The sequence below is a fragment of the Desulfovibrio psychrotolerans genome (assembly GCF_013340305.1).
GTDB classification, from domain to species: Bacteria; Desulfobacterota; Desulfovibrionia; order Desulfovibrionales; family Desulfovibrionaceae; genus Halodesulfovibrio; species Halodesulfovibrio psychrotolerans.
Genome location: NZ_BLVP01000001.1, coordinates 229,989 through 287,211, shown reverse-complemented (window position 1 = coordinate 287,211; position 57,223 = coordinate 229,989). Strand labels below are relative to the sequence as shown.

The 57,223-nt window shown below is 57.7% G+C and carries 51 protein-coding genes and 2 pseudogenes (2 of these 53 only partly in view); 21 read left to right on the top strand and 32 right to left on the bottom strand.

Annotated features, from left to right (window positions below):
• From cimA to HUV26_RS01245, 7 genes are all read right to left on the bottom strand, one after another.
• Positions 1-1,055, bottom strand: the 5' portion of a protein-coding gene (gene cimA, locus HUV26_RS01275; protein WP_174408285.1) for a citramalate synthase. It extends 565 nt beyond the left edge of the window; only the first 1,055 of its 1,620 coding nucleotides appear in the window; it begins with the start codon at positions 1,053-1,055; the stop codon falls past the left edge of the window.
• 2 nt (positions 1,056-1,057) lie between these two features.
• On the bottom strand, positions 1,058-2,284 hold the full coding sequence (locus tag HUV26_RS01270) for an aspartate kinase (RefSeq protein ID WP_174408284.1): 1,227 nt from the start codon (positions 2,282-2,284) through the stop codon (positions 1,058-1,060).
• A 35-nt stretch (positions 2,285-2,319) separates the two neighbouring features.
• The gene (gene tsaE / locus HUV26_RS01265; protein ID WP_174408283.1) at positions 2,320-2,844 is read right to left on the bottom strand and encodes a tRNA (adenosine(37)-N6)-threonylcarbamoyltransferase complex ATPase subunit type 1 TsaE; all 525 of its coding nucleotides are present in this window, start codon (positions 2,842-2,844) and stop codon (positions 2,320-2,322) included.
• Between the two features lie 15 nt (positions 2,845-2,859).
• Positions 2,860-3,309 carry a CBS domain-containing protein gene (locus HUV26_RS01260; protein ID WP_174408282.1) on the bottom strand — a complete coding sequence of 150 codons (450 nt, stop codon included), beginning with the start codon at positions 3,307-3,309 and terminating at the stop codon, positions 2,860-2,862.
• Complete coding sequence (locus HUV26_RS01255; protein WP_174408281.1) at positions 3,288-4,961, bottom strand: NAD(P)H-hydrate dehydratase; 1,674 nt, start codon at positions 4,959-4,961, stop codon at positions 3,288-3,290. The genes HUV26_RS01260 and HUV26_RS01255 overlap by 22 nt, the downstream gene beginning before the upstream one ends.
• Positions 4,962-4,992: 31 nt before the next feature.
• Positions 4,993-5,364, bottom strand: a complete 372-nt coding sequence (locus HUV26_RS01250) for a holo-[acyl-carrier-protein] synthase (RefSeq protein WP_174408280.1) — start codon at positions 5,362-5,364, stop codon at positions 4,993-4,995.
• 199 nt (positions 5,365-5,563) lie between these two features.
• On the bottom strand, positions 5,564-6,289 hold the full coding sequence (locus tag HUV26_RS01245) for a pyridoxine 5'-phosphate synthase (RefSeq protein WP_174408279.1): 726 nt from the start codon (positions 6,287-6,289) through the stop codon (positions 5,564-5,566).
• A gap of 213 nt (positions 6,290-6,502) precedes the next feature.
• Between HUV26_RS01245 and HUV26_RS01240 the strand changes: the two genes are divergently transcribed.
• Positions 6,503-7,840, top strand: a complete 1,338-nt coding sequence (locus HUV26_RS01240; protein WP_174408278.1) for a UDP-glucose dehydrogenase family protein — start codon at positions 6,503-6,505, stop codon at positions 7,838-7,840.
• Between the two features lie 168 nt (positions 7,841-8,008).
• Here the strand turns inward: HUV26_RS01240 and HUV26_RS01235 are convergent, their stop codons facing one another.
• A complete protein-coding gene (locus HUV26_RS01235; RefSeq protein WP_174408277.1) occupies positions 8,009-8,236 on the bottom strand; it encodes a hypothetical protein in 228 nt (75 codons plus the stop codon).
• A 228-nt stretch (positions 8,237-8,464) separates the two neighbouring features.
• Between HUV26_RS01235 and HUV26_RS01230 the strand changes: the two genes are divergently transcribed.
• The 11 genes from HUV26_RS01230 (at position 8,465) to HUV26_RS01180 (ending at position 23,253) form a co-directional block, all read left to right on the top strand.
• Positions 8,465-8,941, top strand: coding sequence for a chemotaxis protein CheW (locus tag HUV26_RS01230; RefSeq protein ID WP_174408276.1), 477 nt, complete (start codon positions 8,465-8,467; stop codon positions 8,939-8,941).
• 106 nt (positions 8,942-9,047) lie between these two features.
• A complete protein-coding gene (gene mfd, locus HUV26_RS01225; RefSeq protein WP_373869042.1) occupies positions 9,048-12,518 on the top strand; it encodes a transcription-repair coupling factor in 3,471 nt (1,156 codons plus the stop codon).
• Position 12,519: 1 nt separating this feature from the next.
• Positions 12,520-13,479, top strand: coding sequence for a peptidylprolyl isomerase (locus HUV26_RS01220; RefSeq protein WP_174408275.1), 960 nt, complete (start codon positions 12,520-12,522; stop codon positions 13,477-13,479).
• A 321-nt stretch (positions 13,480-13,800) separates the two neighbouring features.
• Positions 13,801-14,763, top strand: a complete 963-nt coding sequence (locus tag HUV26_RS01215; protein ID WP_174408274.1) for a SurA N-terminal domain-containing protein — start codon at positions 13,801-13,803, stop codon at positions 14,761-14,763.
• A 30-nt stretch (positions 14,764-14,793) separates the two neighbouring features.
• Positions 14,794-15,930 carry a helix-turn-helix domain-containing protein gene (locus tag HUV26_RS01210; protein WP_174408273.1) on the top strand — a complete coding sequence of 379 codons (1,137 nt, stop codon included), beginning with the start codon at positions 14,794-14,796 and terminating at the stop codon, positions 15,928-15,930.
• A 5-nt stretch (positions 15,931-15,935) separates the two neighbouring features.
• Positions 15,936-16,682: a DNA repair protein RecO gene (gene recO / locus HUV26_RS01205; protein WP_174408272.1), complete on the top strand. Its 747-nt coding sequence runs from the start codon at positions 15,936-15,938 to the stop codon at positions 16,680-16,682.
• A gap of 81 nt (positions 16,683-16,763) precedes the next feature.
• Complete coding sequence (gene glyQ, locus HUV26_RS01200; protein ID WP_174408271.1) at positions 16,764-17,642, top strand: glycine--tRNA ligase subunit alpha; 879 nt, start codon at positions 16,764-16,766, stop codon at positions 17,640-17,642.
• A gap of 23 nt (positions 17,643-17,665) precedes the next feature.
• On the top strand, positions 17,666-19,768 hold the full coding sequence (glyS, locus tag HUV26_RS01195; RefSeq protein WP_174408270.1) for a glycine--tRNA ligase subunit beta: 2,103 nt from the start codon (positions 17,666-17,668) through the stop codon (positions 19,766-19,768).
• Between the two features lie 155 nt (positions 19,769-19,923).
• Positions 19,924-20,187, top strand: a complete 264-nt coding sequence (rpsT, locus tag HUV26_RS01190) for a 30S ribosomal protein S20 (protein ID WP_174408269.1) — start codon at positions 19,924-19,926, stop codon at positions 20,185-20,187.
• A gap of 211 nt (positions 20,188-20,398) precedes the next feature.
• Positions 20,399-21,796, top strand: coding sequence for a Trk system potassium transporter TrkA (gene trkA / locus HUV26_RS01185; protein ID WP_174408268.1), 1,398 nt, complete (start codon positions 20,399-20,401; stop codon positions 21,794-21,796).
• Between the two features lie 8 nt (positions 21,797-21,804).
• Positions 21,805-23,253, top strand: coding sequence for a TrkH family potassium uptake protein (locus HUV26_RS01180; protein WP_174408267.1), 1,449 nt, complete (start codon positions 21,805-21,807; stop codon positions 23,251-23,253).
• Positions 23,254-23,506: 253 nt separating this feature from the next.
• On the opposite strand, the gene HUV26_RS01175 is transcribed toward HUV26_RS01180, so the two are convergent.
• The 6 genes from HUV26_RS01175 to HUV26_RS01150 all read right to left on the bottom strand — a co-directional run bounded on the left by HUV26_RS01175 (position 23,507) and on the right by HUV26_RS01150 (position 28,772).
• Complete coding sequence (locus HUV26_RS01175; protein ID WP_174408266.1) at positions 23,507-24,178, bottom strand: adenylate kinase; 672 nt, start codon at positions 24,176-24,178, stop codon at positions 23,507-23,509.
• A gap of 84 nt (positions 24,179-24,262) precedes the next feature.
• Positions 24,263-25,537 (bottom strand): tRNA lysidine(34) synthetase TilS, encoded by a 1,275-nt coding sequence (gene tilS / locus HUV26_RS01170; protein WP_174408265.1) that lies wholly within the window; start codon positions 25,535-25,537, stop codon positions 24,263-24,265.
• A gap of 61 nt (positions 25,538-25,598) precedes the next feature.
• Entirely contained in the window at positions 25,599-25,931 is a 333-nt protein-coding gene (locus HUV26_RS01165) for a hypothetical protein (RefSeq protein ID WP_174408264.1), read from the bottom strand.
• Entirely contained in the window at positions 25,928-27,271 is a 1,344-nt protein-coding gene (gene hemA, locus HUV26_RS01160; protein ID WP_174408263.1) for a glutamyl-tRNA reductase, read from the bottom strand. Before hemA ends, HUV26_RS01165 begins: the two co-directional genes overlap by 4 nt.
• Positions 27,272-27,274: 3 nt before the next feature.
• Positions 27,275-28,096 carry a cytochrome C assembly family protein gene (locus tag HUV26_RS01155; protein ID WP_174408262.1) on the bottom strand — a complete coding sequence of 274 codons (822 nt, stop codon included), beginning with the start codon at positions 28,094-28,096 and terminating at the stop codon, positions 27,275-27,277.
• On the bottom strand, positions 28,083-28,772 hold the full coding sequence (locus HUV26_RS01150) for a precorrin-2 dehydrogenase/sirohydrochlorin ferrochelatase family protein (RefSeq protein ID WP_174408261.1): 690 nt from the start codon (positions 28,770-28,772) through the stop codon (positions 28,083-28,085). The genes HUV26_RS01155 and HUV26_RS01150 overlap by 14 nt, the downstream gene beginning before the upstream one ends.
• Before the next feature lie 159 nt (positions 28,773-28,931).
• Between HUV26_RS01150 and HUV26_RS01145 the strand changes: the two genes are divergently transcribed.
• Both HUV26_RS01145 and HUV26_RS01140 read left to right on the top strand, forming a co-directional pair.
• Entirely contained in the window at positions 28,932-30,200 is a 1,269-nt protein-coding gene (locus HUV26_RS01145; RefSeq protein WP_174408260.1) for a glycosyltransferase family 9 protein, read from the top strand.
• Positions 30,201-30,240: 40 nt separating this feature from the next.
• Positions 30,241-31,521 carry a CgeB family protein gene (locus HUV26_RS01140; protein WP_174408259.1) on the top strand — a complete coding sequence of 427 codons (1,281 nt, stop codon included), beginning with the start codon at positions 30,241-30,243 and terminating at the stop codon, positions 31,519-31,521.
• A gap of 172 nt (positions 31,522-31,693) precedes the next feature.
• On the opposite strand, the pseudogene HUV26_RS17045 reads toward HUV26_RS01140, so the two are convergent.
• From HUV26_RS17045 to HUV26_RS01115, 6 genes and pseudogenes are all read right to left on the bottom strand, one after another.
• Positions 31,694-32,395 (bottom strand): annotated as a pseudogene (locus HUV26_RS17045) (methyl-accepting chemotaxis protein); the annotation flags it as partial.
• Positions 32,396-32,791: 396 nt separating this feature from the next.
• Positions 32,792-33,148: pseudogene (locus HUV26_RS17040) on the bottom strand (type IV pili methyl-accepting chemotaxis transducer N-terminal domain-containing protein); the annotation flags it as partial.
• Positions 33,149-33,357: 209 nt separating this feature from the next.
• The gene (gene argB / locus HUV26_RS01130; RefSeq protein WP_174408257.1) at positions 33,358-34,245 is read right to left on the bottom strand and encodes an acetylglutamate kinase; all 888 of its coding nucleotides are present in this window, start codon (positions 34,243-34,245) and stop codon (positions 33,358-33,360) included.
• A 36-nt stretch (positions 34,246-34,281) separates the two neighbouring features.
• Positions 34,282-35,661, bottom strand: coding sequence for an ATP-dependent protease ATPase subunit HslU (gene hslU, locus HUV26_RS01125; protein WP_174408256.1), 1,380 nt, complete (start codon positions 35,659-35,661; stop codon positions 34,282-34,284).
• Between the two features lie 164 nt (positions 35,662-35,825).
• Positions 35,826-37,268, bottom strand: a complete 1,443-nt coding sequence (locus HUV26_RS01120) for a DegQ family serine endoprotease (protein WP_174408255.1) — start codon at positions 37,266-37,268, stop codon at positions 35,826-35,828.
• 156 nt (positions 37,269-37,424) lie between these two features.
• Positions 37,425-38,906, bottom strand: a complete 1,482-nt coding sequence (locus tag HUV26_RS01115; RefSeq protein WP_174408254.1) for a 30S ribosomal protein S1 — start codon at positions 38,904-38,906, stop codon at positions 37,425-37,427.
• 168 nt (positions 38,907-39,074) lie between these two features.
• Between HUV26_RS01115 and HUV26_RS01110 the strand changes: the two genes are divergently transcribed.
• Positions 39,075-39,356, top strand: coding sequence for a peptidylprolyl isomerase (locus HUV26_RS01110; RefSeq protein WP_174408253.1), 282 nt, complete (start codon positions 39,075-39,077; stop codon positions 39,354-39,356).
• A gap of 250 nt (positions 39,357-39,606) precedes the next feature.
• On the opposite strand, the gene greA (HUV26_RS01105) is transcribed toward HUV26_RS01110, so the two are convergent.
• Positions 39,607-40,095: a transcription elongation factor GreA gene (gene greA / locus HUV26_RS01105; protein ID WP_174408252.1), complete on the bottom strand. Its 489-nt coding sequence runs from the start codon at positions 40,093-40,095 to the stop codon at positions 39,607-39,609.
• A 153-nt stretch (positions 40,096-40,248) separates the two neighbouring features.
• Complete coding sequence (gene greA / locus HUV26_RS01100; protein WP_174408251.1) at positions 40,249-40,740, bottom strand: transcription elongation factor GreA; 492 nt, start codon at positions 40,738-40,740, stop codon at positions 40,249-40,251.
• Positions 40,741-41,082: 342 nt separating this feature from the next.
• Between greA (HUV26_RS01100) and HUV26_RS01095 the strand changes: the two genes are divergently transcribed.
• The 3 genes from HUV26_RS01095 to HUV26_RS01085 all read left to right on the top strand — a co-directional run bounded on the left by HUV26_RS01095 (position 41,083) and on the right by HUV26_RS01085 (position 44,558).
• Positions 41,083-41,514: an Hsp20/alpha crystallin family protein gene (locus tag HUV26_RS01095; RefSeq protein ID WP_174408250.1), complete on the top strand. Its 432-nt coding sequence runs from the start codon at positions 41,083-41,085 to the stop codon at positions 41,512-41,514.
• A 17-nt stretch (positions 41,515-41,531) separates the two neighbouring features.
• A complete protein-coding gene (locus HUV26_RS01090) occupies positions 41,532-44,009 on the top strand; it encodes a Lon protease family protein (protein WP_174408249.1) in 2,478 nt (825 codons plus the stop codon).
• Between the two features lie 312 nt (positions 44,010-44,321).
• Entirely contained in the window at positions 44,322-44,558 is a 237-nt protein-coding gene (locus tag HUV26_RS01085) for a hypothetical protein (protein WP_174408248.1), read from the top strand.
• Positions 44,559-44,641: 83 nt separating this feature from the next.
• On the opposite strand, the gene HUV26_RS01080 is transcribed toward HUV26_RS01085, so the two are convergent.
• Positions 44,642-44,905 (bottom strand): hypothetical protein, encoded by a 264-nt coding sequence (locus HUV26_RS01080; protein WP_174408247.1) that lies wholly within the window; start codon positions 44,903-44,905, stop codon positions 44,642-44,644.
• Positions 44,906-45,341: 436 nt separating this feature from the next.
• Between HUV26_RS01080 and HUV26_RS01075 the strand changes: the two genes are divergently transcribed.
• From HUV26_RS01075 to HUV26_RS01065, 3 genes are read left to right on the top strand one after another with little or no spacing between them, the layout of a single operon-like run.
• A complete protein-coding gene (locus tag HUV26_RS01075; protein WP_174408246.1) occupies positions 45,342-45,875 on the top strand; it encodes an RrF2 family transcriptional regulator in 534 nt (177 codons plus the stop codon).
• Positions 45,876-45,930: 55 nt separating this feature from the next.
• Positions 45,931-48,306 (top strand): PAS domain S-box protein, encoded by a 2,376-nt coding sequence (locus tag HUV26_RS01070; RefSeq protein ID WP_243451207.1) that lies wholly within the window; start codon positions 45,931-45,933, stop codon positions 48,304-48,306.
• Positions 48,303-49,481 carry a hybrid sensor histidine kinase/response regulator gene (locus tag HUV26_RS01065; RefSeq protein ID WP_174408245.1) on the top strand — a complete coding sequence of 393 codons (1,179 nt, stop codon included), beginning with the start codon at positions 48,303-48,305 and terminating at the stop codon, positions 49,479-49,481. Before HUV26_RS01070 ends, HUV26_RS01065 begins: the two co-directional genes overlap by 4 nt.
• An 88-nt stretch (positions 49,482-49,569) precedes the next feature.
• Here the strand turns inward: HUV26_RS01065 and HUV26_RS01060 are convergent, their stop codons facing one another.
• From HUV26_RS01060 to tmcD, 9 genes are all read right to left on the bottom strand, one after another.
• Positions 49,570-51,564: a hybrid sensor histidine kinase/response regulator gene (locus HUV26_RS01060; protein ID WP_174408244.1), complete on the bottom strand. Its 1,995-nt coding sequence runs from the start codon at positions 51,562-51,564 to the stop codon at positions 49,570-49,572.
• A 166-nt stretch (positions 51,565-51,730) separates the two neighbouring features.
• Positions 51,731-52,123 carry a DVU0259 family response regulator domain-containing protein gene (gene divK / locus HUV26_RS01055; protein WP_174408243.1) on the bottom strand — a complete coding sequence of 131 codons (393 nt, stop codon included), beginning with the start codon at positions 52,121-52,123 and terminating at the stop codon, positions 51,731-51,733.
• 22 nt (positions 52,124-52,145) lie between these two features.
• On the bottom strand, positions 52,146-52,571 hold the full coding sequence (locus tag HUV26_RS01050; RefSeq protein WP_174408242.1) for a response regulator: 426 nt from the start codon (positions 52,569-52,571) through the stop codon (positions 52,146-52,148).
• A gap of 31 nt (positions 52,572-52,602) precedes the next feature.
• Positions 52,603-53,511, bottom strand: a complete 909-nt coding sequence (locus tag HUV26_RS01045; protein WP_174408241.1) for a universal stress protein — start codon at positions 53,509-53,511, stop codon at positions 52,603-52,605.
• A gap of 3 nt (positions 53,512-53,514) precedes the next feature.
• Positions 53,515-54,075, bottom strand: a complete 561-nt coding sequence (locus tag HUV26_RS01040) for a hypothetical protein (RefSeq protein WP_174408240.1) — start codon at positions 54,073-54,075, stop codon at positions 53,515-53,517.
• 36 nt (positions 54,076-54,111) lie between these two features.
• Positions 54,112-54,516, bottom strand: a complete 405-nt coding sequence (gene tmcA / locus HUV26_RS01035; RefSeq protein WP_174408239.1) for an acidic tetraheme cytochrome c3 TmcA — start codon at positions 54,514-54,516, stop codon at positions 54,112-54,114.
• Positions 54,517-54,532: 16 nt separating this feature from the next.
• Positions 54,533-55,852: an electron transfer complex ferredoxin TmcB gene (gene tmcB, locus HUV26_RS01030; RefSeq protein WP_174408238.1), complete on the bottom strand. Its 1,320-nt coding sequence runs from the start codon at positions 55,850-55,852 to the stop codon at positions 54,533-54,535.
• A gap of 21 nt (positions 55,853-55,873) precedes the next feature.
• Positions 55,874-56,533 (bottom strand): TmcC family electron transfer complex membrane anchor subunit, encoded by a 660-nt coding sequence (tmcC, locus tag HUV26_RS01025; RefSeq protein WP_174408237.1) that lies wholly within the window; start codon positions 56,531-56,533, stop codon positions 55,874-55,876.
• 14 nt (positions 56,534-56,547) lie between these two features.
• Positions 56,548-57,223 carry the 3' portion of an electron transfer complex subunit TmcD gene (gene tmcD, locus HUV26_RS01020; RefSeq protein WP_174408236.1) on the bottom strand. 581 nt of this gene lie beyond the right edge of the window, so 676 of the gene's 1,257 nt are visible here — the last part of the coding sequence; its start codon lies off the right edge, out of view; its stop codon occupies positions 56,548-56,550.

The window sequence follows — 57,223 nt, the reverse complement described above, 5'->3', positions numbered from 1 at the left end:
AGATGGAAACCGAAGCGGCGGGCCATGTTCACGATGTTGGCGCGACCGGCCAGTTCTGTGAGCAGCACCCGCTGGCGGTTGCCCACCTCTTTGGGGTCTATGTGCTCATAGAGCATGGCAAGGCGGTTTACCGCGCTGGCGTGTATGCCTCCCTTGTGCGCAAAAGCGGAGCGGCCCACAAAAGGCTGACGGCTGAAGGGCTGCAGGTTTGCCACATCCGCCACATAGGCGGACGTGCCGGTTATCAGCGGCAGCCGTTCTCTGGGAATGGTGGTGTATGCTCCGCCGCACTTCAGCTCCAGAACGGGGATGATGGAGCAGAGGTTTGCGTTGCCGCAGCGTTCTCCCACACCGTTCATGGTGCCCTGCACGTGCATGGCACCGGCCTGTACGGCGGCTATGGCGTTTGCCACAGCCATTTCACAGTCGTTGTGGGTGTGAATGCCGATGTTTGCATCGGGCAGGGAGGCACGGACGGAGCCGATGATGGATGTTACTTCCGACGGCAGTGTTCCGCCGTTGGTGTCGCACAGCACCAGTACTTCCGCTCCGCCTTCGAAAGCCTTGCCCAGAGCCGTGAGGGCGTATTCGGCATTGGCCTTGTAGCCGTCGAAGAAGTGTTCTGCGTCAAAGAAGACAGCTGCACCCTGTGAGCGCAGATAGGCAACGGAATCGTGAATGATTTCCAGATTCCGCTCCTCAGGTACGCGCAACGCTTCTGTGGCGTGGATGTCCCATGATTTGCCGAAAATAGTGCACACCGGCGCACCGGAATCCAGCAGGCAGCGCAGGTTAGGATCGTTTTCCGGCAGGAAGTTGGGATGGTGCGTGCTTCCGAAAGCGGCAATACGGGCGTTGTTCAGATGATAATTCTGAATCTCACTGAAAAATGCCCGGTCCACCGGGTTGGAACCCGGCCAGCCGCCTTCTATGAAGTCCACGCCCAACTCGTCTAGCTTGAGCGCAATCTTGATCTTGTCCTCGTTGTTGAGGCTTATGTCTTCTGATTGCGTGCCATCACGAAGCGTTGTGTCGTATATCTGTATCTTCTTCATGGTCAGCCAAGCATGGAATCTTTATCCAGCCCGAAGGCGTCGTGCAGGGTGCGGACCGCCAGTTCCGTGAATTTTTCCTCAATGAGGCAGGTGATTTTAATTTCGGAGGTGCTGATCATCAGGATATTGATGTTCATGGAGCGCAGCGCCTCGAACGCCTTGGCGGCAACCCCGGAATGATTGCGCATGCCCACGCCGATGGCGGAAACCTTACAGACGTGCAGGTCGTGCAGAACTTCGGCCGCGTTCACTTCCTTCTGGATATCTTCCATCAGGGTGAGGGTCTTTTTGAGATCGCCGCGGGGTACCGTGAAGGTCATGTCGGTTCTGCCGTTGCGGCTGGGGTTCTGGACGATCATGTCCACCACAACGCCGCTGTCGGCAAGGGGGCCGAACAGCCGGGAAGCCACGCCGGGCACATCCGGAACATCGCGCAGGGTAACACGGGCCTGATCCTTGTCATATGCAATGCCTGAAACGAGTACCGCTTCCATTGTAGAATCCTCTTGCGTTACGAGTGTTCCCGGCGTGTCCGTGAAGGTGGAACGCACATGCACGGGCACCTTGTATTTCTTGGCAAATTCCACCGAACGAATCTGCAGGACCTTGGCGCCCATGCTGGCCATTTCCAGCATTTCATCATAGCTCACGCGGTCCATCTTGCGGGCGGTGCTGCACATGTTGGGGTCTGTGGTGTAGACACCGTCAACGTCCGTATAAATTTCGCATTCGCAGCCCAGCGCCGCAGCCAGTGCCACAGCCGATGTGTCGGAGCCGCCGCGCCCCAGCGTGGTGATGCGGTTGTCGTCGGTGATGCCCTGGAATCCGGCTACCGAGAGGACATCGTACTCTTCCAGCATGGCGGTAAGTTTTTCATTGTCTATGCCCAGAATTCTGGCCTTTCCGAAGGCATTGTCGGTGCGCATGGGGATCTGGAATCCCAGCAGCGACCGGGCTTTGACACCGGCGTCCTTCATGAGCATGGCGAACAGGGCAACAGAAACCTGTTCTCCGGTGGAGATGAGAGCATCCACTTCCGCGGCTTCCGGGTCGCGCGACCATTCGTCCGCAAGGGTGAGCAGGCGGTTAGTTTCCCCCGAACGGGCGGAAAGCACAACAAGCACCTTGTACCCCTTGGCTCTTGCGGCAAGCGTCTTTTCGCGGACCTGCTTCATGCACTCCAGGTTGGCGACGGAAGTTCCCCCGAACTTCTGAACCAGAATACGCATACCGATTCCTTTGTGTTTTTGAAGGGGTTGGAAAACTAATCGGGCACGTTGCCATTATCCTTGCCATCGCTTTCTCTCTGGCCCGAGGGCCGGGCAGGAAGAGTAAGCGCATTGCGGATGCAAGTGGCTTCAGGGCCGTGCGCCGCAATCTCTACAAGACGGCCTTCATCGCACGGAACCCAGCGAAAAAGCAACCACTCATCGGGCCATTCGCCGGAAGGCAGAAATTCCGCCCATTCCACAAGCAGAAGTGAGCGGCCTTCGTCCAGAAATTCATAGTAGCTTTCGTCCATGCCTGCGCCTTCCAGCCGGTACAGGTCGTAGTGCACCGTTGGTGGCACGGTGGGGTAGACGTTGTAGACGTTAAAGCTCGGACTGCTTACTTCGGCCAGTTCTCCGCCGGGAAGGCTTTCCACAAGCGCACGGATGAGTGTGGTTTTGCCGCTGCCGAGCGGGCCCTGAAACATGATGGCCCGGACCATACCCGTCCGCTGAATGGCGGTGGCTATGGTCCGGCCCAGAGTTTCTGTCGATTCGTTGTCTTTCAGATGCAGACGCACCGTATACCTGTGTTGCTACCGGATAAGGGTTCTCAGAATGTCTTCCTTGCCCACAACGCCGACCACCTTGCCGTCTTCCACTACGGGAAGCGTGTGGAACTGGCTGTCTACCATCAGGGAGGCTATCTCATCAATGGGGGTGGAGGGGCGCACGGTCTTGGGCAGCGCCGTCATGGCCTCGGAGACTTTGCTGGCGGCTATCTTCCGTACTTCAGAATCCAGATCGAACATGGAACGGGTAGGGATGATGCCGTCCAGCACGGTGAACAGAGTGGGCACGTTCAGCTTTTTCTGCTGGCTGATGAGATCGCTCTGGCAGATGATGCCCACAAGCGTGTTGTTCTTGTCCACCACGGGCAGGCCGTTGAACTTGTTGTCCACCATGAGGCGGGCTGCTGTGGGGATATCCGTATCAGGGGTGACGGTGATAACGTTGGTGGACATTATGTCTTTTGCTGTAAGCATGATACAAGCTCCTTTTGTGCGATGGTGAGTGCTGTTGCAATATCCTGTGCCGTATTGCCACGCATGGGAAATGTTTCGTGCAGGAGTGTACCGGCACGGGCGTGCAGGTATACCGCCAGACAGGCGGCGTAGCGCGGGGCAAGCCCCTGCCCGGACAGTCCGCCCATGAGTCCCGCCAGAACATCGCCTGACCCGGCCACAGCCAGTGCCGGGGCGGCAAACGGTGAGATGACGAGCGGTTCTTCCGTTTGCGCAATCAGGGTTCCCGCGCCTTTGAGCACAAGGACGCAGGGATACTGTAACGCATAACCCCGTGCCGCCGCCAGCCTGTTTCGCTGTATTTCGTGTACATCCTTGCCGGCCAGCAGAGACATTTCGCCGGGATGCGGGGTGAGGATGTCGTCCGGCAGGAGCAGGTCGCACAGGGCGGGCGTGCGGGCCAGATGGTACAGAGCGTCCGCATCAAAAATGGCCGGAGGTCGGTCCGCAAGGCCCAATATGCGTGCGAGCAGCTCCCGCGCATCATCTCCGCGCCCCATGCCGGGCCCGATGACCAGAGCGTCCGCCCGCTGTATGGCGGCATTCAGCTCAGGTGAGGGCTCCCATGTTTTTCCGGGGCCTGCCGGACAGGTAAGGATATCCGGGTTCATAGGGGCAATGAGCGGGAGAAGTTCTCCGGGGGCGGCTACGGTTACATAGCCAGCACCGCTGCGTTGTGCCCCCTGTGCCGCGAGGACGGGTGCTCCGGTCATGCCGGGTGATCCGCCTATGACAAGAACATGGCCTGCGGTTCCTTTGTGCATGTCGGGGGCGAGCGGGAGCATGGAAGCTATGGCTCGGCAGCCTGCGGCGTCCAGCAGGGCGTGGGAGGCAGGAAGCCGGGTTCGCACGGTTTTGGGAATGCCTATGGGGCGGCAGTGCAGCGCACCTGTGAATTCACCCGCAGGGGGCATATGCAGCCCCGGTTTGGCCGCCTCAAAGGTGACGGTGGCGTGGGCGCGCACCGCCACAGGGCCGGGTTCGCCGGAAAGTCCGTCCAGACCGGAGGGGATATCCAGTGAAAGAACGAAGCAGCGTTCTCTGCGTGAGTTTATCCACGCTACCGCAGCGTGGTAGAGGGGAGCGAGCGGACCACAGAATCCGGTGCCGAGGAGTCCATCTATTATGATGTCCGGCATACCATTTGGGATGCCATTAATGATGTCATTACGGATGTCGTTGGGGATGACGGCATCGGGTGATTGCGGATTGGCTGCGGGGAAGAGGGAGGCCGCGCGGCTGCCGCGTGGAAACGGGAAGAATTGCGTATTGGTGCTCAGGGGAAGGAAGGAGACGCCGGTGCGGCGGGCAAGGCGAAGGTGGTAGCCTGCGGCTCCCCTGTAGGCACGCAGCGGGCGGGAGTGCAGCACAAGAACATGTGCGTGCAGGTCGTGCAGGTGCCGTGCGAGGGCTGCGGCATCGCCGCCGTTGTTGCCGCCGCCCATGAACAGAAGCACGCTTTTTCCGGCTATTTCGCCGCAGCAGTGCAGGAGAACATGCAGGGCTTCGCGGCTGGCGTTTTCCATGAGCATTTCCTCACGGATGCCATATTCGCGGATGGCGGCCGCATCCCAATCCTTCATTTCCACCGGGGAGGGCAGGGGCGTGAGCATATCTGTCTCCGCGCGTAGCCGCGCCGTTGGCTCAAGATTCCAGAACAACCACGGCGCAGGCCACATCGCGCCCGTGGGTGATGGATATGTGGTGCCGCGTAACCCCCATGGTTCCGGCGACTTTTGTCGCATTGCCGTGGAACAGCAGGTGCGGCTTGCCGGAGGGAAGGCGGGCTATTTCGATGTCGTGGAACCCGATCCCTTGGGCGAATCCGGTTCCCAGTGCCTTGACAGCAGCCTCACGCGCTGCAAACCGCGCCGCAAGGTAGGCTACGGGGTCGGCAGGCATGGCGTTCAGCTCATTGGGGTGGAGGATGCGTGCGGCAAAGCGTTGGCCGAACCGCTCCCACGACCTGCGGATTCTGTCCAGTTCGCAGACATCCAGTCCCAGTCCCACGATCATGAGCATTCTCCGCGCAGAAGGCGGGGTAGCGCAGGATAAGGAGCGGCGGCGTGTTCTCCGTTTCCCGTGGCGGTCATCGGGGGGGTGCCCCGGTTACCCCTGTTGCTCCGGTTGCCCCGGTTGCCCCGTACAACAGGGGGCTGTACGGCAAGGAGGCGAATTGTGCCTGCGGTGATCCTGTTGTTGGCCACGGAAAGCCTTATTCCGCAAAGGTGCGGATGATTTCGCACATTTCCCGCACGGCGCGATCCATGCCCACGAGCACGGCGCGGGAGACAATGGAATGACCAATGGAATACTCGTCTATGCCCGGAACGTCCTTGAACATGAAGATGTTGGTATAGTTGAGACCGTGCCCCAGATTCACCCGCAGGTCCAGAGACCGGGCGTACTCTATGCCCTTGACGATCTTGGTGAATTCTGCCTGCCGTGCCTTGGGGGTTGCCGCATCGGCAAAGCGGCCGGTGTGTATCTCGATGAATTCGCTGCCAACGGATTTGGCGGCGTCTATCTGGCGTTCATCAGCTTCTATGAACAGACTGGAGCATATGCCCGCCTCGTGAATGGGGGCGAGATATTCGCGCAGGTGTGTCTCACGTCCCGCCACGGCAAGGCCGCCTTCTGTCGTCAGCTCTTCCCGTTTTTCAGGCACGAGGCAGACCATATAGGGCCTGTTGTCCAGGGCAATGGACTGCATTTCCGCCGTGGCGGCCATTTCAAGATGCAGGCGCGTGTTCAGGCAGCGGGAGAGGATGGAGACATCGCGGTCGATGATGTGGCGGCGGTCTTCGCGCAGGTGCACGATGATACCCCGCGCCCCGGCCAGTTCGGCAAGATGGGCGGCGGTGACCGGTTCCGGCTCTATGCCTCTGCGCTGCTGGCGCAGGGTGGCCACATGGTCCACATTGACGACGAGAACGGGCATGGCTGGCTCCTTGAAAGGTTGATTTCCTTCTTCATGTTCATGTTGCGGCAGCGCAAAGTCAAGCTGAAAAGCGGTTGGACCGGCAGGTGGTTGCGGCGTTGCCGACCGTTGATTGTGCATTCTGGCCCGACGTTGACGAAAGAGGCTTCGGAGAGTACAGCGTGCGGGAATGCTCTTCAAAAAATCCCCCTCGAAAACCACTGAGGTACTCCTATGAATGTTTGTATAGTCGGAACCGGCTATGTCGGTCTTGTCAGTGCCGCCTGCTTTGCGGAGATGGGCAACGATGTTGTGTGCGTGGACGTGAATCCTGATGTTGTGAGCACGCTGCAGGCGGGCAAGGTGCATATCTACGAGCCCGGACTTGAAGATATGGTACGTCGCAACTACGCGGAAGGCCGTCTTATCTTCACGACCAGCCTTGCGGAAGGCATGGAGCGGGCTTCTTTTGTCTTCATAACCGTGGGCACCCCTTCCCGCCCGGACGGCTCGTGCGACCTGTGCTACGTGGAGCAGGTTGCCCGCGAAATTGGTCAGAACATGCACAAGCCGGTCATCGTGGTGGACAAGTCCACCGTGCCGGTGGGCACGGCGGACCGGGTTCGGGCCATTATACGGCAGGAACTGGACAAGCGCGGCGTTAATCACGACTTTGACGTGGTTTCCAACCCGGAATTCCTGAAGGAAGGCGACGCAGTAAGCGATTTCATGAAGCCTGACCGGGTGGTTGTGGGAACGGATAACGAGAAGTCTGCGGAATACCTGAAGACTCTCTATGCCCCCTTTGCACGGAGCCGTGAAAAGCTCATCGTCATGGGGGTGCGTAGTGCGGAAATGACCAAGTACGCCGCCAACTGCATGCTTGCCACCAAGATTTCGTTCATCAATGAGATAGCCAACATCTGCGAACGGGTGGGAGCAGATGTGCGTGACGTGCGCATAGGCATAGGCTCTGATCACCGTATCGGGTATCATTTCATCTATCCCGGCGTGGGATACGGCGGCTCATGCTTCCCTAAGGATGTGAGGGCGCTTATCAACACGGCCCATGAGTTTTCGTTCCGCCCTGAGTTGCTGGAGGCGGTGGACACCGTGAATAATCGCCAGAAGAAGCGTATGGCGGAGCGTATTGCCGAGTACTTTGCGCAGCAGGGTGGCGTTTCCGGCAAGACTCTGGCGGTTTGGGGGCTGGCTTTCAAGGCGAACACTGACGACACGCGGGAAGCTGCCGCCCTTGCCATGATTGAGATGCTTACGGCCCAGGGCATGCGTATACGTGCCTTTGACCCGGTGGCGGGCGAGAAGGTACGCGAACAACTGGCGCATAACCCACTTGTTGAGATTGTGGACGGTCAGTACGAAGCAGTGCAGGGGGCGCAGGCGTTGCTGGTGGTGACGGAATGGAATCAGTTCCGTACGCCCGATTTTGAGCGGGTGAAATCGCTGCTCACCGCTCCCATCCTGTTTGACGGACGCAACTTGTACCCGCCGTCCATGATGGCGGAGCTGGGGTTTGCCTATTTTTGTGTGGGCAGGCCGGACCCGGCGTAGCGATTTTGTAAACCGGCATTGTAAAGCCCCCGGTGTGCATTGGCGCACCGGGGGTTATGTTTTTAGAGGTGAAAAAGGGCGGTCACGTTGTCCGTAACCGCCCTTATGGGGTGTAAAGAAGGGGCGCCTGACGTCAGGTCGGGAGCCATGTATGGGCCTGGGGGGGGGCTAGGCTCTGCGCTCCGAAACGCACCGCCTGCAGGAGCGTAACTGCAATTCCTGCAGAATGAGTCGCTCGTACTGCATGGAGGCCTGACTGCGCGTGATCATATCGTCTTCCAGAAAGCGTTCAAGAAATTGCGTTTCTTCCCAGAAGTCAAGGAGTTCGTCGTCACCCAGTGATTTGATCTGCATGTTCAGCGGGACATCTTCGGGAAAGGGGGAAAGATTCGCCATCAAGTTGGAACTCCTTGCCGGATCGGCGGTTATGCTGCCGCTATGGGCTACAGATTGCGATACTAGCCGACCGTCAACTGTTTTACAACCACTTTTATACTCACACTCATGCCTCGGCAACGCTATGCTGGTTGCAAAGGCGGAGCATTCCAGCTATATTGCTGGCACGTTTGTGAGACAGGACGTTTCAGCCCCTGCGGGATGGACATCACATTAAGGAGTGACTCTATGCGTGAAGCGCAAAGAAAGCAGGATGATGAGCTTCTCCAGCTTGTCACGTTCAGTATTGGTGATGAAGAGTTCGGGGTGGATATCCTGAAAGTTCAGGAAATCATCCGGACAATGGAAATCACCAAAGTACCGCGCGCTCCGGAGTTTGTGGAGGGCGTTATCAACCTGCGCGGCAAGGTTATTCCCATCATCGACCTGCGCCGCCGCTTCGGGCTTACCTCCAAGACGCACGACAAGCATACCCGGATTATTGTTATCGAGATAAATAACATGATTGTCGGTTTTGTTGTGGACTCTGTTTCCGAGGTGTTGCGCATACCCGCAAGCACGGTGGAACCGCCGCCGCCCGTGGTTGCCGGTATGGAATCCGAATACATCAGCGGGGTGGGCAAGTTGCAGGACCGCCTGCTTATTCTTCTTGATCTTGACCGCCTGCTTTCGAACGCCGATCTTAACGTGCTCGGACAAATCTAGACGGCGCGGGCACTGCACCCAAAGCCGCCAAAAGCCGTATGTACGGCTTGGCGGCTTTTTGTCGTGCTCTCTGCCATGCCCAAAACAATGAAGAAACGAGTCTGCCGTGCTTTTTGATGAAATTGTGCTCGGGCTGCAAACGGCAGCCCGCCGCGTGGTGCATGTAGCCAGAAGCGGTCCCGCTTCGCAGGCGCGTATGGCGCATTCCCTGCGCAACAGGGATGAGAATGTTGTGCTGGTGGTTCGTAATTCGCACGAACTGGCAGACCTTAAGGGGTTGCTTACCCTTTTCACCCCGGAAAGCTCCATGGAGGAGGCGGAAGTTTCCGCACCGGCATGGCAGCAGCCGTGGACAATCATACCACAGCACCCGGCGGGTTCGCACGGTAAGGCTGCATGGTCTTCCCGCATTGCCAGTCTGTATGCTCTGAACTTGCGCAAACCCAGGCAGGGGGTGCTTGTTTCGCTGGACAATTTTTTGCCCAAGCTGCCGCCCACCGCGCTGTTTCAATCCCACGAACTGCCCTTGACCCCTGGAGAGGATTCCGGTCCCGAACTTGTGCTCGATCAGTGTGTGGAATGGGGATATTCCCGTGTTCCCATGGTGACGCAGCCGGGAGAGATTGCTCTGCGTGGGGATATTCTGGATATCTACTGCCCCGGTTATGCCCGTCCGGTGCGTCTGGAATTTTTCGGGGACACGCTTGAGGAGATGCGCCTGTTTGAGCCTTCCAGTCAGCGGTCCAAGGGGAATTTGGACGAACTGGTCATTTTGCCCACCTCCCCGGTTATCATGAGCACGGAGCATAAAAACAAAGCCGTGCAGTGGTGGAAAAAACTTGAAAAGGACAGCCGTATCCCGGCCGGACTTGCGGGAAGGCTGGAGCATGCGGTGGAAAGGGCGGGAACGCCCCTGCTTCCGGGCTGTTTTTATGAGCAGGCCGCATTTTTGGAAGAGTGGTTGCCCAAAGATGCTGTGTACATTCTGCCATCTGAACGGGATCTTAAAGAAGCGCTTGAAGAATCGGAGAGGGCATGGCGGACGTATCTGGATAAGCAGGAAGCTGAATCCGGTTTGCGGCAGCACGCCGCGCTGGCACTGCGTAGTGCCGCTGACGCCATGGAGGTGTGGAAGGACACCCGGCGCGCGCACTTTGAAGATCTGGTCATTGGTGTGGACAAGACGGGAAGCGACCTGACGGAGCGGTCGTACGGCGCGTTCCACGATATTTTTGTCTCCCCGCAGGAGCAGGACAGGCCTTGGCAGGCGCTGGTTTTGCGGCTTCGCAAGTGGATGCAGGAAAAGAGGCAGGTGCTTCTCTGCTTTGTGAACCAGCGCAGCAGGGCCAAGTTTCTGAAGCTGGCCGAACAGGACGGGCTTATGCCCCGCCTGCGTTATGCGCCGCGCGAGAAAGGACTTTTTGCGTTGGTGGCTCCCTTCCGGCGCGGCATTGATCTGGCGTGGGACAATGTGCTTGTGCTGGGCGAAGACGTTATCCAGCCCAACGCAGAACGCAGGGAGCGCGCACGCACGGGTGCTTTTGCCGGACTGAAGGAATACGATGACCTGAATCCCGGTGACCATCTTGTGCACCGTGACTACGGCATTGCCGTGTTTGACGGGCTGCACCGCATGGAACTGGGCGGTGTGTCCAACGACTTTCTGCTGCTGAAATATGCAGGAGACGACAGGCTTTACCTGCCCGTGGACCGGCTTTCTTTGGTGCAACGGTTTAAGGGACCGGACGGAGCACCGCCCGCGCTGGACAAGCTGGGCGGTTCCGGCTGGCTCGCCTCCATATCCCGCGCCCGCAAGGCCATAGAGAAAATTGCTCATGATCTTGTGGAGATGTATGCGTGGAGGCGTATTGCCAAAGGCTTTGGGTACGGTCCCGTGAACGAATTGTACCGCGAGTTTGAAGCGTCTTTCGGGTTTGAGGAGACGCCTGATCAGGCCCGTGCCATTCAGGATGTGCTGGCCGACATGGAAAAGGCGCACCCCATGGACAGGCTGGTTTGCGGAGATGTGGGCTTCGGCAAGACGGAAGTGGCCCTGCGGGCCGCATTCCGCGCAGCCTGCGAGGGCAAGCAGGTGGCGCTGCTGTGTCCCACCACCATCCTTGCCGAGCAGCATTACCAGACCTTCAAGAGCAGACTGGGCGGTTTTCCGGTGAATATCGGCATGCTCTGCCGGTTTGTTTCACGCCAGCGCCAGAAAGAAGTGCTGGCTGCCGCAGCCAAGGGGCAGGTGGATATTCTCATCGGTACGCACCGCCTGCTTTCGGACGATGTGGATCTGCCCAATCTGGCCCTGCTCATTCTGGATGAGGAACAGCGGTTCGGCGTGCGCCATAAGGAAAAGCTCAAGAAGTTCCGCCGCAATGTGGACGTGCTCACCCTCACAGCCACCCCCATACCGCGGACATTGCAGCTTTCTATGTCCGGCATACGTGAGCTTTCGGTCATAGAAACAGCGCCGCTGGGCCGCAAGCCTGTGGAGTCGGATCTGGTGGAGCGTGATCCCGATCTGCTGCGCAGCTATGTCCGGCGGGAGCTTGATCGGGGCGGGCAGGTGTTCTGGGTGCATAACCGCATTGAGGGGTTGGAGCGAGTGGCGGAGTTTGTCCGTCAGCTTGTGCCCGATGCGCGGGTGGGCATGGCTCATGGTCAGATGTCCGAAAAGGAACTGGAAACCACCATGCACCGGTTCTGGCATGCGGAGCTGGATGTACTGGTGTGCACGGCAATTGTGGAATCGGGACTAGATTTTCCCCGTGCCAACACGCTTATCGTGGATCAGGCACAGATGTTCGGGCTGGGGCAGCTTTATCAGTTGCGTGGACGGGTGGGGCGTTCTGACGTGCAGGCACATGCCGTGTTTGTGGTTAACAGCCTGGAAAGTATACCCGAGCTTGCCAAAAAACGGCTGCGTATCATTCTGGACATGGACTACCTTGGGGCAGGATTTCAGGTAGCCATGGAGGATCTGCGCCTGCGGGGCTCCGGTAACATACTGGGAGAGGCCCAATCCGGCCAGATGGCCCGCGTTGGGCTGGACTTGTATCTGGAAATGCTGGAAGAGGAAGTGAAGCGTCTGAAGGGCGAAGAGGCCGTAGCTTCCGTGGAAACAGAACTCAATATAGGCATTAACGCTCATATTCCGGAAACATACATTACGGACGGACGGGAACGGCTGCGTTTTTACAAGACACTTTCTTCGGCAGTGGATGCCGTGGCGTTGCAGGATACGGAACTGGAAATACGCGATCGCTTTGGTCCGTTGCCCGAGGAACTTTCCAACTTTTTGGGTGTGCTGGGATTCAAGCGGTTTCTCATGGAACTGCAGGTGGTGAAGGCGGATATTTTCCGCGACAAGGTGCGGCTTGTCTGGGGTGATAAGGCTGATCGCATATCTCCTGCGGCTCTAGTGGCGTGGGTGGGCGCCCGGCAGGGGCAAGCCCGCCTGCTGCCGCCTGCGTGTCTGGAATATCGCATGGACAAGAGCGGTTCCGTACGCGAACGGCTGGAATACGCCAAGGCGGAACTCAAACTCCTTTCGGCGACCATGGAGAGTTGATGTGAGCATTTGGAAAAGACTGGCGGTGGTTCTGGCCGTGTGGGCCGCGATGCTTGCAGGATGCGGAAACGATTCCGTGCAGGACGGCGTGGTGGCAACGGTGAATGGCAAGCCAATCTATCTGAAACAGCTGGAAGCCCGCTATGATCTGGACAACCTGAGCTGGTCGGGGGGCATGGTTCCATCCGTTGATGTGCTGCGGAGCGAATACGGCCAAGTACTTTCGCAACTTATAGTGCATGAACTGGTTATTCAGGCTCTGGACCGCGCCGGCTTGGGCATTACGGACGAAGATGTGGCAAAGGCCGAGGCTGTTGTGCGGGAGGACTATCCCGAGGACCAGTTCGAAAAATCCCTCGTGGAGGAGTATATCGATATCGAGGAGTGGCGCTCCATGCTCCGGCAGCGGCTCGCCATGGAGAGACTGAAGTCGGATATTCTACGCCCGCGGGTGAAGCTTACTTCGCAGGAAGCGGAGACCTATTACCGGGAACATCTGGCGGATTTTTATCTGCCCCCGCGTGTGCGCTTTCTGCAGATAACAGGGCCGGACAGGCGGCAGGTGGAAAAGGCCCGCGAATCGTATTTGCGGCAACAGGATATCGAGGCGGTTCAGAATACCTTTGATGAGATAACCATACGCGAGATGCGTATGCGCTTGAATATGCTGCCCGTGGGTTGGGAGAGTGCCATAGGCAAACTTAAGCCGGGGCAGGCCAGCACCGTTTCATCCGGCGACAACGGTTTTGAAACACTGGTTCTGCTGGAGCATATGCCGGAGAAAGTGCTTGATCCTTCGCGCGCCTACCCGTTGGTAGAGACGGTGCTCATTGAGCAAAAGATGCGGGTGGCGTTTGAAGAGTGGCTTGTTGACGAGTTGGGGCGGTCTGAGGTGAAGGTGACGCGCCTGCTCCGGCAGATGGAGGAACAGGCGGCCGAAGCTGAGCAGAAAGCGCAATAGCTGTTGCGGTGCATTGCCTATACCGCAATGCCGGAAAGGACCGGCGAGGTTGCGTGTCAGGCCGCATGGTTGACTTCGGGGTGCTGATTTCCTTGAGGAATATAGACATGCACCAGGGCTTGTTGCATAATCGTGTGAAACAGATTACAGGGAGTGAGTGTTCCTGGCTGTTGCTGTTGCCCGAGGGAACGCCCAACTATCCAATCGTGCAAAACGAGCTGCCTCAGCCCTGCCCCTTCTTTGGTGGTGTGTTTGTGCCGCAGCCGGAGTGAACGTTCCGGCGGTCAGCCGGAAAACCAAAAAATATTCAGGGAGCGAGCTTTGTTCTCCAACATCCTGTTTTACAAGAGAGTTGTTTCTGTTCTTTTTGTGACAACCATTCTTCTTTCCGCGTCATTCCTTCCTGTTCGCGCGGAGAATGTACTGAACAAGATTGTGGCGTTTGTGAACGGCGACATCATAACCCAGTTCGATCTTCAGGAATCGGTTGCGCCGGACTTGCTCCGCGCCGGTCTTTCCCGCCAGAATCCTGCGCATAGGGCAGAAATTGAGGCCATGGAGCGGCGGATGCTGGACTCCATGATTTCAGATCTGCTGTTCTTGCAGGAAGCGGATCGCTATAAGATAGAGGTTAAGGACGCCGAGGTGGAGAACGAGATCCGCAAGCTTGCCCAGCAAAACGGGCTGACGCTGGAAGAGGCGCAGCAGCGGATGAAGGAAGACGGCGTTTCTTATGATAATTTCAAGGAAAAGATTCGTAACAGCATAGTGCGCTCCCGCCTGCTTTCCTTCATGGTCGGCCGTAAGGTCGTTGTGACCAAGGAAGATGTGCAGGCCTATTACGATGAGCATAAAGGCGAGTTCTCCAGTGACCGTAAGGTGGTTGTGAGGATGCTGGCCCTTGCTCCCGGTACGGATGCGGGCAAGGTGTACACCCTGCTGCAGGACGGCACGCTTTCGTTTGAAGAGGCGGTGGACCAGTTCTGCGTGGGACCGGCTAAAAAGAATGGCGGGCTGCTGGGCGAGTTGACCTGGATGCACCTTGCCTCTGCGTGGCGGGAGGCTTTGGAACCGTTGTCTGACGGGCAGGTTTCCAAGCCGTTCACTGCGGACGGGGTTTCGCTGCTGCTTAAGCTGGATCAGACGACAGCCGGAAATGTGCTTCCTCTTGAAGAGGTTGCGGGGCGCATTGAGGAAACCCTGCGTGCACCGATGCTGGAGGAGCGTTTTTCAGAGTACTCCGGCAAGCTGCGCGAAAAAGCGGTTATCAAGATCAATTTATAATCCTCAAACATCCGAGCAATCGGAGGCGTAATGACCACGATGACCGAGTTGGGTGCTCAACTGTGCAGGGCGCGGGAGAGCAAGGGGCTGACCCATGAAGATGTTGCACGCAGGATTAAGGTGGCGGCACGCACCCTTGTTGCGCTGGAGACGGGCAACATGGATGATCTTCCTCACGCTGTTTACACAAAGGGGTTTGTGAAATCCTACGCCCGGCTTCTTGGACTGGACTCGGATGAATACGGGCAGGCCATGGATGTTATCTACGCAAGAGAACTCGGTGATCAGGAGGAGCAGGAAGTGGCTTTTGTGAGCCGCAGGCTGCCGCCGCCCAAACCCCGTTGGCATATCCCGGTTCTCATCCTTTTTGTTTGTGTGGTGGCTGCCGGAGGTGGCTGGTATTTTTTCGTTGATTCCCGTTCGTCGTCCGCTGTGAACGAGCTGGCTCCGCAAGGTGCAGTTGAGGCGACTCCGGCTGTTCCGCAGGCTGGGGCGGACGGGATAGACCCTACTTCTCCACAGGTACAGGGTGAGACTGAGGCGGCCCCGGAAGACGGTGAAAATACGGTTATCCCCAATGAAGCGGGGGAGGCACCCGCTCCCGCCCCGGAAACTGAACTGCCTGCACCGGCACCGCAGGGAAGTCTTTCCGTTCCTGCTACGGAGGCCGCCCGGACTGCGGGGGCCTCTATGGCCGCTTCTGTTCCCGCAGAGGTAGAGGCGCTTGTCGTGGGTGATTCGGAAGCAACAACCGTGGGCGGGTTGCGGCAGGAACAGGCTGACGAGCTTGTCGCCACAACGTCCGGCATTGCCCCGGAACCAGTAGAAGCTGTGGCTGCAGCTTCTTCCGCCGAGACGGCAGTGTCAGCGGGCGGCGCATCATACGGTCCGGCCGTTATGGAAGTGCCGCTTAAGCCTGGCTCCGGAGAACAGAAATTGACGCTCACGGCATCCAGTGAATGCTGGGTGGAGGTATGGGGAACCGGAGTGGAGCGTCGCGAGATGTACCTGCGCGCTGGGCAGAAATCCGTACTGCGCTTTCCCGCCCAACTGAACCTTAAGTTGGGAAATTCGGGGGGCGTTACCGTTACCTTGAACGACAGGAATGTTCCCATGGCCGGAGAGGAAGGCAAGGTGCTTACGCTGCATTTTATTTCGGCTCAGTAGTTCTGATGGAATTTTCGGATAAAGGCATCATACTCCGTGTCGGGCGGTTCAAGGAGGCGGACCTGTGGGTCCGTTTTTTGTCGCCTGCCCGTGGCCTTTTTACGGCCTTCGCGTTCGGTGGCTGCCGCAGCCGTCAACGTTTCTCCGGGTGTCTGGATCATCTTAATACGGTGCATTTTCGTGTGAGGATGAGCCGGGCCGGTTCGTATACCAGTCTGGAGGAGGGCGTTTTGCTGCGATCCCCGCGTCGTCTGCGTACGGATCTGCACAGGCTGGGGCTTGCGGTCAACTGCCAGAAGTTTCTGGAAGCCATGGGGGTGTCCCTGGAAGGGGCGCAGGCGGCCTATACGCTGTTTGAGGAAGCGCTGGAGGCTCTGGAGGCGGATAAGGGGGCGGATGCCATGCTTCCGCTGCTTTTTCGTGCGCGTTTTGCTTTTGATCAGGGGTACAGGCCGGAAACGGGCTTTTGTCTGCAATGTGGCTGCGAGATGGATTCTGGTCAGGGGGCGGTTTTTCATGTGCAGGAAGGCCTGCTTTTGTGCGGCAACTGCGCCGCTCCTTCCGGGCCCATGTTCAGGCTGGGCAACGAATCACTTGACGCGCTGCGCTTTGTGCAGGAATATTCACCGCTTCACTGGGAAGCGCTTTCGCTTTCTGAGCGGGCGCGCCGCGAACTGACGCGGGCGGTGGATGGCTTTATCCAGTTCCACATTGGTTTGACATGGGATAAGGGCATGTTCCGCAGGGTGTGATTGCCCGGCCACTGTCCGGTCATGCGTGACCACAACAACACGACAGCATCGTGTAGAGCATATTGAGCTTAGAGGATTGCCATGCATTTTCAAGATGTTATTCTAACTTTGCAGACATTTTGGTCCCGGCAGGGGTGTGTTCTTGCGCAGCCTTTCGATGTGGAGTGCGGCGCGGGAACCTTTAACCCTGCAACATTTTTGCGGGTTATAGGGCCGGAGCCGTGGAACGTGGCCTACGTTGAGCCTTCGCGTCGTCCCACAGACGGACGGTACGGCGAAAACCCCAATCGGCTGCAGCACTACTTTCAGTTTCAAGTCATCCTCAAGCCTTCGCCGGACAACATACAGGAGTTGTATCTGCAAAGCCTGAAGGAACTCGGCATTGACTCTGCTGTGCACGATATCCGCTTTGTGGAAGACGACTGGGAATCGCCCACACTGGGTGCATGGGGGCTTGGCTGGGAGGTTTGGCTGAACGGCATGGAGGTGACGCAGTTCACCTATTTCCAGCAGGTGGGCGGTATTGATCTGTCTCCCACCAGCGTGGAGATCACCTACGGTCTGGAGCGCCTGTGCATGTATCTGCAGGGCAAGGAATCCGTATACGATCTTTCCTACAATGCGAACGTCACCTACGGAAACGTCTACCACCAGAACGAGGTGGAGATGTCCCGGTACAACTTTGAGTTGAGCGATGCGGGCATGCTGCTTAACCTGTTCGGCATGTATGAGGCGGAGTGCAAACGCCTGTGTGAGGCCGGTGTTGCTTGGCCTGCGTACGATTACTGCCTGAAGTGTTCGCATACGTTCAACTTGCTGGATGCCCGTGGGGCCATATCCATTACCGAACGTACCGGCTACATCGGCCGCGTGCGGGCTCTGGCTTCGGCAGTGGCCCGTCTCTATGCGAAGCAGCGTGAGGATCTTGGTTATCCCATGCTGCCGAAAAACGACAACTAGCAAGGCCACAGGAAGAGCATACCATGTCCGTATTCGTATTGGAGATAGGCTCGGAAGAGTTGCCCGCCCGTTTTTTACCGGGCCTTGAAAAGGAACTGGGAGATCGCCTTGCGGCGTTTCTTGCCGAATCGCATGTGGAGTTTGAATCTGTTTCCGTGGAAACCACGCCCAGAAGGGCCGTTGCCACGGTGCGTGGCATTGCCCTGCGGCAAAGTGAGGCGGAGGAGGTGGTTTCCGGTCCGCCTGTGCGCATAGCCTTTGACGCAGAGGGCAAGCCCACCAAGGCTGCGGAAGGATTTGCCAGAACGCAGGGAGTGGACCTTGCGGATGCCTTTACTCTGCAGACGGACAAGGGCGAGTACATTGCCGTGCGCAAGCGCGTGGGCGGTGCCGCCACAGCGGACCTGCTGGCTCTGGGATGTCCGGTTATTATCGCGGCGTTGCCGTTTCCCAAGAAGATGAAATGGGCGAGTCTGGAGTATACATATGCCCGCCCCCTTCGCTGGGTATTCGCCATGCTGGATGATCAGGTTGTTCCCTTTGCTGTGGCTGACCTTGCCACCGGCAACACCACTCGTGGTCACCGCGTACACGGTCCCGGCCCCTTTGCCGTGGCAGGTGCGGAACAGCTGGAGGGAGTGTTGCAGGATATGTGCGGCGTAGTCCTTTCCGGTGCCAGAAGACGTGCCGTCATTATTGAAGAGGGTAACCGTCTTGCCGCCTCGGTAGGGGGCAATGTGCTGTGGAAAGAGGCGCTTCTGGACGAAGTGCAGGGGTTGTCTGAACATCCCGTGGCCTGTCTTGGCGGGTTTGATCCGTCCTTTCTGGAGCTTCCCAAGGAAGCGCTGCTCACCAGTATGCAGAGCCACCAGAAGAGTTTCGGTCTGGCCGATTCCGAAGGCAACCTGCTGCCGTACTTCCTGACGGTGCTGAACATTACGCCCAAGGATGAGGCCGTGGTGCGCAAAGGGTGGGAGCGGGTGCTGAGGGCGCGACTGGAAGATGCCCGTTTCTTCTGGCGCAACGACCTTAAAAGCAGTTTTGATGCGTGGCTTGAGAAGTTGGATTCCGTTATTTTCCTTGCGCCGCTGGGCTCCATGGGCAACAAAACCCGGCGCCTGTCTGTGCTGTGCGGGGAACTTGCCGTGGCTGCCGCGCAGGGCGCATCGGACATCAAGGCAGATGCGGAACGCGCAGGGCGCCTTTCCAAGGCGGACCTCGTTTCGGAGATGGTCTATGAATTCGACAGCCTGCAAGGGATAATGGGCGGCATATATGCCCGCAGGATGAATGAGAGCGAGGCCGTGGCTCAGGCTATTTCCGAACAGTATCTGCCTGCCGGGCCGGATTCCCCCGTCCCTTCGTCATTGTGCGGGGCGCTGCTTTCCATCGCGGACAAGGCCGATACGCTTGCAGGGTGTTTCGGTCTGAACACGATTCCCACAGGGGCCGCAGACCCGTATGGCCTGCGCCGTTGTTGTCTTGCCATTACGCGTATTCTGCTGGACAGGGATATGCATCTTCCCGTTTCGGCAATATTCCGGATGGCTCAGGCCGGTTACGGCGATGCCATACAATGGAAATTGCCTCTGCCGGAAGCGCATGCCAAGATGGTGGAGTTTTTCACCCTGCGCCTGAAGAATTACTTTGTCTCTCAGGGATATGAAACGCTGCTGGTGGAGGCCGTGCTTAACGCCGGGGCTGATGATGTGTGCGATGCCCGCGCACGTCTGAAGGCTCTTGCTGCGTTCAGCCGTACGCAGGGGTTTGCGCAGGCGGTGCTCACTTTCAAGCGTGCAGCCAACATCATCCGTAAGCAGGGCGAAGAGGCCGGCGCGATGCTGGACGGAATACCGGACGCTGCGCTGTTTGAGGATGATGCGGAAAAGGCCTTCGGAGCCTCGCTTGCCGCTATGGCTCCCCGGTTTGAGGCCCTGTGGGCGGCTGGGGATTTTGATGCCCTGTTTGGCCTGCTGGAAGAATTGCGGCCGGATGTGGACGCGTTCTTTGACAAGGTTATGGTCATGTGCGATGACCTTGCTGTACGTCAGAATCGGCTTAATCTGCTTATGTCGCTGGTGCGCAAGCTGGGTCGGCTTGCGGATTTTGCCGCTTTGCAATTGTAATGGAACAGGCGGGGAGGGGTTGATTCTTCTTCGCCATGATAAATTGTAGACAATAGCTTGACATGTCGGTGGTTGGCGCGTAATGAACTGCCTTCCCGTGTTCCAGTATTGTCGTCAAGAAGACTCTTACATACAAGTTTTTTGGAGGATCTACCGTGGCTAACCACAAGTCTGCCATCAAGAGGCATCGCCAGAGCCTGAAGCGCGCTACCCGCAACCGTGCTATGAAGACCCGTGTCCGTAACACTGTGAAGGCTGTTCGCACCGCAATCCTGCAGAAGGACAAGGATCAGGCACAGGTTCTGCTTGGCACTGCCAACTCCGTACTGGACAAGGCTGCCGGCAAGGGCGTTATTCACTGGAGAATGGCTGCACGCAGCATTTCCCGTCTGAGCAAGGCTGTCGCAGAAATCGCGTAACGCCTTTTCGCTCCCTGATTATTGCATGAAGGCCCGCCATGGCGGGCTTTTTTGCGTTGTCCTTCCGTGTTGCCGCCTTGCGCGGACATGCGCTATCTGCTAGTAGGCGCAAGAACGTGTGGTCCGAAGAGACCGCTTTGTACCGGCGCGCCGCCAGGAGCCGTTACCGGGCGGAAAGACGGTTTGTGCCATCTTATCTGGAGTAAACAGCATGCGTCTTTTCAGCCGAACGCCACGGGTGGAACAGCTCAAGGTGGTCATTGTCGGGGCAGGTGAGGTGGGGTTTCATATTGCCCGCCGTCTTGCACAGGAAAGCAAGCAGGTCGTTGTGGTGGACCAGAGCGCGGAGGCTTTGCGCCGGGTATCTGAAGTGCTGGATGTGCAGACCGTGCAAGGGTCCGGATGCAGCCCTGTGGTGCTCAGTGATGCAGGCGTTATGGACGCCCATATTTTCTTGGCCGTGACGGACAGTGATGAGATTAACATCATATCCTGTCTCTTTGCCAACGCCATTGCCCCGGATTCCCGAAAAATCGCGCGCATACGCAACGAAGAATACCATCTGTTCCAAGATGCGCTGACCAACGAACCTCTGAGTATTTCCACCATCATCAATCCCGAAAAAGAAGTCATCAAGGCTATAGACCGCATGCTGGCCATGCCGGGGGCTGTTGATTTCAGCGAGTTTGCGGACGGGCAGGTGAAGCTGGTTGGGGTGCGGCTGGAACAGGGGCCGCTCATCGGAAGGCGGCTCATGCAGTTCCGTGAAGTTGTGGATGATGTGAATGTCATCATAGCCGCTATCGTGCGTAAGGATGAGCTAATTATCCCTGGTGGGAGTGATGAGATTCTTGCAGGCGACATAGTGTATTTTGCCTGCAAAGACACAAGCTTGGAAACCGTGCGACGGATATCCGGCCACGATACCGCTCCGGTAAAGTCTGCGCTCATCATCGGGGGTGGTAATATAGGTCTGCGGCTGGCCATGCTCTTTGAGCGCAAGGGGCTGCATGTGAAGCTTGTGGACAAAGACAAGGCGCGTTGCATGGTGCTCGCGGAAAAGCTGAATACCACACTGGTTCTTCACGGCGATGGTACTGATCAGGACTTTCTGCGGGAAGAAAACGTGGACGCCATGGATGTGGTGATTTCTCTCACCTCTGATGAAGAAATCAATATCCTCTCTTCACTGCTCGCCAAGAATCTAGGAGCGAAGAAAACCGTCACCCGGGTGAACAAGGCCGCCTATCAGCCCCTTGTGAGTGCCATAGGCATTGATAACTCCGTTTCGCCACGCCTGGCGGCAGTGAACTCCATTCTGCACCACATTCGCCGCGGCAAGGTGCTTTCGTCCGTTTCCATACGGGGCGAAGGCGCAGAAGCGCTGGAGGCCGTGGCCCTTGCAGATTCTGATGTGGTGGGCAAGCCCGTGCGCGAACTGGGATTTCCGCGCGGCACCCTGCTGTTGGCCATTGTACGTGGGAAGGAAGTCGTCATTCCCAGCGGTGACAGCATAATCAACCCGGAAGACCGCATCATCATCCTGACCACTCGTGAGGAGGTTTCCCGCGTGGAACAGGCTTTAACGGTGAAGCTGAGTCAGCTTTAGGCGGGTGCATGCGTCTTACGTACTGTTTTCATGTGATAGGAGCGCTGCTCGCCTCAGTTGGGCTTACCATGCTCTTCCCCATTGGATGGGCACTGTATTACCAGGATGCGGGATTGTGGCCTTTGGTTGGGGCGCTGGTTGTTTCCTGCGGTTCCGGGGCGTTGCTTTACGGGCTGACCCGCCGCAGGGATAAGCTGGTCATGAACCACCGTGAGGGTATGGCCATAGTGGCTCTGGCGTGGATTGCAGCCGGATGCGCCGGTGCATTGCCTTTTCTGTTCACGGGGATGATCCCCACGGCAACGGATGCTTTTTTTGAATCCTTCTCTGGCTTTACCACGACAGGCTCCAGCGTCCTTGCGAACATAGAAGCACTGCCGCCCAGTATACTCATGTGGCGCAGCCTTACGCATTGGCTGGGGGGGATGGGCATTATTGTGCTTTCACTGGCAATACTGCCGTTTCTGGGCGTGGGCGGTATGCAGATGTACAAGGCAGAAGTTCCCGGACCGGAACCGGATAAGCTCAAGCCCCGTATTAAGGATACTGCCATAGTCCTGTGGAAGGTCTATGTGTTCTTTTCTGCGGTGCAGTGTGCGTTATTGCTGTTGGGAGGCATGACATTGTTCGATGCAGTCTGCCATACCTTCGGCACTATGGCCACGGGCGGATATTCCACAAAGAATGCTTCAGTTGGTCATTACGACAGTGCGTACATTCACTGGGTCATCACACTGTTCATGTTCATCGCAGGGGCCAATTTTACACTGCATTACCGGGCGTTACGCGGGGACATACGTTGTTTCTGGAAAAATCCGGAGTTCCGTTTCTATACCGGCACTGTTGTTTTGTTTACCCTGCTGGTTACCGTCTGTATTTACGGCACGCAGTACGACTCCTTGTTGCAGGCGTTGCGGTTTGCGGCATTTCAGGTGGTATCTATCTGCACGACAACGGGGTTTGCCACTGCGGACTACGAACTGTGGTTGCCTTTTTCTCAGGCGCTTCTGCTTTTCCTTATGTTTTTGGGGGGATGTGCCGGTTCTACAAGTGGCGGCATAAAGTGCATGCGGGTGATGCTTTTGCTGAAGCAGGGATATCATGAACTATTTCGGCTGGTGCATCCGCATGCCGTGAAGCGCATCAAGATGGGAGGGAAAAGCGTTTCTGAGGAAGTTATAGCCGGTGTTTGGGGTTTTTTCATTCTTTTCATAGCGCTGTATATAGTCTCCGGCATGCTGCTTGCGGCATGCGGGCTGGACCTGCTTACGGCTTTTTCTGCGGTAATTGCCTGTATCGGCAATGTGGGGCCCGGTTTTGGGGCTGTGGGGCCTGCGGAGAATTTTGCGCATCTGCCGGGCATGGCTAAATGGATTCTTATGCTGTGTATGCTGCTTGGGCGCTTGGAAATATTTACTATTTTTATTCTTTTTGTTCCTGAGTTCTGGCGGAAGTAACCAGCCTTTCTTTCGTTGCGTCGGGTTATGAGTGGACGCAAACTGGACGAGGCACGGACGAAAAATGACGAAGCCCCCCGCATGTGCGGGGGGCTTTGTTCGCATGGTAATCGGGAACGAGTGAACCCGGAACGTTCCGGCATGATGCTACGGGAGCCGGTCAGGGGCTGTTGCCGGTGCGGCAAAATAATCGCGCAGCCTCAGCAGAGGAGCCTCTTATGCCCGGAGTCGCGTGTCATCCATCGGACAATTCTTAGTCGAGCTGGGACAGGAGGGTTTCCTTGATGGAGTCAATGGAGCCTTCGCCGTTCAGTTCGATGTACTTGGTCTGACCCTTGGCGGCCAGATCCTTGTAGAAGTAGGCGGCAGCAAGGGTGCCGTCCACGGTGTTGTAGTAGATGTCGTGACGCTTGCCGATGGCAGCTTCGTCCTGATCGTCTGCACGGGCGGAAAGTGCGCCGCCACAGACGCGGCAGACATCGCCGTTGGGCTTGATGGCGTCGATGAAGATGTTGTTGGGATGGTTGTTGTCGTTCTTGCAGAGGCGGCGGCCCATGATGCGGTTCTTCGCCACTTCGCGGGGAAGCAGGATTTCGATGACGTAATCCAGCTTGATGTTGGCGGCCTTGAGGGCATCGTACAGCTTTTCGGCCTGCACCATGTTGCGGGGGAAGCCGTCAAGCAGCCAGCCGTTGGGACCGGCACCCTTAAGGGTTTCCAGAACCATGGGAATGGTGATGTCGTCCGGTACCAGATCGCCACGGTCGATGTATTCCTTGGCCTTTTTGCCGAGTTCGGTGCCGCCGCCGATGTGCTGACGGAAGATGGCGCCGGATTCGATGTGGTCAAGGTTATATTTCTTCTTCACCAGAGCACCCTGAGTGCCCTTGCCGCTGCCGTTGGGTCCGAAAGTGAGAATGTTCACCTCATTCCTCCTTGTCAAATATTTCACATGCTCTTAGCGTGAACGGAGACTGACTGTCAACGGAATGCTTTGGGAAATCCTGTCTCATGAACGGGAAAAAAGAATGTTTCCACTTGTTATCGTTGCCGTTTTGCCGCCGGGGAATTGCACCGTGCTGCCGCCTTGGTTCCGTTGCCATACGGTATCGAGCCGGAGCAGGTTTTCCAGCAGGGGCTGGCCCGGTCCGAGACGTTCTACGCAACGTTTATACAGCCGTAATCTAAGGGCTTTTGATGCGCACTCCAGGTCGGATTTTGAAAGCACAATAGGTGAGGGGGCGTTGCCGGATGGGCACTGTGGCAGCGTGTCCGGATGGGGCGGTGACACGTTGGCGCAAGGCATGTTTTCTTTCTTCTCTGTAAGGACAACGGGAGAGGACGCGGGATGGGTGCTTTTTGCCGACACATCTGTTAGACAAAGTCTATGGTTTTTCATGACAGCCTGTGAAAACAGGATGTTATCGACCTGAACGGACCAGTGGTCGCTGTCTGTGCGGGCTAGCCGCCAGAGGCCTTCCATAGCGTGCAGAAAGGCCGGATTCTCCTGAAGAAAGAGGGGAAGAAGGGTTGAACGGATGCGGTTGCGCAGGTAGGCCGGGTCTGTATTGGAAGCATCTTCGCACCACGGGATGGACAGCGCGGAAAGAAAATTTTCCAGCTTGTTCCTTTTTGTCACAAGCAGGGGCCGGATTAGCCTGCGGGCGGAGCAGAAGGCATCCATGCCGCCGAGGGCGGGCCATCCTGTGCCGCGCAGCAGGCGCATGAGAATGTCCTCTGCGAGATCGTTCAGGTGGTGCGCTGTGGCAAGATAATCGCAACCGCTTTCACGGCGGGCAGATTCCAGAAAGGCGTACCGCGCGTGGCGCGCTGTTTCTTCAATGCCGGTGCCTCGCTCTGCGGACAGGACCGCTATATTCTGAGCCGCGTGGAAAAACGGTAGCTCCAGAGCTGCGCAGATTGCACGGACGTATTCCGCTTCTTGCGCCGATTCCGGCCGCAGCTGGTGGTCCAGATGGGCCACGGCAAGCCGGCAGCCCAGCCGGGGAGCGAGGCAGTGCAGAATGAGCAGCAGGGCTGTGGAGTCGCAGCCGCCGGAACAGGCGACCAAAATGCCCCGGTTTTCAAATGCTGCTGGGGCGGTCTGACCGGAATTGCAGGGGGAGAGAGAAGGGTGCCTTTGTCCCGGTCCGCAGGAAGAGAGGATGGCGGGGGCGATGTCTCCCCGCATGAACTTTTCCGCTTGCAGGCAGAGGCGTGCCAGATGAGGCGGAAGCTCCTGAAGGGAGCGAGGCAGGTTCCGGATGGGGATTTCTTGGCTCATGATGTTTGCTGCTGCCTTGCATGCCGGTTTTCCGGCGTCCCGGATGCGGCATGATACCGTATCAGACGTAAATGCCCAACTGCGCGAGCATGTCATCCAGATACTGTATCATGTGTTCCCGTAGTTCCGGAGAGGCGTAGCAGACACAATCACAGCGCAGGCGGTTGCGTGCCCGCACCAGCAGTTCCAAGCGCAGCATGTGACCGTCAATTTCCAGTGCCATGCAGTGCGGAGCGCATTCCGCGTGTTCTGACTGCGTCTGGTTGAGCATGGCTTTGGGCAGGGGCAGCCAGAACAGGTCCGGCATGGTGCCGCCCAGTTCCATGGAGTTCAGGTGGTCGCGCACGGTACGGATATTTTCCGGGGTCAGGTCTTCAATCACGTAAAGCTTCATGCATCGTCTCCTGCGGCGGTACAGGAGTGGTGGTTCCTGCGGCTTCTGTGGGCATTTTCATCCACGGGATCGTTGTCCAGATTGAACATTCTGCGTGTGATGTCTATGTAGCGCGCGCCAGCCTCTTCTTCCTCGTGTCTGCGTTTAAGAAAGCTGATGGGCTCGTGGTTGAACTTTCTTGCGGCTGCCGTAAGCGCGGCGCGCAGGATTTTTTCCGTTTCTCCGTTGGCACCGTCCAGCCGCTTCATACACCTGGCCAGTTCTTCTTCCACAATGGCTTCTGAACGGGCCACAAGGTCCACAATGGTGGGCTGCAGCTCGAGTGACCGTAACCATCTGCCGAAGGTTCTGGTTTCCTGACCTACAATTTCCCGTGCTTTCTGGGCTTCTTCCTGACGCTGGGCAAGGTTTTCTTCCACGACTTCCTTCAGGTCGTCGATGTCGTAGAGGTATACGTTGTCCAGTCCGTTCACGTCCGGGTCAATGTCGCGCGGAACGGCTATGTCTATGAAAAACATGGGGCGGTTCTTGCGTTTTTTGAGGACGTTGCGGATATCCTTGGCGCGGATGATGGCCTCGTGCGCGCCGGTGGAGGAAATGATGATGTCCACCTTTTCCAGCTGGTTGAACAGGTCGGAAAAGGGCACGGCCTCGCCGTTGAACTGGCAGGCGAGCTGCTGCCCGCGTTCAAAGGTGCGGTTGGCAACGTAGATTTTGCGGATGCCGTTGTTCAGCAGGTGGGTGGCGGCAAGTTCCGCCATTTCTCCCGCGCCGATGAGCATGGCGGAGTAGTTGCCCATGTCGCCGAAAATGCGTTTGGCAAGTTCCACCGCCGCGTAGGAGATGGAAACGGCGCTGGAGGCCACGCCTGTTTCCGTGCGCACCCGTTTGGCCACGGAAAAGGCCTTATGGAGGAGCCGGTTCAGGATGACCTTGGTGGCGTTGTGCTGCACTGCCTCGTGGTAGGCGGATTTGAGCTGGCCCAGAATCTGGGGTTCGCCCACCACCAGTGAGTCGAGGCTGGAGGCCACTGTAAACAGGTGCTGTACTGCATCCAGCCCCTTGTGCCGGTATACGTAGGGTTCCAGATCATCAAGCTTTTGGCCGCGTGCGTCCGCCCAGCAGCTGATGATATGGCTGATGACCCCGTCGCCTTCGCCGACGGCCAGAATCTCCACCCGGTTGCAGGTGGAAAGCACCATGACTTCCTTGATGCAGCCGCCTACGGGAATTACGCCTGCTTCCAGATGCTTACAGTCTGTGAGGGCGAACTTTTCACGCACCTCCACGCTGGCCGTTTTGTGATTGAGGCCGATGAGATATATATCGCGATTCTTCATGGATTACTGAATGAAGCTGTGGTGAGTGGGCATGAAAACGTTGATCCCGACAAGGGAGAAAACGCTGATGGCGAAGAGCCATATGACGGCGAGGGCTGCCTTGCGCCCGCGCCTGCCAAGGGCGAGGCGCTGATGAAAGAGCCACGCGAACATGAACCACACGAAAATGGAAACGATCTCCTTGGGGTCTGCTGAAAGCAGCCTGCCCCATGCAAGCCGTGCCCAGATGAAACCGGACGCCATGCCGATGGTGTACAGCGGGAAGCCCGCCATGACCGCTATATGATTCACCCTGTCGAAGGTGGACAGGGCGGGCATGTCCTTATCGAAATCGCTCAGCGGCTCTTTGGTCTTGATTTTGCGGTCAAGGCGCATGAAGAGCAGCCCCGCCCCGAAGGCCATGGCGAGCAGACCGAAGCTGAGGAACAGTGTGCCGATATGCAGCCCGAAGAACATGCCTGTCCATTCGGTGGGCAGAGTGCCCTGCACGCCGGTAAGGGAGAAGGAGCCTATGAACAGCAGCATGGCGAGCGGCGATGCGGTGAGTCCCAGAAAGGAATAACGCATGCGCCACCACATGTAGAAATAGATGACAAGCAGGCTCCACGAGAGGAACTGGATGTAGTAGCCCTTGGAAAGGTCGAAATCGCTGCCGACCATTTCTATGAGCAGAATGGCGGTGTGCAGGCCGAAGCCCGCCACAGCGAAGCCGTTGGAGAGCTTTTTCAGCCGGTCTTTGCGCGATACGGTGCCGGCGATGACGGTAGCGGTGCCCAATCCGTACATAAGGATGATGAGCAGGGAGAACAGCTCATGCAAGTTCATGCAGCAATGCTCCTATGTTCGTGTGCAGTTCTGCCGGTAGCAGTTCTGTAAGTATGCGTTCCGCTTCTGCGCGGTTCTTTTCCTGCAAGGCCTGTGTCAGGCCGGATTCCGCAAGGTTGCGGAACAGGGTGCTATTGTGCCGTGTCTCTTTGCCGAGCGCAAGGACCATGGGCCTGAGACGTCCCATAAGTGTGAGTATGCCTGTAAACCTGTCGCCGAGGCAGGTCTGCAGTTCCATGCGGATGCGGCGGGCAAGGGCAGGGCTGCTGCCGCCGGTTCCCAGTGCGACAAGCAGGTCGCCGTTGGCAAAGTGCGCGGGCACTACGAAGTTGCCTTCTTCCGGGGCATCTATGACATTGCACAGTACGTTATTCTCCGCGCAGGCTTTGGCCACGGCATTGTTCACCGCCCGGTTGCCTGTGCAGGCGAAGACCAGAGCGCATCCCTGCACATCGGCAGCGGTAAAGGGGCGCTGTTCATACACTGTCGCCGGGTGCTCCATGAGGAGGTTCAGTTCCGGGTCCGCTGTTTCCGAAAGCGGAAAGAGGTCAAGAACGAGCACTTCTGCAGGGTCGGCGGCAAGCAGGGAGGCGAGCTTGCGTCTGCCCACTTCTCCGGCTCCGACCACAAGGCAGCGCCTGCCGTGCAGATCGAGAAAGGTTGGATAATACCGCATGGCGCCTTATACAGTCCGCCTTTCATAAAGTAAAACATGAAAATACGTTCCGGCGGGAATCCGGTTCTGTGCCCGGCAGGGGGCAGACCTGCTTGCGAAGGGCGCTGTTATGCGGTAATCGTGCGGGAGAAATAGAAATCTGTTGTTTTTGGATGGGGCATGGCGAAATCCTTGATCATACAGCTGGCGCGGTTCGGTGACGTGCTGCAGACCAAACGGCTGGTTTGCTCTCTCCTGCAGGACGGGGGAGAGGTACACCTGTGTGTGGATGCCTCGCTTGCGGAACTTGCGCGGAGGATTTTTCCCGATGCCATGGTACACGGCATGCGGGCGCACGGCACGGTTGCGGGAGACATGACCGATGCGGCGGGCAACATGGCGCATCCCGTTCATTCGGCAGAGGCGATGATTCTTGCGGAGAACCGTGCGGTTTTTGACCGTCTGCGGGCAGAGCGTTTTGATGCCGTGTTCAACCTGAATTTTTCCGGCCTGAACTTTGCGCTTTCCGCCATGTTCGACCCAGAAACCGTGCACGGGTACCGCTATGCCGCCGGTCAGCACCTGAAAGACCGCTGGATGCGCATGGCGTTTCGCTGGACGCGGAACAGGCGCACAAGCCCTCTGAATCTCATGGACTTTTGGGGGCTGCTCGCTCCCAACCCCATCCGGCCCGAGTCGGTAAACCCCATTGCCATGCGCAAGGGGGGAGGGCTTGGTGTGGTGCTTGCCGGACGCAATTCCCGCCGCTCGCTGCCCGTGGACATGCTTGCGCGGTGCGTGCAGGCGGTTTTTGAGGCGCACGGCGGACCGAGAGTGACCCTGCTGGGCACGCGGGCGGAACTGCCCCTTGCCCGGCAACTGATGCGGCATTTTTCCGGTGCGCTGCTCAACCGCACCGAAGACCGCGTGGGACGGACGGATTATGGCGGGCTTGTGGACATGGTTTCCGGTCTGGACGTGCTGCTTACCCCGGATACCGGCACCATGCATCTGGCGGCGCATCTCGGCACCCCCGTGCAGGCGTTTTTTCTCTCCTCCGCCTGGGCGCACGAAACCGGACCGTATGGGCTTGGGCACAGAGTGTGGCAGGCGGTGCTGCAGTGTTCGCCCTGTCTTGAATCCCGCCCGTGCCCGATAGGTGTGGAGTGCCTGAAATCATTTGATGACCCGCTGTTTCACAGGATTCTGGCAGGAAAGATTGATGCCAGCTACCCCCCCGGCGTGCTCGGGCTGGTGAGTATGCTGGACGCCGTGGGCGTGACGTATCTGCCTGTTTTCGGAGAGGATGCCGCCGCTGCTGCGCGGCTTGACCAGCGGATGCTTGTGGCGGAGATGTTCGGACTTGTCGAAGACCCGGTGGTGGAAGACAATGAAGCGGCAACCGCGTTGTTAACCGAAGCGGACTGGATGCTCCCCGCGAGAGGATAGCGCGGGGCTGTGCTTATGCAGAAAACAGAGGAATGAGCGTATGACAGATACCGGCCGTACCCTTCGCGTTTTGGTGGTTCTGCCCCTGTATGGCGGGTCGCTGCCCATCGGGCGGTTTTGCGTGGAGGGATTGCGTGAATCGGGGCACATGGTGGAGGTGTTTGAAGCGCCTTCCTTTTATCCGGCCTTTTCTGCGCTCAGAGATTTGCGTGTGACCACGGACAGGCTGGAGTATCTGGAAAACAGTTTTTTGCAGGTGGTCTCTCAAGCCGTGCTGGCAAAGGTGGAAACCTTTGAGCCTGACCTGGTGCTGTGCATGGCGCAGGCTCCGCTGAACCGTCAGGCACTGAAGCGACTGCGCAAGGACGGCGTGGCCACGGCGATGTGGTTTGTGGAGGATTTCCGGCTTTTTACCTACTGGAGAGCCTTTGCCCCGTATTACGACTTTTTTGCCGTTATTCAGTATGAGCCGTTTATCAGCCAGTTGCGGGATATTGGCGTGGAGAACGCGTTGTATCTGCCCATGGCGGCACTGCCCTCGCTGCATCAGCCCATGCGGCTTTCGGCTGCGGAGCAGCGCAAATTTGGCGCTGATGTGGCGTTTCTGGGAGCCGGATACCCCAACCGGCGGGTGGCCTTCCGGCAGCTGGTGCATCTGGACTTCAAGATATGGGGAACGGAATGGGACGGTGAGCCTCTGCTGGAGAGGCATGTGCAGATGGGGGGAGCCAGGATTTCTTCAGAAGATTGCGTGAAAATTTATAACGCCACGAAAATAAACCTGAATCTGCATTCAAGCGTACGGGCCGAGGAACTGGTGAGCGGGGGCGACTTTGTAAACCCGCGCACCTTTGAACTGGCTGCCTGTGGTGCTTTTCAGCTTGTGGACAGGCGTTCGCTGATGCCTGAACTGTTTTCTGCCGGTGAGCTGGCAATGTTTTCCTCGCCGGAGGAGATGCTGGAATCCATTCATCGTTACCTTGGTGATGAAGACGCGCGGCGCGCCGTTGCGGAGAGGGGCAGGGAGCGCGTGCTGCGCGACCATACCTACGCGCGGCGTATGCAGACGCTGCTTGCCTTTATTGCCGAACGGCGCAAGGGGTGGCCGGAGGCGAAACGGCCGGACATTGCATTTGCCCCGGATATTCCCGAATCCTTGCGGGGAGAGCTGGCGGGTATGGTGGCCCGCCTGAATTTGCCTGCCGACGCTGCCTTTGCGGACGTGGTGTGGGCTATCCGGCAGCAGCAGGGCCAGCTTTCCGGCCTGGAAACGGCGGTGCTGTTTCTGGATGAATGGAAAAAGCAGTACGCACGGTCTTAGTACGCACCTCTTAGTCCGCACGGTTTTTGTCCGCACGGTCTAACTAAGCAGGATGTTTGTGCGCCCGGTCTTTATGCGCCCGGTTTGGGCAGGTTGCGTGGTGTGCCTTTTCCCTTCTGCCCGGTCATGCCGTGGCGCGTTACCGTGATTCTTCCGGTTTGTTGTTGCGGCTGAGGATAAAGAACGCCACCGTTTCCGTGAGATGCTGGGCCAGATGCGACAACTCCGAAGAGGATGCGGCAAGTTGCTCCGAGGCGGCGGCATTGCTCTGGACAACGGTATCCAGCTGCTGAATGGCTTTGTTCACCTGTTCCGCCCCTGCGTACTGTTCATTGTTCGCGGCGGAAATTTCCTGCACCAATGCCGCTGTCTGGCGGATTCCGGGGACCACATCGCGCAGCTTTTGGCCCGCTTCCTGCGCTATTTTCATGCTTTCGGACGACAGGGTTCCTATCTCTGCCGCCGCGTTGCCCGACCTTTCCGCCAGTTTGCGCACCTCTGATGCGACAACGGCAAAACCCTTGCCGTGTTCGCCCGCCCGGGCTGCCTCTATGGCGGCATTAAGGGCGAGCAGGTTGGTTTGTCTGGCTATTTCTTCCACAATGGTGATTTTTTCTGAAATGGTCTTCATGGCCGTTTCTGTCTTGTTCACGGCTTCGCCCCCCTGTTCCGCATCTGCGGCGGTACGGATGGCGATGGTTTCCGTTTTTTTGGCGTTTTCCGCATTCTGCCGTATGTTGGCGGTCATCTGCTCCACAGAGGCGGAGATTTCTTCCACTGCGGCAGCCTGACGGGTGGCTCCGTCTGAAAGGGTATTGCTGGAGGCGGAGAGTTCGCGCATGCTCACATTCAGGCTTTCTGAGGTGTGCTGCACATTGGAGACGACGCGCCCCGTCTGTCCGATCATGGTGTGCAGCGCATCGGTGAGCATGCCTATTTCATCGCGCCGCGACACTATCCTGCCTGTTTCTCCCTGTTCATCTGCGGAGCGTGGCGCAGCGGAGTTCGTGTTCAGGATGTGTTGTGCCTCTGCAAGATTGCCTGCCGCCACCGAACGGGCGCTGTTTATGCTGAGGGTGAGGGGGCTGAGAATGCGCCTGAGCAGGATATAGAGAATGCCTCCTGTTGCCAGTATGGCCAGCATGAGACAGCTTGCCTGAATGGTGAGGAGGACGCGGATTTTTGCTTCTGCCTTTGCCTGCAGAAGGGAGACGGCCGTGTTCAGCGTTCCCAGCACCTTGTCGCTGGAAGAGGAGAGCTGGCGCGCTGCCTGCGTGTCGCCTGAAAGAGCTGCTTCCAGAAGGGATTTGTATGCATTCCACAGATCTGCGCCTGTTCTGAACTGTGCGGCCACATCTGCCGGAGGAACGGGCAGCCTGCCGTGCGGGCCTTGCGGATTGAGTGTGAGCGGGGCTGTGCCGCCTTCTGTAAGGGCACGAAGGGATGTCTCGAAAACGTGCATGGCGGTTCTGATGTGCTGTTCTGTGGTGGGTTTGTCTTCCGAGTGCTGCATGCCGAGCACATCTTTGGCTATCTTTTGGGTGAGCATGCGCTGGCGACCGGCAAGGTTGATAGCCAGTCCGTCATCCTGCTGGCTGCTGCTAACCAGAACGGTACCCGCAAACATTATGACAATGATCAAGAAAAGCAGGCATACAGGCGCGATGATCTGAAATTTTATGCTCATGTCCGGCTCCGCAGAATAGTGGGTGGGGGTATGACTGATTATAGTATGCCACGCCACGTAGTGCAAACATGATATGTTACATTACAAACGATAATACCCCGTCCTGCCGGAGCGGGACGGGGTATGGAGAAACATGCGGAGGGTGGGGCTCAGGCAGTGATCTGCGTGCCGCTGCCCTTGTCTGTGAAGAGTTCCAGAAGGACTGAGTTCTCTACTCTGCCGTCTATGATGACAGCCTTTTCCACGCCTTCTTCCAGTGCTTCCAGACAGCATTTGACCTTGGGGATCATGCCGCCCTGCAGAACGCCCTGCTCAAAAAGGGCGTGCACCTGCCGCACGGTGAGGGAGGGGATGAGTTCTTTGTTTTTATCCAGAATGCCCGCAACGTCTGTGAGCAGCATGAGGCGCTTTGCCTTAAGGGCGGCGGCCACGGCACCGGCTACGGCGTCGGCGTTTATGTTGTAGGTGGCACCTTCATCATCGACACCCACGGGGGCGATGACCGGGATGTATCCATCCCGTTCCAGCGAGCGCAGCAGAGAGGTTTCTACCCCCACCACCTCGCCGACCTTGCCGAGGTCGATGATCTCCGGAGTGCGCTTGAAGCCTTCTACCACCATCTCCATCTTGCGGGCGCGGATGAGGCGTCCATCTTTGCCGGAAAGCCCCACGGCCTTGCAGCCCGCCAGATTGAGCAGGTTGACGATTTCTTTGTTCACCTTGCCCACGAGCACCATTTCCACCACGTCCATGGTGGCGTCATCGGTTATGCGCAGGCCTTCGCGGAAGTGGCTCTGTATGTTCAGGGCTTCCAGCATGCGGCCTATCTGCGGGCCGCCGCCATGCACGATGACGGGGTTTATGCCCACATATTTGAGCAGCACGATGTTCAGGGCAAAGGCGCGTCCGAGCGCCTCATCCTTCATGGCGTGTCCGCCGTATTTTATGACCACTGTCTCGCCGTGAAACTGGCGCATGTAGGGCAGGGATTCTATGAGAACCCGTGATTTGAGTTTGTCTTTTTCGTGCTGGTCCATGCGGTTTGCTCCGGGAATGCGGGGGTTGGTGCCGGGTTAGAGGATGTAGCGGCTCAGGTCTCTGTCTTCGCGCACATCGGCCAGTTGCGCCTGCACGAAGGTGCGGTCTATGACCAGCGTGTCGCCGGAGCGGTCCGGGGCTTCGAAGGAGATGTCCGCCAGAATGCGTTCCAGAATGGTATACAGGCGGCGCGCGCCGATGTTTTCCGTTTCCTGATTGGTCAGTTCGGCAAACGAGGCGATTTCTTCCAGACCGTCTTCCGTAAAGTCTATGCCCACGCCTTCTGTGGCGAGCAGAGCCTTGTATTGCACGGTAAGCGCGTTGCGCGGTTCTTTGAGGATGCGCAGGAATTCGTCTTTTCCCAGAGCGGACAGCTCCGTACGCAGGGGGAAACGCCCCTGCAGTTCCGGGATGAGGTCCGAAGGCTTGGAGTAGTGGAATGCCCCGGCTCCGATGAAGAGGATGTGGTCGGTGCGTACCATGCCGTACTTGGTGTTTACCACGCAGCCTTCCACAATGGGCAGCAGGTCGCGCTGCACGCCTTCACGCGAGATGTCGGCTGTTTTTCCGCCGTGCTGGGCGCTGGCTATCTTGTCTATCTCGTCCACGAAGATAATGCCAGTCTGCTCCACGCGCTCGCGGGCCATTTCGGCCACTTTGTCGTGGTCTATGAGGCGGGCGGCTTCCTGCTCTATGAGCAGGGCAAAGGCATCGCCCACGCGCATGCGGCGACGCTTGCGCTGGGCGGGAAACGCCTTGCTGAAGATATCCTTGAACTGGGAGCCTATCTCTTCCATGCCCGGAATGGTCATGACTTCCATATGCGGGCCGCTCTGCATTTCCACTTCCATGTCCACTTCGCGGTCGTCCAGCTTGCCCTGCCGGAAGAGCTGGCGCATCTTTTCACGGGTGTTGTCCGTGGTGGCGGCGGAAGGAGCGGAAGGAGAGGACGGGGAGGAATAGGCGGAAGGTTCGTATGTGGGAGCAGGCTGGTGCCGGGAGCCGGGCAGAAGAAGATCGAGCAGGCTTTCTTCCGCATTGGCTTCTGCCTGCACGCGGACGCGCTCTGTTTCTTCTTCGCGCACCAGCGAGATGCCCAGTTCCATGAGGTCGCGGACCATGGATTCCACATCGCGGCCCACATAGCCCACTTCGGTGAACTTGGTGGCTTCGACCTTCACAAAGGGCGAGGCGGAAAGCTTGGCGAGGCGTCTGGCAATTTCTGTCTTGCCCACGCCGGTGGGGCCCATCATGATGATGTTTTTGGGGGCTATCTCGTCCCGCAGGGCGGGTTCTATCTGCTGGCGGCGCCACCTGTTGCGCATGGCAACGGCCACCATGCGTTTGGCGTCCTTCTGGCCGATAATGTACTTATCCAGTTCCGATACGATTTCCCTTGGGGTAAGCGCACTCATGCGTTCTCCTGAATGGCGTGGCTATGGATTGCGGGCGGGGGGATAGTAGCAGCGGGAGGGCCGAAAGCCAATGGAAAATGCGGGCGCGGCCCGGTAAGCCCGGAGCGCGCCCGCGTAATGCTTATTGGTATGTTCGGCTCATGTGCGGCAGGAGGCGGCCTGCGTTATTTGCTTATGGGGATGGTGAGGAACTGAACCGCACCCCGGCGCTTGAACTGCAGCATGATGGCACCGCGGGGCTCGCCTTCTTCCTTGAGGATTTTCTGGAATTCTTCCACGGAATGTATCGGCTTGAGGTTCGCCTGAACGATCACATCGCCGGGACGGATACCCGCTGCGGCTGCGGGCAGCTTCTGGTCCACCTCGGTGACGAGAATGCCTTCCACCGCATCCAGCCCAAGGGCCTTGGCTTCATCTGCTGTGACGGGGCGCAGTTTGATGCCCAGCACGGCAACGGTGACATCGCCGGAGGGTTGCTGCTCAGGCGACTTTGCCATTTCTGCACTCCGTTCCCCGAGGGTGATGGAAATGACGCGGGTTTTTCCGTCGCGGATGATGGTGAGCCGTGCATTCTGCCCGGGGGGCAGGTCTGCGATGGCGTGAATGAGCTCACTGGAGGAGGAGATGGTGCTGTCGTTCACCTTGACGATGACATCGCCGTTACGCACGCCGGCTTTGTCTGCGGGCTGGCCGGGAACCACGCCGGCCACGAAGGCGCCTTTGGTATCCTTAAGGCCCAGAGCCTTGGCGGTGTTTTCGTCAAAGTCGGTGATGTTTACGCCTATCCAGCCGCGGCTGACCTTCTTTTCCGTCTGCAACTGATTGATGATGTTCTTGGCCATGGAGCTGGGGATGGCGAAGCCGATACCCTGACCGCGGGCGATGATGGCGGTGTTTATGCCGACCACCTCGCCTTTGCCGTTGATGAGCGGGCCGCCGGAGTTGCCGGGGTTGATGGAGGCATCGGTCTGGATAAAGTTATCAAAAGGACCGGAACGGATATTGCGGCCTTTGGCACTGACAATGCCTGCCGTGACGGTGTGGTCCAGACCGAAGGGGTTGCCGATGGCCATGACCCATTCACCCACTTCCAGCGCATCGGAATCGCCGAAGCTGATGTAGGGCAGGTTCTGCTTCGGTTCCACCTTGAGCAGGGCGAGGTCTGTTTCCGGGTCGGTGCCGATGACGGTGGCGATGTAGGAATCACCGGCGGTACTCTTTCCTTCCACATTCACGCGGACGACATCGGCCTGTTCCACCACATGGAAGTTGGTCACCACATAGCCGTCTGCCGAGATGATGAAGCCGGAGCCGAGGGAGCGTTCTTTGCGCTGCTGGGGTTCGCCGCCGCGCCTGTTGAAGAACTGGTCGAACTGTTCGAAAAATTCGTCAAAGAGAGGGCCGCGCGGATGGTTGCGGAAGAGGTCTTGCAGGCCTTGCGGTCCGGAGATTTCCACAGTTTTTTCCGTGCTTATGTTCACAACGGCAGGGCCCGCCTTTTTTGCCAGTGCGGTAAAGTCCGGCAGTTCGGCCGCCATGACGGAAACGGCCATGAACAGCGTGAAAAGGGGGGCAAAAGCGACAATACGTGCTGAGGTTCGTTTCATTGAAGATTCTCCTTGAGAATTCTGCTGAATGGGGTGCTGTGGCAGAAACTCTGACCCTTCCATAATAGGCTGTTTTCATGGCATGTAAACCGTATGGAACGCAAAAAAGGCCGGGTATGAACCCGGCCTTTACGATAACCTGTTTGAAGATATGACTTATTTGTTTTTCAAGGCATTCTTCAGGGCGGCACCCAGCGTATTCTCGAAAGCAGGAGCATCGCTGCCTGCCACCGGGCCTTTTTCGGCCCTGGGCTTGCGATATTCCTTCCACGAGGTGTCTTCGGCCGTTTCCACGCCCACGGGGGCGAGGGTGATCTTGCGTTCCTGTGCCCGAATCTGAGCCACAGTTACCTGCAAGGTGTCGCCGGGCTTGGCGTTATCCAGATTGGCGGCCTTGGGGGCCTTAGCCATATTGGATTTGGGCATGAGCCCGGTTACGCCGGGAGCAAGGGCGATGAACAGGCCGAATTCGGTACGGGATTCGACTTTGCCCTCAAGGGTGGCCCCTACGGAGAACTGTTCCACCACGCCGGACCACGGATCGCCTTCTGCTTCCTTCATGCTCAGGGAGACGCGCTGCTGGGCAAGGTCAATTCCCTTAACCTTCACGGTGACGGTATCGCCCACTGCGACCATATCGCCGGGCTTGTGCACACGCTTGGTGTAGGACATTTCCGAGACGTGCACCAGGCCGTCTATGCCGGGAAGCACTTCCACGAAAGCCCCGAAGTTGGTCAGGCGTACGACCTTGCCTTCGCGGATTTCTCCTTCCGTCAGTGCATCGGCCACGCGGGCCCACGGATTTTCCGTCACCTGACGGGCAGAAAGGGAAATGCGCAGCTGGCCCTTTTTGTCCGTTTCTATGGAGAGGATTTTGGCGCGTACGATGTCGCCTTCGCTCACGGCTTCATCCGGGGCACCAATGCGGGACCATGAGAGCTCGGAGACGTGGATGAGGCCTTCCACTCCGGGCATGATTTCCGCAAAGGCACCGAAGGGGGCAAGGCGGACGATCTTGGTGTCCACTACAGACCCTTCCTGCATCTGGGCCATGAATTCGGCGCGCTTGGCTTCCTGTTCCAGTTCCAGCAGAGCGCGGCGCGAAACGACCACGTTGCGCCCGTGCTGCTCGAACTTGATGATGAGGAACTGGAAGGATTTGCCCACAAACTCCTCGGCGTTCTCCACAAAGCGGGTGTCTATCTGGCTGACAGGGCAGAACGCGCGGCGCTTGAGTACGTCCACGTCATAGCCGCCCTTGCGGGTGGCAACGACCCGGCCTTCCACGGGGAGCTTGGTCTTGTAGGCGTCTTCAAGGAGGGCTGCGCCGCCGACTCCGGCAAGCGCCTTGGACAGGCGGATTTCCTGAGCACCGGCGGCCATGACGTAGAGTTCCACCTCTTCGCCTTCCTTGACGGAAAGTTCGCCGTTATCGTCCAGAAACTCGCTGCGTTCGGCAACGCCGTCCACCTTGGTGCCGGTGTCCACGAACACGCTGTCAGCGGTTATGCTGATGACTGTGCCCTTGATGCGGTCGCCCACCTTTAGGGTTTCTCCCATCGAGCCCGTGTAGGCATCCAGCATCGCTTCAAAATTTTCTTCAGCGCCCATCTGGCGGCTGTCATCGGAACCGGCCATCCAGTTCTCCTTGAAACATCATGAGTTGAGGTTAATGGAAATCGTTTACGGGCTATATCCCTCATCCGTTCCAGAAGCAAGCCGGAAAACGGGAAATGTGCAGGTTGCCAGCCGCAGAAAGCCGTGGCATGCTGCGCGCACCGATATTACAACCAAGGAGTATTCCTGATGGCAACCGCCAAAGCACGTCACATTCTTGTTGATTCCGAAGACGCATGTAACGAACTGAAGTCCCGCATCGTCGCCGGTGAGGACTTTGCCGAAATGGCACGGCAGTATTCCAAATGTCCTTCCGGCCGCCGTGGCGGCGAGTTGGGCGCGTTCCGCCCCGGGCAGATGGTGCCTGAATTTGATCACGTCTGTTTTAATGAAGCGGTGGGCGAGGTGCACGGCCCCGTGCGCACGCAGTTCGGTTTTCATCTTGTGGAAGTGACCGAGCGCAACGATTAAGGCTTTTTATAGGGGTATCGGCCTGTGCGGCCTGACATGGCAAAGGAGCTTGCCGGCTCGGGGATGTTTTTTTTGCAGCATCCCGGACAGACGCCGCCCTTTGCACATGGCAACAGCCGCATGATACGGGTTGCTGATTCCCCTTGTGTATCCGGCTGCGACCTGTCGCAGCCTTTTTTTGGTGCCGGAAACGACCGGACCCCGCTGGTGGGCGGGGTCCGGTCGTGGTTTTTCCTGTGGGTGCGAAAAACTACTGTGCCGTGCCGCCGTGCATGAACTTTACGGAGACTATTTCATATTCGACGCGCCCCTTCGGGGCGTCCACCACCACCTCATCCCCGGCCTTTCTGCCGAGCAGAGCTTTGGCCACGGGCGACTGAACGGAAATGCTGCCGCTGGTGTAGTCCGCTTCGTCCGGACCGAGCAGGGTGTATTCCTTCCGCTCTCCGGTCTCCACGTTTTCAAACATGACGGTGGCCCCGAAAACCGCCTTTTCTCCGCCCATCATGGCGGGATCGACAACATGCAGATGCGGCATGCGCGATTCTATGTGGCGTATGCGTTTTTCAAGCATGGTCTGCCGTTCAAGAGCCGTGTCGTAGGCCGTGTTTTTTGAGACGTCGCCCTCTTCACGGGCTTCGCGTATGGCCTGCAGAACGACAGGGCGTTCCTTCTTGAGGGCTTCCAGCTCCAGCTTCAGCCGTATGAATCCCTGAGGGGAGATGGGAATGGTCTGCATTGTCTTTCTCCTTTGTAACTCCTTATGTGTTGGGAATATTCCCGGTTTGGCGCAAATGTGCGCTATGGCCGCCGCTCTGTTTTGGAGAGGGCCGAAAAAAAAGACCCCGCTGTTGTAGCGGGGTCCGTTGCTTTCAGATCCGTTGTCCGGTCATCAGGCTTCGGATGCGTTCCCGCTATTGAATTCTATGGAAAGTATTTCGTATTCGATGCGTCCCTTGGGGGCGTTAACAACTACCTCGTCACCCACTTCTTTGCCGAGCAGTGCCTTGGCAACAGGGGAGAGGATGGAAATGCTGCCGTTGTTGAAGTCCGCCTCGTCCGGGCCGAGCAGGGTGTAGGTCTTGCGCTCGCCTGTTTCCATATCTTCTACGGTGACGGTGGCACCGAAAATGGCCTTATGGCCACCCATGGTGCTGCGGTCGATGACGTTGAATTTAGGCATGCGGGATTCAATGTAGTTGATACGTGCCTCAAGCAAGCCCTGCCGTTCGCGCGCTGCATCGTAGCCGGCGTTTTCCGAAAGGTCGCCCTCTTCGCGGGCTTCCTTAATGGCTTGAATAACGGCGGGGCGTTCCTTCTTCAGGGCTTCCAGTTCGCGTTCAAGCTTTTTGAAACCTTCAACGGAAATCGGAATAGTATCCATTCGTTCGTTTCCTTGCATTCGTTCTTGGTCCGGGTGTTTTCCGGGATGGAGTAGCCGGGCGGTGTGCCGGCATCTGCAGAAGGGCAGGCATGGGGGTCGGTTAAGGACTACACCCGCTGAAAGGCTTGGGTAAGTCATTGTGCGCACTTGGTCAAGACCGGAATTTGCCGCAAGGGCAGTGATTACGCATAAAAAAGTAATTTGCCCATTCCCATCTAGTGAAAATATTTGTATAAGAATGACAAGCCCCTGAAGGTGGCTTCGCCAAGCCTTTTGTGCAGAACATTCTTAGACTGGCGACTCTGTTCCGGAACGTAGATCCGCAAGAAGGAGGATTGGGATATGCCCAACTTCAAGAATTGGAAAAGCCAGCAGCTACAGAGACTCCGGATGGACAGCGAACGTATGTTCGACCGCCTGTGCGCAGACTTTGGGCTGCCTTCCGTATGCCGCCCCCTGCTGGAAGACCCGAACCTTTCCATGACCGATACGCGTGACAGCGTGGTTGTGGAAGCCGTGTTGCCGGGAATGAAACCGGAAGAGATATCCATCTTTGTGGAAGAGGATATTCTGGTGGTACGCTGCGAACACCATGCGTCATGCGCAGAGGCAAGCGGAGCCAGCGTTTTTGAACAGCGGTTCCGGCTGCCCTGCAAGGTGCGGGCGGAAGACGTGAAAGCGGAATTTGACGGAGAAAAGCTGTCTATAACCATGCCTAAATGCAAACGTCCGGAAATGCGGCGCATTCCGGTTGTATTTGTCAACAGCCGGTAACCTGCGAGGAGGAAATCATGACTGACATACGCGAAGCCGCAAAGGTTCCGGTGGATAGCCTGCGTTGGAAGCTTGCGCCCGGAAGCCTTCACTTTACCACCACTGACGAACTGGAAGTGCAGACAGACATAATAGGTCAGGACCGGGGTGTGGATGCCTTCAGGTTCGGCATGGGCATGGATGCCAAGGGCTACAACATTTTCGTCACGGGCGCAGCCCATGTGGGCAAGCTTGCGGTGGTGAAGCGACTGCTGGAAAATTCCACACGCAAGCAGGAAACTCCCGATGATGTTTGCTACGTCAATAATTTTAAGACGCCTGAGGAGCCCATTCTGCTGCGGTTTGTGGCCGGAAACGGTACGAAGTTCAAGGCTGCGGTAGATAAATTTTTGGAAAGAATAAAGAGAGATGTGCCCCAGCTGTTTGAAAGCCAGGAGTACATAAACAGCAAGAACCTGATTATTGAGGAACACGACAAGAAGACGCGCGAATTCTTCAAGGGACTTGAAGAACGGGTGAAGGATGCCGGTTTTGTGATGGTGAACATGCAGATGGGCAATGTGCAGCGCCCCGACATTGTTCCCATTGTGGACGGTGAGCCCGTGCACTTGCTCAAACTTGAAGAACTGATGGAGAAGGGCAGGTTCCCCAAGGAGGAGTTTGCCCAGTTGCAGGAAAAGTACAAGGAGCTGAAGGAAGAGATAGATGCAATCTTCCTTGATGTGCGCGCCCTGCAAAAGGAAGTGAAGCGTAAGAGTGAAGATGTGGACAAGCTCATGTTTATGAATATTGCCCGCGAGCTTGCCCAACCTCTGCGCAACGGGTGGCGGGATCAGGAAAAGGTGGAAAAGTTTGTGGACGCCATGCTGGAAGATATGGCTGACAATCTGGATGCCCTTAAATCCATGGGGCAGCCGCAGCAGGGACCCATGGGAATGACTTTTCCCGGTGCATCGGCAGATGCCGTGCTGCACCCCTACGGCGTGAACCTGCTGGTGGATAACAGTGAAAGCGAAGGACCGCCCGTTATCGTGGAGTCCCACCCCACATACCGCAACCTTTTCGGTTCCATAGAACGAGTTATGGACCGCAACGGGCTGTGGCGCACGGACTATAAAAAGATTAACGCAGGGTCGTTCATCAAGGCGAACGGGGGGTATCTGGTTCTCAATCTCATGGACGCCATCATGGAGCCCGGTGTCTGGCAGACACTGAAACGTGCACTGAAGACCTCGGAGATTGAGATTCAGACCTTTGACCCGTACTACCTGCTGACCACCACAGCCCTGAAGCCGGAACCCATTGCCATGGAAGTGAAGGTGGTTGTTCTGGCGACACCGAACCTGTACCACATGCTGCGCTATTACGATGACGATGTGGACAGGATATTCAAGGTGCGTGCGGACTTTGAAACGTCCATGAACCGAGATGACAAGGCCGTGCAGGACATAAGCCGCCTTGTAAAGACCTTTGCGGAAGACAGAAAACTCATGGCCTTTCATGCCGATGCCGTGGCGGCGCTGCTGGAGCACGGCGTCCGGCTGGCTGGCAGGCAGGAGAAGATTTCCACCTCCTTCCCCATTCTCAGCGATATCATGGAAGAGGCCAACTTCCTTGCCCGCGAGTCCGGGAGCGACGCGGTGCGGGGCGAGCACGTGCGCAATGCCGTGGAGGCGCGCATCTACCGCAGCAACCAGATAGAAGACAGGCTGCAGGAGATGATTGACCGGGGCAGCGTGTTCATAGACACCGAAGGCGAAGTGGCGGGCCAGATAAACGGTCTTGCCGTCTACTCGCTGGGCGATTACTCGTTCGGCAAGCCTGCGCGCATTACCTGCGCCACGTCCATAGGCAAGGAAGGTATCATCAATATTGAGCGGGAGGCGGACATGTCCGGCTCTACGCACAACAAGGGCATGCTTATTCTCAGCGGGTATTTGCGGAAGAACTTTGCACAGAACAAGCCGCTCACGCTTGCTGCCTCTATTGCCTTTGAACAGTCGTATGGCGGCATAGACGGCGATTCCGCCTCGTCCACGGAGCTGTATGCGCTGCTTTCCAGTCTTGCGGAGGTTCCCATCCGGCAGGGGATAGCCGTTACCGGCTCCGTGAACCAGAAGGGCGAGGTTCAGCCCATAGGGGGCGTGAACGAAAAGATAGAGGGCTTTTTCAAGGTGTGTCGCCAACGCGGGCTGACCGGCGATCAGGGCGTGATGATTCCCAAGGCCAATGTCAAGGATCTGATGCTCAGGGACGAAGTGGTGCAGGCGGTGGAAGAAGGGAAGTTCCACGTATGGGCTGTTTCGCATGTTAATGAGGGTATTGAGATTCTGACCGGGCGTGCTGCCGGGGAACGTCAGCCGGATGGGGCGTATCCTTCCGGAACCGTGAACGCCCTTGTGGACGAGAAGCTGCTGGCCCTTGCAGAAGGGTTGCGGGATTTTGCCAAAAAGAAGAACGGTGACCGGAAAGCTGACGCCGAAAATGATGAGTAAGCAAACTGAGGGATGTGAGGGGCCGCTCACGCGGCCCCTTTTTCCCGTGATTGCATATGGTTGGGTGTGCAATCAATGCCCGGGGGCAAAAAAAAACTTTCACAAAGCGTTATTTTTGGACTAGAAGGGTGGGGCTTATGTAGGGGAAATACATAAAGCGATGGGAATCCTGCACGTTACGGCTCGTACTCTGTTTCACAAGAACCCGTTGCGGAAAGGCATGCAGCTTGCGGCCTTTTTTTCTTGTGGTACATTGCACGCGGGTATCGGGCGATTCTTTCGTTAACCCTTCTACCTGTAAGGAGATGACTAATGGGCAAGTCTACTTCTTTGGGCAGGGTGGAAGTTGTGCTGACCAAACCGAACGGAGAGCGTATCGAAGTGGAGGTTGGCGAGAACGGCATGGTCTACATTGATGTCGAAACCGACAGACGGTGTACCATGAACGTGGCACAGCAGTGGGCTGAATTATCTGATGAACACCGCCAGAAGGCGAGTATGTTCATCAGGAGTATTCAACAGAATCTTGAAGGCCTGCTGACGAATTGACTTCCATTGCACACACGAAGAAGGTCCGCATCCGGCATCGGAAGCGGGCCTTTCGCTTTTGCAGGGTCACAGGAAGAGCCGCGTTACCATGTGCAGGCGTAGGTGTGCTCGGACAGGGGGAGGATGTCGCGCGAGAGGGGCTTTAAATCGTTGTACCGGCGTATGGAACAGGTGGCGCAGAAGACCGCAGGATACTGGCAGTTCAGGCAGAGCGGTACAAATTCCAGACAGGGGTGTTCCCGGTGGGCGGCAATGCCGGTCGTTTGTGGCCGGATGCCGAGAATGCAGTCTTGCAGGTGGAATGCGCAACCGTTGCAAGGGCCGTGTGGCTGGTGGGTGTTTTTCATGTCTTGCCTCCTGACACGTGGGGAAAAGAGCCTACACAGTACCACAGTTTCCGGCACAGGCAAGATGAGAGCGGGGGCAGGTGAAAATTATACAGCCGCTAACTCCGGGTTTCGAGGCTGTCGTGTGGGTGCTGTGATTGGTTTCAGCAGGTTGGGCAGTGCCGGGAGCCGGGCTTGTTTATTCACGACAAGCGGGGTTCGGAATTTTTGTCGTTGTACCTACCTGCCAGGTAGGATATGCTTGGGGTAAGGGCGTAAACAGTGTGTTTTTTGTACTTATTCTGGTCTGTGAGTGTTAACAAACAGCCGGAGTAAGCCGCCGACTGGTCTGGGCGGACGTGGTTGCCCCGCAAGGGGCAGGTTGTACCGGAGGGCCATGATGCGGACTGTGCGCCGTATGAACAGTAAAAAACAGTATGATAACAGGAGGGGTTAGATGCGATTGCTTACAAACAGCCGCTATGGGACAAGGCTTTTGCTTGATATCGCCGTGCACGGGAGAGATGAGCCCGTACTCATGCGCGATTCCGCAAAGCGGCTGGGCATCTCGCAGAAGTATTTGGAAAAGATTGCGAGGCAGTTGAAGAACGGGGGGTATGTCAAGACCCGCCGGGGGCCCAACGGAGGACACATGATGGCGGTTGATCCTGCAACGATCACTGTCGGCGAAGTGGTGCGCCTGCTGGAAGGGGGAACCGATCTTGTAGGCTGCGGCAAGGATGCTGCTTCGTGCACGCATGCGCCGGGGTGCCTGACCCGCCTTTTGTGGAAGGAGGCAAGCCTTGCCATGTATGCGCATCTGGACAAATTTTGCTTTGGTGAGCTGGTGAACTACACGGAAAAGGGCGTGAAGTTTGGCGACTATTGCGTGCGCACCATCACGGAGCACCCGGACATGAGGCGGGAGGTTCCCGCCGGTGCCCGATGTGAGTTGGAAGCAGTGACGCTGACAGGGCTGGAAGATTATTGAGAGAACGCATCGGCTGCGGTGACCACGCTGGGCTTTAAAGCGGAAGGGGAGTGCTGTGCAAAGGCGTTTATTTCCCATGCGCACCTCGCTGGCGTTGCGCATTCTTGCCATAACCAGCGCGACAATGTTCGTGTGTCTTGGCCTGCACGCGTGGCAGAGTATCCGTTATCATCACATGCATGCCCGGAGTGAGCTGGTGGCAGGGGCAAATCGCATGGGGCAGACTATTCTGCTGGGCACCCGCTACGCCATGATGGGCAATGCGCGCCATGAGCTGGACCAGATAATCGGCGATGTGGCGCAGCATCCTGATATTGTTTCCATTCGTATATACAACAAAGCGGGCGAGGTTAAGTTTTCCAGTAATCCAGAAGAAATAGACACCAAGACAAATATTCGTGACACCGCCTGCATCGCCTGCCACAGAGCGTCTGAACCCAAAACATTTCTTGAAGTGGATGAACGCATCCGCATCTTTGATGATGCCGGAGGCGCGCCCCGGCTGGGGAGTCTTATCCCCATTATGAACGAGCCGGGATGCGCGGACGATGTGTGCCACGCGCACGAGCGGGACAAGCTTGTGCTGGGCGCGCTGGATGTTGTTTTGCGTGCGGATTCATCAGAACAGGATATATTGTCGTTTCAGCAGCGTATTATCCTGCTTACCGTGGGCATTTTTTTGCTGGCTTCCTCGCTTACCTTCGCACTTCTGCGCCGCTTCATAACGCAGCCTGTGGCGTTACTCATCGAATCGGCTACGCGCATAGGCAGGGGCGACAGGGTGGAACTGGCCGGTCTGGAAGGGTTGGGGGAAGTGGGTGAACTGGCTCAGGCGCTTTCCCGCATGCAGCAGGCTATTGCCGACAAGCAGGACGAACTGAACAGGCAGCGCAGGGAATATCAGCTGTTATTCGAGCAGGTGCCGTGCAGCATTACCGTGCAGGACAGAGATTACAAGCTCCTCAAGTACAACAGGGAATTCGCTGACAGGTTCAGCCCGACCTGCGGCATGCACTGCTATGAGGCGTATAAGGGGCGCACGGATAAATGTCCGAATTGTCCGGTGGAAAGAACCTTTGCCACCGGGCTTGCCCATTGCTCCGAAGAGAGCAGGGTGAACCCGGACGGCACGCGGGCCTACTGGCTGGTGCATACCACGCCCATTGTTGATGATCTTGGCAATGTGACGGCCGCCATGGAAATGAGCATAGACATTTCCGGCCGGCGCGAGGTGGAGGAACGCCTGCGCCGTTCCGAACAGAAGTATCACGCCATTTTCGATAATATTCCCAACTCCGTGTTTGTGCTGGACGCACAGTCGCTGGAGATTATTGACTGTAACACCACGGCTGAGCGTGTGTACGGTCTGTTGCGTACAGCGGCGCGGGGAGAATCGTTCCTCTCTGTGTTCTCGCCGGAGGAGCGGGACAGATATGCCTCGCAGTTACGGGCTTTTACGGTGCTGAACAGAGCCCGCAACTACCGCAGCGACGGCAGCCCGTTCTATGTGGATATCATGCTCTCGCCCGCCGAGTATCACGAGCGCCGTATTCTGCTGGTTACCACCAACGACATTACCGAGCGTCTTGAAACCGAGCAGAAACTCATTCAGGCGGGCAAGATGGCCACACTGGGCGAAATGGCCACGGGCGTGGCGCACGAACTCAATCAGCCGCTTACGGTCATCAAGACCGCGAGCAGTTTCATTTTCCGCAAGATACGCCGTGAAGAACCCATTGTGCCTGAAGTGCTGGAAACCATGGTGAAAGAGATTGATTCCCATGTGGACCGCGCCAGCCGCATCATCAATCATATGCGGGAGTTCGGAAGGCAGTCTGACCTTGCGCTGGAACATGTGGACGTGAACTCGGTGCTGCGCGCTTCTTCGGACTTCTTCTTCAGACAGTTGACGTTGCGGAACATTGAAATCGTATGGGCGCTGGAGGAAGACCTGCCGCCCATACTCGCCATGCCCAACCGTCTGGAACAGGTGTTCATGAACCTGCTGCTCAACGCGCGCGATGCCGTGGAGGAGCGGAGCGAAAAAGAACCGGAGGCACCCAGGCGCATTCTGCTGCAGACCATGTCGCAGGGAAGGGAAGTGCTTGTGGTGGTGGAGGATACCGGGCTGGGGATACCGCGGTCTTTGCAGAACAAAATATTTGAGCCGTTTTTCACCACCAAGAAGGTGGGCAAGGGGACCGGACTGGGGCTTTCTATAAGCTACGGGCTGGTGCACGACTTTGGCGGCAGCATTCAGGCGGAAAATGTGGACGGTGCCGGAGCGCGCTTTACCTTGCGTTTTCCTTCCACCAGTCAGGCTGGCAGGGCGTATCGCAGGAGCAGCGGCGAAGGCGGGCATGACGAGGATGCCGGGGCTGGACAGGACAAGGAACAAAAGGGTGATGCCGGGAACGGGGGAAGCATATGAGTGCCAAAGAGCAGGCGGTATTGCTGACTTCGCAGCCTGCGGTGCTGCTTGTGGATGACGAGGCGGGCATTCTGACCGTTCTGGGGGCGCTGATCGCGGACATGGGCTATTCTGTTCATGTGGCGGGCTCCGGCGAAGAGGCGCTGGAGGTGCTTGCAACGCAGGCGCCGCCCGTGGTTATCACCGATATCCGCATGCCCGGCATGGACGGCATTGAGGTGCTAGGCCGCATAAAGGAGCGCATGCCGGAAACGGAAGTGATTATGAGTACCGGTCATGCGGATATGGAACTGGCCATTCGCAGTCTGCGGCTGGGAGCGGCCGATTTTCTGACCAAGCCTGTTAATGCCGACCTGCTGGAGTTTGCCCTGCAAAAGGCTTCGGAACGCATTGCTCTGCGGTGCGCTGTGCGCCAGCACACCGAGAATCTGGAGGCTCTGGTGGAGCAGCGAACCCGTGAGCTGCTGCGTTCTGAGCGGCTTGCGGTGATGGGAGAGACCGTGGCGGGCATGGCGCACGCCATAAAGAATATTGCGGGCGGGCTGGAAGGTGCTTTGTTTGTTCTGGAGAAGGGGCTGGAATTGAATCGGCGTGACTATCTGGAACAGGGATGGGGGATGGTGAAGCGTGATGTGACGCGGGTTCGCGACCTGACCATGAACATGCTGCAGTTGTCACGCCCCATTGAGCTTTCTCCCCGTCCTGTGAATCCTGACAAGCCGGTGCAGGAGGTGGCGGAGCTGCTTGCCGTGCGCCTGCGCGAGGCGGGAGGAACCCTGCTGCATCACTCCGCACCGCAACCGGAAGCCATGCTGGATGCGGAAGCCGTGCATGCCTGCATTATGAATCTTGCCACCAATGCGGTGGAGGCGGTGGAAGAAGCCATTCAGGCGGGCAGGCTGGACCACGGAGACGGCAGAGTCATTCTGCACACCGAGTGTGTGAACGGGTATGTCTGCTATATTGTGGAAGATAACGGCAGGGGCCTGACCGATGAGGTTTTTGCCAGCCTTGAAGACGGCATGTTCACCACCAAGGCTCGGGGAACGGGGTTCGGGCTTATGGCAACCCGCAAGGCAGCCCGGGAGATGGGCGGGGAACTGATGTTGGAAAACGGCATAAAGGGCGGCGTGCGTGCCATGCTGCGGCTGCCGCTTGTGCGTCCGGAAGGGTAGGGCTTTTCCCGGAGGGCAGCCGGGGCTGTTCCTCTGGTGTGTCAGGAGCGCTGTGCTGTGCTGTGCGGGTGGCGTAACGGAACGGAGGTCAGACCCCCGGAACAAGGTCAATGCCCGCAAGCTCTGTGCCGCGTTTGGCCTGTTCGGAGAGTCTGCGCGGCATGGCTATGGTGAAGGTGCTGCCCTTGCCGTATTCCGATGTGACGGAGATGCGGCCGCCGTGCTGCTGCACCACCTGGTTGGCCACAAACAGCCCGATGCCGGTGCCCGCAGAGCCCTTGGATGAGAAGAACAGGGTGAACAGCTTGTCGCGGGTTTCCTTATCCATACCTGCCCCGTTGTCCTGAATGCTGAACTCCACCTCGTTGCCGAAGTTGTGGACGGAAAACCGCACTTCGCGCAGCTGTACTGCCGCTTCAGGGCGGCGGGAGGAGGTTCGGGCCGTAATGCATGCGTCTATGGCGTTTTCCAGAATGTTAACGAGGGCGGAAGAAAAGGCCCCGGCATCTGCTTCAAAGGTGCCTGTTTCGGAGTCCATTTCCAGCGTGAAGAAAACGTCGCCCTCTCTGGCCTTGGGTTCCACAAGTGCGGAGACCTCTTCCGCCAGTCTGGATGCCACGACCACTTCCCACTGCAGTTCCCGCTTCTTGGCGTAATAGAGAATATCCAGCACCATTTTGCGCAGGCGCTCCACAAGGTGCCGTATGTCCAGAAAACTGTCCTGAATGCGGGACTGGTCTCCCTTTTCTATACCGGTGCCGAGCCGGTACACGCCGCCGTCCAGAGCGGTCAGCAGTCCCTTTATGCCGTGCGCCGTGGAGCCGAGCAGAAGGCCCAGATTGGAAAGGCGGTCCTGCAGGGTGCGTAGTTGGGTTATGTCTGTGGACATTTCCATCACTTCCGTGATGTTGCCGCTGGCATCGCGGATGGGGGCGGTCCAGATGAGCACATTGCGCTGTTCGCCCCGGCGGGACGTGACCACGGTTTCAAACTGGTGCGGCTGTCCGTCTTCAAATGTGAGCTGCACGGGGCAGCCGGTACAGGGAGTGCTTCTGTGGGCGTAGACCTCGTGGCAGAAGCTGCCCATGGTTTCATCAAAATCTTCGCGGAACAGGCGGTTGCTGGCAACGATTTTCAGGTCGCGGTTCTGCACGCTGATGTAGCAGGGAGATTCCTCAAAGAGTTGCTGGTAGCGGTGGCGGGTAAGGCGCAGCTCTTCCTGCAGGCGTTTTACCTCTGTGATGTCTGCCGCTATTTCCAGCACCAGTTCTATTTCGCCGTCGTTATCCAGAATGGGGGCGGCGTTCACGATGACGGGTATGTCGTTGCCATCCTTGTCGCGGACGAATTCCTGACAGCGTTGCCCTTCGCCCGTTTCAAACACCTTGCGGACGGGACAGGCTTCGTCGCCAGTACCTCTGCAGTAGGGATACACGTCCCAGCTGCGTGCCCCGATGCCTGAGGCAAGCCTTTCCTTGTACAGGGGGTTGGAGGCGATGATCTCCATCTGCGAGTTGTGCACCGAAACAAAGCACGGCAACTGGTTGAACATGCCTTCTGCACCGTCTATGGAATTGTAGAGCGTGCGCATGCCGTCTGCAAAGCCTTCTGCCACCTGCAGGGCGGCAAGCTGGCGTTCCTGTTCCACAAGGCGTGCAGCCTGTTCCGTAACCCTCTGCTCAAGGTTGTCCGTGTGCTGGCGCAGGCTTTCGCGCATGGTGATACGTTCACGCGCTCTGCCCAGCGCTATTTCCAGCACATCGTCATTGATGGGTTTGGTGATGAAATCTGTGGCATCCTGCTTGATGCTCTGGATGGCAAGGTCCATATCGCCGTGCCCGGTGATCATGATGACCTCCGTTTCGCGCGAAATGGCCTTGATGCGGCGCAGCAGGTCTATGCCGCTCACGCCGGGCATTTTTATGTCTGTGAGCACAATGTCCGGCTGCACCTCGTTGAAGAGGCGCAGGGCTTCTTCTCCGCTTGCGGCAGTGTGCACGCGGTACCCCATGTCTTCAAGAGACAGCCCGAGTACGGTGCGTATGCCGTCTTCATCGTCCACGAGCAGAATGGTGTACTGCATGAAATTCCCTGGTGTTTCTATTGGTTGCAGGTGCGTGTTGGGCGGAAGTGCAACAAGAACAGCTAGTTGGTAGCCTACCAGATTCGTATGCAATGGGCAAGGCGGGATGCCGGGCACCGCTTGCCATGCGGTGCCCGGCGGGAATGGTTATGGATTCTGCGGAGTTTCAGTCTTCTATAAGGGGCGATTTGCCGGTCGCGTCCTTTTTGCTCAGGGTATCCTTTATGATCTCAAGCAACTGGTTGGGGTCAAAGGGCTTGCGCAGAGACGCCACAGCGTTGCGGATGGCCAGATGGATGCCCGCAAGACCGCTGATGACGATGACGGGCATTTCCTTGAACTCCGGTTCTTTGGTCATTTTTCTGTAGAATCTTGGGCCCCACTCGTTAGGCATTTCCAGATCCAGTGTTACCAGATCAGGCTTTTCCCGTTTGAGCAGTTCCAGACCTTCCGCCCCGTCTGAGGCGGAACAGGTGGCGTACCCGTTGTCACTGAGGATATCCACCAGATATTTCACGATGTAGGGGTCGTCGTCTATGACAAGGATCTTGTGCGGCATTGCTACACTCCTTGGGGTTTCCTTAGCCCGTTTTACTATCTTGCGAGGACGGGGGCTGCTCTATCAGCCCGCGGACAATTTCCAGCAGCGGACCCGGACGGGGAGGTTTTTCCACATACGCTTCCGGTGAGGGAAGCTCTCCCGCGGACAGTCCTATCATTTTCAGTGCGTGGGCAAATCCTTTGGCAGCCACGGCGGAGAGCATGACCACGGGAATATTCCGCAGTTCCGGGGTTGATTTCAACCCCCTGTACATCTCCAGCCCTCCCCGCTCCGGCATCATCACGTCCAGCACGATGCAGGCGGGGCGCTTAGTGCGGGCCTTCTCCAGTCCCTCCTTGCCGTTACGGGCGGCCACTACCGTGAACCCGCCTGTCTCGAAGAGTGTCTTGAGAAATAGCCTGAAGCTGAGTTCATCGTCCACCACCAGAATACAAGGGCCACCCATCTGTACCTCCACGCTTGAGGCTCTGGGCAGGTCAGGCGCGCGTTACGCTGGCCACAGGGCATGCGGAGCGTATGACAACCTGTTCCACCGTGGAACCGATGGGGGCTTCTTCCGGTTCCATATCCCGGGTGTGGTGCGCCATGACGATCAGGTCTGCCTGCTTCTCACGGGCAAACTTGAGAATTTCCACATACGGCGTACCTTCCCATATTTCCACTGCGTAGTTATCGTAATCACCCATCTGGGAAAGATAGCGTTCGCGTATCTTTTCATTCGCCTTTTCAATGTGGCGTTCAATGTCTGCCTGACCGGGGAAGACCCCAAGACGGGCTGTGGTGATGTCGAAGGCATGGAAGATGTAGAGCTTTGCGCCTATGGCCTTTGCCGTGTCGCTGGCGAACCGGAAGGCATGGTCCGCTGCCTTGGAGAAGTCCGTGCAGTAGACGATGTTGGAGAACAGGTTCCAGCAGGTTGTACAGGGGCGGTTGACGATCAGTACCGGCGACTTGGCGAGACGGGCCACCTTTTCCATGGTGCGGCCCACCACGGAGCGGGCTCTGGCCGATTCGGGGTCATCGTCACGGGTGTTTGCCCCCATGACGATGAGGTCAATCTCCTCCTTGCGGGCAAAGCGCAGGATTTCGGTTGCGGGCACGCCCACCGCCAGTTGCAGGACGGTGTTGTGTCCGTATTCCTTGAACTGTTCTGCGTAGGTTGTACGCACTTCTTCTTCCACCCATGCGCGGTAATCGGTGTCTACCGATTCTTCTTCGCCGGAACGAAGGTCGCGCACCGTAGTGCTGAAGCCACGGCTGGGAACGCCCAGCACGTGGAAGAGATACAGTTTGGCGCCGTTGCGCTTTGCGAGGTCGAAAGCGACCTTGGCTGCGTTGTCACATGCCGGGGAAGCCGATGTAGCGAAAAGAATCTTCTTGAACATACGCTACCTCCTAAGGCTGCATTGTTGGGAACCGCCCTGAAAGCTCATCTCCCATGCGATTCCGTCCAGAAGGTCAAACAGGGTGAATGTGGTGTCACATTCCAGCATGCCGGTTCTGTCGCCGTAGACCACATGGCGTATACGCCCCAGTCTGAGCGGCAGGCCGAGCAGTTCATCCAGTTGATGAAACCGGATTTCGCCCGTTTCCGGCCGGTTTGTTCCTCCGGGTGCCTGCGCAGGCACCCCGCGGAGGGTGGTGAATATATTCATGACGGGTTCTCCGGGAGCTCCCGTCAGTTCCACGGTTTTGGCGAATTCCAGCGCCGTGAAGTCCCGGGTCGTTTCCCCTTTTCCCGGGCTGGCGGCACAGCGGCGGGCCGCGTCTTCCAGAAAGGGGCTTGTGCGGAGCAGTACCGGATACCGCGAGGCCATGGCGAAAACCGACCGCAAGGTGCATTCCTTTTCAATGTTCAGGCATCTGCCGAGGCACCAAAGGATTTCCTTAGGTTCTTCCGCTGTGCCTTCCAGAATGCGTCCTTGCGCTGTCAGTGTTACCGCTTCCATGATGATCCTTGTGGGGTATCGTTCGGGCTGGGGCCGTTACGGCCTGCGCTTATCGTGACAACCGCTGCAATACGTCGGGCCGCTTCCTTTTTCCTTGTGGCAGTCTATGCACTGGCGGTGATACGCCCGGCGCAGAGGGGTCTGGTTCTTGCCGCCTGCAACACTGTGGCATTCTGCACAGTCGGTGCCTTCTGAGCTTTCATCCGGGGTGATCACCCCGTTTGCTCCGCTGTGATGGCAGATGATGCAGTCATCCAGCTTGGCCTTTTCGTTATGCTCGTCGTGCTTGAAGAGGGCTGCTGGGCGGGTAAGGGGGGCCAGCGCCTCCGGGCGTAGCTGGGTCATGTCGTCCTGTGCCGCCGCTGGGACGAGATACAGGCCGGTCACAACCAGGGACAGCACGGCCAGCAGGGCGAGGGGGGTGATGAAACGTCTGTTCATTGCTTTCTCCTGCTCCCTATTCCGGCTCGGGCTTTTCCATGCATTCATAGATAAGGTCGCCGAGGAACTTGGTATGGATGCCGAGCTGATAGTGGTGGATGATGTCTTCCAGGCCGCCGTGGCAGTTATGGCAGGGAGCCACAACAACCTTGACGCCGGTGTTGCGGAGCTGGTCCGCCTTGATCCGGTTGCCCTCCAGACGCACTCCCTTGAAGGGAGGGCCGCAGTTGATGACGCCGCCGCCTGCCGCACAGCAGAAGTTGTGCTCGCGGGTGGGAGACATTTCAATCACGTTGGTGCACAGGGCGTGCGTTACTTCACGGAGCTTGTCCATGAGTCCGCGCCCGCGGATGATGTTGCACGGGTCGTGGATGGTGACGGGTTCCTCGAACTTCTTGGCGAGCCGTATCTTGCCTTCATGGAAGAGTTCCCAGAAGAATTCCACGGAATGCACAATGGGAACGGGGTGGTTTTTCCATCCCAGCCAGCGGTTGCCCACATCGTAAACGGAGCGGAAGGCGTGACCGCATTCTCCCATGACGATGCGCTTTACCTTCAGCTTCTGTGCGGCCTCAAAGTGAGAGCGCTTAAGGCGGCCCATCATTTCAAAGTCGCCGGTGAACATGCACATGTCGCTGTTGTCCCATCCGGGGGTGGAGGGCATGGTCCAGTCCGCGCCCACATGGTGCAGTATGGCGGCAGCCTGATAGATGAGCTGGGTTCTGAACTTAGGTTCCGGGGCGATGACCGAGTAGAAGATGTCTGCGCCTTCCACATCCAGCGGAATACGCAGGCCGGGAAACTCGTCTCTTGCCTCGTCTTCCTGCCATTGCAGGCTGTCTGTCCACTCGTCTTCCTTTACCCACATCTGGTTCATGGTGGCGGAGTGGCTGTGAGCGGTGTCCTGAATGTACAGCGGCGTGACGCCGAGCTTGTGGCAGATGCGGCGGACGGTGCTGATGATGTAGCCCGTGTCCACGCCGATGGGACAGTAATGGACGCAACGTCTGCACAGGTTGCACTCGGTGTAGGCTATCTGGGCCATGCCGTAAACTTCGGCCGGACTGAGCCTGCCGTTTTTACGCAGCATGAGTCCCATGGTCTGTTCCACCTTGCCGACCGGGGAATAGCTGGGGTCCATGTCATGCGATACACAGTAGTGGCACGCCGGGGCGCACATGCCGCACCGCATGCATATTTCCGAATATGCCTTGAGCCGTGCGCCTGTTTCACCCTGAAGGACGCTGTTTATGACCTGTTCGATCCGGTCCGGCGTTAGGGTTTCCGTTGCGCGTTTGAGCTCGGGATCATCGATTTTTCTATCCAAGATGGACATGTATTTCCTCCTGATTGGCTGCTACCAGTCCTGCACGTGGCGAACGGCACCGAATTCAGAGCCGATGTAGGCCCGTGCGAACGGCTGGAACAGGGCATGGGAGAGCCGGGTGAACGGAATGGCCACGAGCATTGCCTCGCCGGAAAGAACATGCAGGAGCGTCATTATCTGCCCGTCTCCGAACTGCTGGGAGGCCAGAAAGCCCGTGAGGAACGGTGCGGCGGCTATGCCCAGTGCAATCCAGTCGGCCTTGGTGGTGACATAACGGACCTGCGCGTTGGTGAGGCGGCGGTGCACAAAAAAGCACGCGGCGCCTATGGCAACCAGGGTGAGGCCGTCTGCCACGACTTCCGGCAGGGTGGGGTAACTGATGCCGAAGGCATAGTCCCACATCACTTCATGGCCGGGGGTGAATATGACAAGCACCAGCAGACAGATGTGGAAGAGAAAGGTCGCTACAGTTATTCCGGGATTTTCTTTCCAGCCCAGCGTGCCGAAGGGGATGAACCAGCGGAAAATAGACCGCAGCGCATACGGCCAGCTCATATAACTGATGAAAGCGGCTTCTTTTTGTTTTGCCAGTTGGATCATGGACCAGATGCGGTAGATTGAGCCGCCGATGAAAATGGCAAAGGCGGCCCATGCGAGTGGTCCGGTTGCAAAGTTGTATAGTGCGTTCATTCCTGCCTCCACGGTTATCGGGGTACATCCGCAACGATGCGGAGCAGGGTGTTGCCGCGCATGCCGCGGATGAGCACCTTTGTGCCATCGGGGCTGAAGGCGGGGTCCCATGCCTTGTCGAACTCCCCTCCGACGGGGCGGTCGTTCACGATGATGCCGTACCGTTTGCCGGAGCGGACTCGAAGTGCCACGTGGTGCCCATTGGCGCTGAATACCGGTTTCCACGCCATGTCATACCGTCCGCTCCACGCCTTGCCGTCCAGCAGCAGATGCCACGCCTTATTGTCGTGGTTGCCCAGAGCGGCTGCGCGCAACCCGTCGGGAGAAAGGGTGAGGTCGGTGACCACCGGAGCGGAGACGTTCCATTCCTTGCCGTCCAGGGCTACTGTGAACTGGCCGTAGCCGGGGGCCACTATTCCCCACAGCTTGCTGCCGTCCGGGCTGTACTGCAGATGCCAGCAGTTGAAGAAACGGGGTTTCCAGAGGATGTTGCCGTCTTCCGCGACGCCCCATTTACCCCCCTGACGAACAGGAGCGACCACGGAGCTGCTGTTGGGCTGAAAGCAGGGATCCCATACGCACTGGAACTGCATGGGCCAGAGGATGCCGTCTACGGCGATGGAGTAGTCATACAGCGTCAGGCGTACCTGTGCAGCCACCCGGTGTGCGTAAGGGCTGAAAACCGGTTGC

What these genes read in the sequence shown, in the direction of transcription:
- HUV26_RS01095 (WP_174408250.1), top strand. Translation starts at nt 41,083, where the DNA reads ATGCCCAACTTCAAGAATTGGAAAAGCCAGCAGCTACAGAGACTCCGG.
- divK (WP_174408243.1), bottom strand. Translation starts at nt 52,123, where the DNA reads ATGCCGCACAAGATCCTTGTCATAGACGACGACCCCTACATCGTGAAA.
- HUV26_RS01145 (WP_174408260.1), top strand. Translation starts at nt 28,932, where the DNA reads ATGGCGAAATCCTTGATCATACAGCTGGCGCGGTTCGGTGACGTGCTG.
- hemA (WP_174408263.1), bottom strand. Translation starts at nt 27,271, where the DNA reads ATGAAGAATCGCGATATATATCTCATCGGCCTCAATCACAAAACGGCC.
- HUV26_RS01245 (WP_174408279.1), bottom strand. Translation starts at nt 6,289, where the DNA reads ATGCCCGTTCTCGTCGTCAATGTGGACCATGTGGCCACCCTGCGCCAG.
- HUV26_RS01045 (WP_174408241.1), bottom strand. Translation starts at nt 53,511, where the DNA reads ATGTTCAAGAAGATTCTTTTCGCTACATCGGCTTCCCCGGCATGTGAC.
- HUV26_RS01110 (WP_174408253.1), top strand. Translation starts at nt 39,075, where the DNA reads ATGGCAACCGCCAAAGCACGTCACATTCTTGTTGATTCCGAAGACGCA.
- HUV26_RS01065 (WP_174408245.1), top strand. Translation starts at nt 48,303, where the DNA reads ATGAGTGCCAAAGAGCAGGCGGTATTGCTGACTTCGCAGCCTGCGGTG.
- HUV26_RS01210 (WP_174408273.1), top strand. Translation starts at nt 14,794, where the DNA reads ATGACCACGATGACCGAGTTGGGTGCTCAACTGTGCAGGGCGCGGGAG.
- HUV26_RS01120 (WP_174408255.1), bottom strand. Translation starts at nt 37,268, where the DNA reads ATGAAACGAACCTCAGCACGTATTGTCGCTTTTGCCCCCCTTTTCACG.
- HUV26_RS01255 (WP_174408281.1), bottom strand. Translation starts at nt 4,961, where the DNA reads ATGCTCACGCCCCTGCCCTCCCCGGTGGAAATGAAGGATTGGGATGCG.
- HUV26_RS01060 (WP_174408244.1), bottom strand. Translation starts at nt 51,564, where the DNA reads ATGCAGTACACCATTCTGCTCGTGGACGATGAAGACGGCATACGCACC.
- HUV26_RS01040 (WP_174408240.1), bottom strand. Translation starts at nt 54,075, where the DNA reads ATGGAAGCGGTAACACTGACAGCGCAAGGACGCATTCTGGAAGGCACA.
- glyQ (WP_174408271.1), top strand. Translation starts at nt 16,764, where the DNA reads ATGCATTTTCAAGATGTTATTCTAACTTTGCAGACATTTTGGTCCCGG.
- HUV26_RS01165 (WP_174408264.1), bottom strand. Translation starts at nt 25,931, where the DNA reads ATGAAGCTTTACGTGATTGAAGACCTGACCCCGGAAAATATCCGTACC.
- HUV26_RS01085 (WP_174408248.1), top strand. Translation starts at nt 44,322, where the DNA reads ATGGGCAAGTCTACTTCTTTGGGCAGGGTGGAAGTTGTGCTGACCAAA.
- trkA (WP_174408268.1), top strand. Translation starts at nt 20,399, where the DNA reads ATGCGTCTTTTCAGCCGAACGCCACGGGTGGAACAGCTCAAGGTGGTC.
- argB (WP_174408257.1), bottom strand. Translation starts at nt 34,245, where the DNA reads ATGGACCAGCACGAAAAAGACAAACTCAAATCACGGGTTCTCATAGAA.
- recO (WP_174408272.1), top strand. Translation starts at nt 15,936, where the DNA reads ATGGAATTTTCGGATAAAGGCATCATACTCCGTGTCGGGCGGTTCAAG.
- tmcB (WP_174408238.1), bottom strand. Translation starts at nt 55,852, where the DNA reads ATGTCCATCTTGGATAGAAAAATCGATGATCCCGAGCTCAAACGCGCA.
- HUV26_RS01270 (WP_174408284.1), bottom strand. Translation starts at nt 2,284, where the DNA reads ATGCGTATTCTGGTTCAGAAGTTCGGGGGAACTTCCGTCGCCAACCTG.
- greA (WP_174408252.1), bottom strand. Translation starts at nt 40,095, where the DNA reads ATGCAGACCATTCCCATCTCCCCTCAGGGATTCATACGGCTGAAGCTG.
- tilS (WP_174408265.1), bottom strand. Translation starts at nt 25,537, where the DNA reads ATGAGCCAAGAAATCCCCATCCGGAACCTGCCTCGCTCCCTTCAGGAG.
- HUV26_RS01240 (WP_174408278.1), top strand. Translation starts at nt 6,503, where the DNA reads ATGAATGTTTGTATAGTCGGAACCGGCTATGTCGGTCTTGTCAGTGCC.
- hslU (WP_174408256.1), bottom strand. Translation starts at nt 35,661, where the DNA reads ATGAGTGCGCTTACCCCAAGGGAAATCGTATCGGAACTGGATAAGTAC.
- HUV26_RS01180 (WP_174408267.1), top strand. Translation starts at nt 21,805, where the DNA reads ATGCGTCTTACGTACTGTTTTCATGTGATAGGAGCGCTGCTCGCCTCA.
- HUV26_RS01050 (WP_174408242.1), bottom strand. Translation starts at nt 52,571, where the DNA reads ATGGGTGGCCCTTGTATTCTGGTGGTGGACGATGAACTCAGCTTCAGG.
- HUV26_RS01250 (WP_174408280.1), bottom strand. Translation starts at nt 5,364, where the DNA reads ATGATCGTGGGACTGGGACTGGATGTCTGCGAACTGGACAGAATCCGC.
- HUV26_RS01155 (WP_174408262.1), bottom strand. Translation starts at nt 28,096, where the DNA reads ATGAACTTGCATGAGCTGTTCTCCCTGCTCATCATCCTTATGTACGGA.
- HUV26_RS01140 (WP_174408259.1), top strand. Translation starts at nt 30,241, where the DNA reads ATGACAGATACCGGCCGTACCCTTCGCGTTTTGGTGGTTCTGCCCCTG.
- HUV26_RS01235 (WP_174408277.1), bottom strand. Translation starts at nt 8,236, where the DNA reads ATGGCGAATCTTTCCCCCTTTCCCGAAGATGTCCCGCTGAACATGCAG.
- HUV26_RS01230 (WP_174408276.1), top strand. Translation starts at nt 8,465, where the DNA reads ATGCGTGAAGCGCAAAGAAAGCAGGATGATGAGCTTCTCCAGCTTGTC.
- greA (WP_174408251.1), bottom strand. Translation starts at nt 40,740, where the DNA reads ATGGATACTATTCCGATTTCCGTTGAAGGTTTCAAAAAGCTTGAACGC.
- HUV26_RS01150 (WP_174408261.1), bottom strand. Translation starts at nt 28,772, where the DNA reads ATGCGGTATTATCCAACCTTTCTCGATCTGCACGGCAGGCGCTGCCTT.
- HUV26_RS01260 (WP_174408282.1), bottom strand. Translation starts at nt 3,309, where the DNA reads ATGCTTACAGCAAAAGACATAATGTCCACCAACGTTATCACCGTCACC.
- HUV26_RS01075 (WP_174408246.1), top strand. Translation starts at nt 45,342, where the DNA reads ATGCGATTGCTTACAAACAGCCGCTATGGGACAAGGCTTTTGCTTGAT.
- HUV26_RS01080 (WP_174408247.1), bottom strand. Translation starts at nt 44,905, where the DNA reads ATGAAAAACACCCACCAGCCACACGGCCCTTGCAACGGTTGCGCATTC.
- HUV26_RS01090 (WP_174408249.1), top strand. Translation starts at nt 41,532, where the DNA reads ATGACTGACATACGCGAAGCCGCAAAGGTTCCGGTGGATAGCCTGCGT.
- tmcC (WP_174408237.1), bottom strand. Translation starts at nt 56,533, where the DNA reads ATGAACGCACTATACAACTTTGCAACCGGACCACTCGCATGGGCCGCC.
- HUV26_RS01115 (WP_174408254.1), bottom strand. Translation starts at nt 38,906, where the DNA reads ATGGCCGGTTCCGATGACAGCCGCCAGATGGGCGCTGAAGAAAATTTT.
- tmcA (WP_174408239.1), bottom strand. Translation starts at nt 54,516, where the DNA reads ATGAACAGACGTTTCATCACCCCCCTCGCCCTGCTGGCCGTGCTGTCC.
- glyS (WP_174408270.1), top strand. Translation starts at nt 17,666, where the DNA reads ATGTCCGTATTCGTATTGGAGATAGGCTCGGAAGAGTTGCCCGCCCGT.